The sequence below is a fragment of the Streptomyces sp. NPDC023838 genome, assembly GCF_040639555.1.
Lineage (GTDB): Bacteria > Actinomycetota > Actinomycetes > Streptomycetales > Streptomycetaceae > Streptomyces.
On record NZ_JBFAAD010000032.1, the window covers coordinates 1 to 55,381 of the forward strand.

The 55,381-nt window shown below is 71.8% G+C and carries 55 protein-coding genes (1 of these 55 cut by a window edge); 24 read left to right on the forward strand and 31 right to left on the reverse strand.

Annotated features, from left to right (window positions below; all coding sequences use genetic code 11):
- Window positions 1–346: 346 nt before the first annotated feature.
- Entirely contained in the window at window positions 347–988 is a 642-nt protein-coding gene (locus AB0G17_RS29545) for a DNA-3-methyladenine glycosylase (protein WP_361389367.1), read from the reverse strand.
- 85 nt (window positions 989–1,073) lie between these two features.
- Between AB0G17_RS29545 and AB0G17_RS29550 the strand changes: the two genes are divergently transcribed.
- The 3 genes from AB0G17_RS29550 to AB0G17_RS29560 all read left to right on the forward strand — a co-directional run bounded on the left by AB0G17_RS29550 (window position 1,074) and on the right by AB0G17_RS29560 (window position 3,097).
- Window positions 1,074–1,856: a sporulation protein gene (locus AB0G17_RS29550; protein WP_361389370.1), complete on the forward strand. Its 783-nt coding sequence runs from the start codon at window positions 1,074–1,076 to the stop codon at window positions 1,854–1,856.
- A gap of 40 nt (window positions 1,857–1,896) precedes the next feature.
- Window positions 1,897–2,433 (forward strand): YbhB/YbcL family Raf kinase inhibitor-like protein, encoded by a 537-nt coding sequence (locus tag AB0G17_RS29555; RefSeq protein ID WP_361389373.1) that lies wholly within the window; start codon window positions 1,897–1,899, stop codon window positions 2,431–2,433.
- A 157-nt stretch (window positions 2,434–2,590) separates the two neighbouring features.
- A complete protein-coding gene (locus tag AB0G17_RS29560; RefSeq protein WP_266991683.1) occupies window positions 2,591–3,097 on the forward strand; it encodes an HNH endonuclease in 507 nt (168 codons plus the stop codon).
- A gap of 132 nt (window positions 3,098–3,229) precedes the next feature.
- Here the strand turns inward: AB0G17_RS29560 and AB0G17_RS29565 are convergent, their stop codons facing one another.
- The 4 genes from AB0G17_RS29565 to AB0G17_RS29580 all read right to left on the reverse strand — a co-directional run bounded on the left by AB0G17_RS29565 (window position 3,230) and on the right by AB0G17_RS29580 (window position 6,392).
- The gene (locus AB0G17_RS29565; protein WP_361389376.1) at window positions 3,230–4,003 is read right to left on the reverse strand and encodes a sulfite exporter TauE/SafE family protein; all 774 of its coding nucleotides are present in this window, start codon (window positions 4,001–4,003) and stop codon (window positions 3,230–3,232) included.
- A 107-nt stretch (window positions 4,004–4,110) separates the two neighbouring features.
- A complete protein-coding gene (locus AB0G17_RS29570; protein WP_101387658.1) occupies window positions 4,111–5,040 on the reverse strand; it encodes an SPFH domain-containing protein in 930 nt (309 codons plus the stop codon).
- A gap of 79 nt (window positions 5,041–5,119) precedes the next feature.
- Entirely contained in the window at window positions 5,120–5,542 is a 423-nt protein-coding gene (locus AB0G17_RS29575; protein WP_361389379.1) for an NfeD family protein, read from the reverse strand.
- 58 nt (window positions 5,543–5,600) lie between these two features.
- Complete coding sequence (locus AB0G17_RS29580; RefSeq protein ID WP_361389382.1) at window positions 5,601–6,392, reverse strand: ABC transporter ATP-binding protein; 792 nt, start codon at window positions 6,390–6,392, stop codon at window positions 5,601–5,603.
- 138 nt (window positions 6,393–6,530) lie between these two features.
- Here AB0G17_RS29580 and AB0G17_RS29585 point away from each other — a divergent pair, with 138 nt between their 5' ends.
- Window positions 6,531–7,331 (forward strand): hypothetical protein, encoded by an 801-nt coding sequence (locus tag AB0G17_RS29585; protein ID WP_361389385.1) that lies wholly within the window; start codon window positions 6,531–6,533, stop codon window positions 7,329–7,331.
- 407 nt (window positions 7,332–7,738) lie between these two features.
- On the opposite strand, the gene AB0G17_RS29590 is transcribed toward AB0G17_RS29585, so the two are convergent.
- From AB0G17_RS29590 to AB0G17_RS29600, 3 genes are all read right to left on the reverse strand, one after another.
- A complete protein-coding gene (locus AB0G17_RS29590) occupies window positions 7,739–7,981 on the reverse strand; it encodes a chaplin (RefSeq protein WP_361389388.1) in 243 nt (80 codons plus the stop codon).
- Between the two features lie 156 nt (window positions 7,982–8,137).
- On the reverse strand, window positions 8,138–8,779 hold the full coding sequence (locus AB0G17_RS29595; RefSeq protein WP_361389391.1) for a response regulator transcription factor: 642 nt from the start codon (window positions 8,777–8,779) through the stop codon (window positions 8,138–8,140).
- Entirely contained in the window at window positions 8,772–9,917 is a 1,146-nt protein-coding gene (locus AB0G17_RS29600; protein ID WP_361389394.1) for a GAF domain-containing sensor histidine kinase, read from the reverse strand. The genes AB0G17_RS29595 and AB0G17_RS29600 overlap by 8 nt, the downstream gene beginning before the upstream one ends.
- A gap of 184 nt (window positions 9,918–10,101) precedes the next feature.
- Here AB0G17_RS29600 and AB0G17_RS29605 point away from each other — a divergent pair, with 184 nt between their 5' ends.
- The 3 genes from AB0G17_RS29605 (at window position 10,102) to AB0G17_RS29615 (ending at window position 12,881) form a co-directional block, all read left to right on the forward strand.
- Window positions 10,102–10,800, forward strand: a complete 699-nt coding sequence (locus AB0G17_RS29605) for an SDR family oxidoreductase (RefSeq protein ID WP_361389397.1) — start codon at window positions 10,102–10,104, stop codon at window positions 10,798–10,800.
- A gap of 25 nt (window positions 10,801–10,825) precedes the next feature.
- A complete protein-coding gene (locus AB0G17_RS29610; protein WP_361389400.1) occupies window positions 10,826–11,905 on the forward strand; it encodes an S-adenosylmethionine:tRNA ribosyltransferase-isomerase in 1,080 nt (359 codons plus the stop codon).
- Between the two features lie 286 nt (window positions 11,906–12,191).
- Window positions 12,192–12,881 (forward strand): transglycosylase SLT domain-containing protein, encoded by a 690-nt coding sequence (locus tag AB0G17_RS29615; RefSeq protein ID WP_361389403.1) that lies wholly within the window; start codon window positions 12,192–12,194, stop codon window positions 12,879–12,881.
- 75 nt (window positions 12,882–12,956) lie between these two features.
- Here the strand turns inward: AB0G17_RS29615 and AB0G17_RS29620 are convergent, their stop codons facing one another.
- Window positions 12,957–15,578 carry an FHA domain-containing protein gene (locus tag AB0G17_RS29620; RefSeq protein WP_361389406.1) on the reverse strand — a complete coding sequence of 874 codons (2,622 nt, stop codon included), beginning with the start codon at window positions 15,576–15,578 and terminating at the stop codon, window positions 12,957–12,959.
- Window positions 15,579–15,834: 256 nt separating this feature from the next.
- Here AB0G17_RS29620 and AB0G17_RS29625 point away from each other — a divergent pair, with 256 nt between their 5' ends.
- Together AB0G17_RS29625 and serB are read left to right on the forward strand one after the other, a co-directional pair.
- Window positions 15,835–17,451, forward strand: a complete 1,617-nt coding sequence (locus AB0G17_RS29625; RefSeq protein ID WP_361389409.1) for a streptophobe family protein — start codon at window positions 15,835–15,837, stop codon at window positions 17,449–17,451.
- A 449-nt stretch (window positions 17,452–17,900) separates the two neighbouring features.
- Window positions 17,901–19,157, forward strand: coding sequence for a phosphoserine phosphatase SerB (gene serB / locus AB0G17_RS29630; RefSeq protein ID WP_361389412.1), 1,257 nt, complete (start codon window positions 17,901–17,903; stop codon window positions 19,155–19,157).
- Window positions 19,158–19,241: 84 nt separating this feature from the next.
- On the opposite strand, the gene AB0G17_RS29635 is transcribed toward serB, so the two are convergent.
- The 4 genes from AB0G17_RS29635 to AB0G17_RS29650 all read right to left on the reverse strand — a co-directional run bounded on the left by AB0G17_RS29635 (window position 19,242) and on the right by AB0G17_RS29650 (window position 21,629).
- Complete coding sequence (locus AB0G17_RS29635) at window positions 19,242–19,760, reverse strand: histidine phosphatase family protein (RefSeq protein WP_361389415.1); 519 nt, start codon at window positions 19,758–19,760, stop codon at window positions 19,242–19,244.
- A 77-nt stretch (window positions 19,761–19,837) separates the two neighbouring features.
- A complete protein-coding gene (locus AB0G17_RS29640) occupies window positions 19,838–20,044 on the reverse strand; it encodes a hypothetical protein (RefSeq protein WP_361389418.1) in 207 nt (68 codons plus the stop codon).
- Between the two features lie 168 nt (window positions 20,045–20,212).
- Complete coding sequence (locus AB0G17_RS29645) at window positions 20,213–20,329, reverse strand: SGM_5486 family transporter-associated protein (protein ID WP_361389421.1); 117 nt, start codon at window positions 20,327–20,329, stop codon at window positions 20,213–20,215.
- Between the two features lie 4 nt (window positions 20,330–20,333).
- Window positions 20,334–21,629 carry an MFS transporter gene (locus AB0G17_RS29650; protein WP_361389424.1) on the reverse strand — a complete coding sequence of 432 codons (1,296 nt, stop codon included), beginning with the start codon at window positions 21,627–21,629 and terminating at the stop codon, window positions 20,334–20,336.
- Window positions 21,630–21,719: 90 nt separating this feature from the next.
- Between AB0G17_RS29650 and AB0G17_RS29655 the strand changes: the two genes are divergently transcribed.
- Window positions 21,720–22,394: a FadR/GntR family transcriptional regulator gene (locus AB0G17_RS29655; RefSeq protein ID WP_361389427.1), complete on the forward strand. Its 675-nt coding sequence runs from the start codon at window positions 21,720–21,722 to the stop codon at window positions 22,392–22,394.
- Between the two features lie 64 nt (window positions 22,395–22,458).
- Here AB0G17_RS29655 and AB0G17_RS29660 read toward each other — a convergent pair whose 3' ends face one another.
- The 3 genes from AB0G17_RS29660 to fabG all read right to left on the reverse strand — a co-directional run bounded on the left by AB0G17_RS29660 (window position 22,459) and on the right by fabG (window position 25,131).
- Window positions 22,459–22,884, reverse strand: a complete 426-nt coding sequence (locus tag AB0G17_RS29660) for a hypothetical protein (RefSeq protein ID WP_361389430.1) — start codon at window positions 22,882–22,884, stop codon at window positions 22,459–22,461.
- 758 nt (window positions 22,885–23,642) lie between these two features.
- Window positions 23,643–24,410: an enoyl-ACP reductase FabI gene (fabI, locus tag AB0G17_RS29665; protein WP_361389433.1), complete on the reverse strand. Its 768-nt coding sequence runs from the start codon at window positions 24,408–24,410 to the stop codon at window positions 23,643–23,645.
- Between the two features lie 4 nt (window positions 24,411–24,414).
- Window positions 24,415–25,131, reverse strand: coding sequence for a 3-oxoacyl-[acyl-carrier-protein] reductase (fabG, locus tag AB0G17_RS29670; RefSeq protein ID WP_101387674.1), 717 nt, complete (start codon window positions 25,129–25,131; stop codon window positions 24,415–24,417).
- Between the two features lie 186 nt (window positions 25,132–25,317).
- Here fabG and AB0G17_RS29675 point away from each other — a divergent pair, with 186 nt between their 5' ends.
- From AB0G17_RS29675 to tyrS, 3 genes are all read left to right on the forward strand, one after another.
- Window positions 25,318–26,850: a TldD/PmbA family protein gene (locus AB0G17_RS29675; RefSeq protein ID WP_361389436.1), complete on the forward strand. Its 1,533-nt coding sequence runs from the start codon at window positions 25,318–25,320 to the stop codon at window positions 26,848–26,850.
- Between the two features lie 115 nt (window positions 26,851–26,965).
- Entirely contained in the window at window positions 26,966–28,363 is a 1,398-nt protein-coding gene (locus AB0G17_RS29680) for a metallopeptidase TldD-related protein (RefSeq protein ID WP_361389439.1), read from the forward strand.
- A 55-nt stretch (window positions 28,364–28,418) separates the two neighbouring features.
- Window positions 28,419–29,687, forward strand: coding sequence for a tyrosine--tRNA ligase (gene tyrS / locus AB0G17_RS29685; RefSeq protein ID WP_361389442.1), 1,269 nt, complete (start codon window positions 28,419–28,421; stop codon window positions 29,685–29,687).
- A 147-nt stretch (window positions 29,688–29,834) separates the two neighbouring features.
- On the opposite strand, the gene AB0G17_RS29690 is transcribed toward tyrS, so the two are convergent.
- Entirely contained in the window at window positions 29,835–30,110 is a 276-nt protein-coding gene (locus AB0G17_RS29690) for a GlsB/YeaQ/YmgE family stress response membrane protein (protein WP_361389445.1), read from the reverse strand.
- A gap of 255 nt (window positions 30,111–30,365) precedes the next feature.
- On the opposite strand from AB0G17_RS29690, the gene AB0G17_RS29695 reads away from it, so the two are divergent.
- Window positions 30,366–30,752, forward strand: coding sequence for a DUF3099 domain-containing protein (locus tag AB0G17_RS29695; protein ID WP_361389448.1), 387 nt, complete (start codon window positions 30,366–30,368; stop codon window positions 30,750–30,752).
- 195 nt (window positions 30,753–30,947) lie between these two features.
- The gene (locus AB0G17_RS29700; RefSeq protein ID WP_361389451.1) at window positions 30,948–31,178 is read left to right on the forward strand and encodes a hypothetical protein; all 231 of its coding nucleotides are present in this window, start codon (window positions 30,948–30,950) and stop codon (window positions 31,176–31,178) included.
- A 4-nt stretch (window positions 31,179–31,182) separates the two neighbouring features.
- Here the strand turns inward: AB0G17_RS29700 and moaA are convergent, their stop codons facing one another.
- The 3 genes from moaA to AB0G17_RS29715 all read right to left on the reverse strand — a co-directional run bounded on the left by moaA (window position 31,183) and on the right by AB0G17_RS29715 (window position 34,320).
- Window positions 31,183–32,172 carry a GTP 3',8-cyclase MoaA gene (moaA, locus tag AB0G17_RS29705; protein ID WP_361389454.1) on the reverse strand — a complete coding sequence of 330 codons (990 nt, stop codon included), beginning with the start codon at window positions 32,170–32,172 and terminating at the stop codon, window positions 31,183–31,185.
- 151 nt (window positions 32,173–32,323) lie between these two features.
- Complete coding sequence (locus AB0G17_RS29710) at window positions 32,324–33,958, reverse strand: cation acetate symporter (RefSeq protein WP_361389457.1); 1,635 nt, start codon at window positions 33,956–33,958, stop codon at window positions 32,324–32,326.
- Complete coding sequence (locus tag AB0G17_RS29715) at window positions 33,955–34,320, reverse strand: DUF485 domain-containing protein (RefSeq protein ID WP_361389458.1); 366 nt, start codon at window positions 34,318–34,320, stop codon at window positions 33,955–33,957. Before AB0G17_RS29715 ends, AB0G17_RS29710 begins: the two co-directional genes overlap by 4 nt.
- Before the next feature lie 255 nt (window positions 34,321–34,575).
- Between AB0G17_RS29715 and AB0G17_RS29720 the strand changes: the two genes are divergently transcribed.
- Window positions 34,576–36,096, forward strand: coding sequence for a S8 family serine peptidase (locus AB0G17_RS29720; protein ID WP_361389460.1), 1,521 nt, complete (start codon window positions 34,576–34,578; stop codon window positions 36,094–36,096).
- 134 nt (window positions 36,097–36,230) lie between these two features.
- Complete coding sequence (locus AB0G17_RS29725) at window positions 36,231–37,769, forward strand: S8 family serine peptidase (protein ID WP_361389462.1); 1,539 nt, start codon at window positions 36,231–36,233, stop codon at window positions 37,767–37,769.
- Between the two features lie 51 nt (window positions 37,770–37,820).
- Here the strand turns inward: AB0G17_RS29725 and AB0G17_RS29730 are convergent, their stop codons facing one another.
- Window positions 37,821–38,864 (reverse strand): zinc-dependent alcohol dehydrogenase family protein, encoded by a 1,044-nt coding sequence (locus AB0G17_RS29730; protein ID WP_361389464.1) that lies wholly within the window; start codon window positions 38,862–38,864, stop codon window positions 37,821–37,823.
- A gap of 191 nt (window positions 38,865–39,055) precedes the next feature.
- Here AB0G17_RS29730 and AB0G17_RS29735 point away from each other — a divergent pair, with 191 nt between their 5' ends.
- Window positions 39,056–42,142 (forward strand): NACHT domain-containing protein, encoded by a 3,087-nt coding sequence (locus AB0G17_RS29735; RefSeq protein WP_361389543.1) that lies wholly within the window; start codon window positions 39,056–39,058, stop codon window positions 42,140–42,142.
- 3 nt (window positions 42,143–42,145) lie between these two features.
- Here AB0G17_RS29735 and AB0G17_RS29740 read toward each other — a convergent pair whose 3' ends face one another.
- The 5 genes from AB0G17_RS29740 to AB0G17_RS29760 all read right to left on the reverse strand — a co-directional run bounded on the left by AB0G17_RS29740 (window position 42,146) and on the right by AB0G17_RS29760 (window position 47,206).
- Entirely contained in the window at window positions 42,146–42,868 is a 723-nt protein-coding gene (locus tag AB0G17_RS29740) for a VIT family protein (RefSeq protein ID WP_361389466.1), read from the reverse strand.
- A gap of 25 nt (window positions 42,869–42,893) precedes the next feature.
- A complete protein-coding gene (locus tag AB0G17_RS29745; protein ID WP_361389468.1) occupies window positions 42,894–44,123 on the reverse strand; it encodes an amidohydrolase family protein in 1,230 nt (409 codons plus the stop codon).
- On the reverse strand, window positions 44,120–45,424 hold the full coding sequence (locus AB0G17_RS29750; RefSeq protein ID WP_361389470.1) for an amidohydrolase family protein: 1,305 nt from the start codon (window positions 45,422–45,424) through the stop codon (window positions 44,120–44,122). Before AB0G17_RS29750 ends, AB0G17_RS29745 begins: the two co-directional genes overlap by 4 nt.
- A gap of 100 nt (window positions 45,425–45,524) precedes the next feature.
- Window positions 45,525–46,409, reverse strand: a complete 885-nt coding sequence (locus AB0G17_RS29755) for an SDR family NAD(P)-dependent oxidoreductase (protein WP_361389472.1) — start codon at window positions 46,407–46,409, stop codon at window positions 45,525–45,527.
- Complete coding sequence (locus AB0G17_RS29760; protein WP_361389474.1) at window positions 46,409–47,206, reverse strand: acetoacetate decarboxylase family protein; 798 nt, start codon at window positions 47,204–47,206, stop codon at window positions 46,409–46,411. Before AB0G17_RS29760 ends, AB0G17_RS29755 begins: the two co-directional genes overlap by 1 nt.
- A gap of 121 nt (window positions 47,207–47,327) precedes the next feature.
- Here AB0G17_RS29760 and AB0G17_RS29765 point away from each other — a divergent pair, with 121 nt between their 5' ends.
- The 6 genes from AB0G17_RS29765 (at window position 47,328) to AB0G17_RS29790 (ending at window position 52,828) form a co-directional block, all read left to right on the forward strand.
- Window positions 47,328–47,951 carry a TetR family transcriptional regulator gene (locus AB0G17_RS29765; protein ID WP_361389476.1) on the forward strand — a complete coding sequence of 208 codons (624 nt, stop codon included), beginning with the start codon at window positions 47,328–47,330 and terminating at the stop codon, window positions 47,949–47,951.
- Window positions 47,952–47,991: 40 nt separating this feature from the next.
- The gene (locus AB0G17_RS29770) at window positions 47,992–48,978 is read left to right on the forward strand and encodes a DEDDh family exonuclease (protein WP_361389478.1); all 987 of its coding nucleotides are present in this window, start codon (window positions 47,992–47,994) and stop codon (window positions 48,976–48,978) included.
- 53 nt (window positions 48,979–49,031) lie between these two features.
- On the forward strand, window positions 49,032–49,265 hold the full coding sequence (locus AB0G17_RS29775) for a hypothetical protein (RefSeq protein WP_266991763.1): 234 nt from the start codon (window positions 49,032–49,034) through the stop codon (window positions 49,263–49,265).
- Window positions 49,266–49,324: 59 nt separating this feature from the next.
- Entirely contained in the window at window positions 49,325–50,116 is a 792-nt protein-coding gene (locus AB0G17_RS29780) for an SURF1 family protein (RefSeq protein ID WP_361389480.1), read from the forward strand.
- A 170-nt stretch (window positions 50,117–50,286) separates the two neighbouring features.
- Window positions 50,287–52,068 (forward strand): glycoside hydrolase family 15 protein, encoded by a 1,782-nt coding sequence (locus tag AB0G17_RS29785; RefSeq protein WP_361389482.1) that lies wholly within the window; start codon window positions 50,287–50,289, stop codon window positions 52,066–52,068.
- A 4-nt stretch (window positions 52,069–52,072) separates the two neighbouring features.
- Window positions 52,073–52,828 carry an SDR family oxidoreductase gene (locus tag AB0G17_RS29790; RefSeq protein WP_361389484.1) on the forward strand — a complete coding sequence of 252 codons (756 nt, stop codon included), beginning with the start codon at window positions 52,073–52,075 and terminating at the stop codon, window positions 52,826–52,828.
- A gap of 123 nt (window positions 52,829–52,951) precedes the next feature.
- On the opposite strand, the gene amaP is transcribed toward AB0G17_RS29790, so the two are convergent.
- From amaP to AB0G17_RS29815, 5 genes are all read right to left on the reverse strand, one after another.
- Window positions 52,952–53,530: an alkaline shock response membrane anchor protein AmaP gene (gene amaP / locus AB0G17_RS29795; protein WP_361389486.1), complete on the reverse strand. Its 579-nt coding sequence runs from the start codon at window positions 53,528–53,530 to the stop codon at window positions 52,952–52,954.
- A 3-nt stretch (window positions 53,531–53,533) separates the two neighbouring features.
- A complete protein-coding gene (locus tag AB0G17_RS29800; RefSeq protein ID WP_361389488.1) occupies window positions 53,534–54,244 on the reverse strand; it encodes a DUF6286 domain-containing protein in 711 nt (236 codons plus the stop codon).
- Window positions 54,241–54,570 carry an iron-sulfur cluster assembly protein gene (locus AB0G17_RS29805; RefSeq protein ID WP_361389490.1) on the reverse strand — a complete coding sequence of 110 codons (330 nt, stop codon included), beginning with the start codon at window positions 54,568–54,570 and terminating at the stop codon, window positions 54,241–54,243. Before AB0G17_RS29805 ends, AB0G17_RS29800 begins: the two co-directional genes overlap by 4 nt.
- Window positions 54,571–54,726: 156 nt before the next feature.
- On the reverse strand, window positions 54,727–54,918 hold the full coding sequence (locus tag AB0G17_RS29810) for a hypothetical protein (protein WP_361389492.1): 192 nt from the start codon (window positions 54,916–54,918) through the stop codon (window positions 54,727–54,729).
- Window positions 54,919–54,970: 52 nt separating this feature from the next.
- Window positions 54,971–55,381 carry the 3' portion of an Asp23/Gls24 family envelope stress response protein gene (locus AB0G17_RS29815; RefSeq protein ID WP_361389494.1) on the reverse strand. Its footprint extends 96 nt past the window's final position, so the window shows 411 of its 507 coding nt (coding positions 97–507); its start codon lies beyond the right edge, outside the window — the gene reads right to left on this strand; its stop codon occupies window positions 54,971–54,973.

The window sequence follows — 55,381 nt, forward strand, 5'->3', positions numbered from 1 at the left end:
GTTCTCAAGGTACGGACGCTTCCTTTGTTCCCGTTTCCGGGCCCTCCGGGCGCTTCCTTCGTTTCCGACTCTATCAGACTCTTTCGTGTCCGATTCCCGGTCGGCGGGATTCGCTTTCGGGCTTTTCGCTTTCGCGGTTTCCCTTTCGGCGTGGTCACTACTTTAGCTGATTTCCCGGGCGGCTCATAATCGAGCCGCTGAATCCGAATTCCGGCGCGCCGAAGGCACGTCGAAAGAAGGACCCGTCAGGGTCAGTCGTAGGTAGTGGATGGCCGCTTCCGGGTTGCTGAACAGCAGGACCCGTCTCAAGCGGCTCGGGCTACGTTAGGCGCCCGGCCGGACCGAGTCAAGTTGAGCGGCGGCGTGGCTGATGCGGCCGGTACGGGCTGACTGTCGGGTCGTCAGCGATCCAGAACCGCCAGGGATGTGGGGCTCCGTCGCCGCCCACTCCGGTGCGCGGTCCGCTGCGTACCAGGTCGGCGGGTGGCGGGGTCCCCGTAAGTACGGAGAGCGGGGCGTCCGCGCCGGTGCAGAGGTCCGTACCGTCGAGGGCCCGGTCGACGTCCAGGGCCGTGGCCAGCCGGGCCGGGCCTTTGGCCAGTTCCTTGTCATTTCGGGCCGAGATCCGACGTTTACGGGCGAGCTCCGCGCCTACCTGGATCTCGCCCGCCCGCAGCAGGACCCCGCTCGCCGCGCCCTCGGGCCCGCACACCACGTTGAGGCAGTGCCACATCCCGTATGTGAAGTACACGTACGCGTGGCCGGGCGGGCCGAACATCACGCCGTTGCGGGCCGTGCGGCCACGGAAGGCGTGCGACCCGGGGTCGTTCGCGCCGTCGTACGCCTCCACCTCCGTCAGTCTCAGCTCGACCGGGCCCTCGGCCGTGCGGCGTACGAGGGTGCGGCCGAGGAGGTCGGGGGCGACCTCCAGGACGGGGCGGTCGAAGAAGGCGCGAGGGAGTGGCGTACGTTCGGGGGCCGCGATCATGGCGTCCGAGGGTACCGGGTGGGGAGACGGAACCGGAGGCCGCGGTTGTGCGTTTAGTGGGGGCAGGATCTATGGAGGGAACAGCATGGGGTTCAAGCGTCTGCTTGCGAGTCTGGGTGCCGGTGGCGCTTCGGTGGAGACGGAGCTGACCGAGGCGAACGTGGTGCCCGGCGGTGTGGTCCAGGGCGAGGTGCGGATCCAGGGCGGATCCGTGGATCAGATGATCGAGGGGCTCTCGGTCGGTCTTCAGGCGCGGGTCGAGGTCGAGGGCGGTGACCACGAGGCCAAGCAGGACATCGAGTTCACCAAGCTGCGTCTCGGCGGCGCGTTCGAGGTGAAGGCGGGGGCGGTGCACGTGGTGCCGTTCGGCCTGGAGATTCCGTGGGAGACGCCGGTCACGACGGTCGACGGTCAGCCGCTGCGCGGGATGCACATCGGTGTGACGACGGAGCTGGAGATCGCGCGCGCCCTGGACTCGGGCGACCTGGACCCGATCAATGTGCACCCGCTGCCGGCGCAGCAGGCGATCCTCAACGCCTTCATCCAGCTGGGCTTCCGCTTCAAGAGCGCGGACATGGAGCGTGGGCACATCCGCGGCACGCGGCAGCGGCTGCCGTTCTACCAGGAGATCGAGTTCTATGCGCCGTCCGAGTACCGGGGCCTCAACCAGGTGGAGCTGACCTTCGTCGCGGACGACCGCGCGATGGACGTGGTCCTGGAGATGGACAAGAAGCCGGGGCTGTTCAGCGAGGGCAGCGATTCGTACCGCTCGTTCCAGGTGGGGCTGCAGGACTATCAGGGGACCGACTGGGCGGCGTATCTGCACCAGTGGCTGGCGGAGGTCGGCGGTCGGCGCAACTGGTTCTAGGCTCGCCCTCGTCACTGGATCCCGATCAGGAGGTGCCCGCGTGAGCGAGCTCAAGAGGCCGCCGCTCCCCCATGACTTCCACCCCGAGGTGCCCTCGTTCACCGTGGTGAGCGAGGACGTCCAGGAGGGTGCGCCGCTGAAGGACGCCCAGGTGTACGCGGAAGGGAACACATCTCCCCACCTTCGGTGGGAGGGGTTCCCGGCGGAGACCGAGAGCTTCGCGGTGACGTGCTTCGACCCGGACGCCCCGACGGGCAGCGGGTTCTGGCACTGGGTGGTGTTCGACATCCCCGCCTCGGTGACCGAGCTGCCGGGTGGCGCGGGCAGCGGGAAGTTCGAGGGTCTGCCGGCCGGGGCGGTCCAGGTCCGCAACGACTACGGGTCGAAGGAGTTCGGCGGGGCGGCTCCGCCGGCCGGGGAGTCGCACCGCTATGTCTTCACGGTGTACGCGGTGGATTCCGCGAAGCTGGGACCGGATGCGGACGCGTCGCCCGCCGTCGTCGGATTCAATCTGCGGTTCCACACCCTGGCCCGCGCCCAGCTGATCGGTACGTACACGGGTCCCTCGAACAGCTGACTCCGGGTAGCTGATCGTTCCTTCATTGTTTGCCCTGCTCTGGTCTTGGAGAGATCAGAGCAGGGCATTTTTAATGCGTTGTCCGTCGTGGCCGGCCCGGCCAGAGTTGATCCAAGCCCGCCAGGGGGTGGGCCGGCACTACGCGGAGGTGGGCACAATGCGGGACACGCTGGTACTGAACGCGAGCTTCGAGCCGCTGTCGACGGTCACTCTCAACCGTGCGGTGGTGCTGGTCCTCCAGGACAAGGCCGTCGTCGAGCAGGAGCATCCCGAGCTCAGGATGCGTGCGGCCGCGGTGGAGATACCGGTGCCCCGGGTGATCAGGCTCTGCCGGTACGTACGGGTGCCGTTCCGAAGACAGGCTCCGTGGTCGAGAAGGGGGGTGCTGGTCCGGGACCAGCACCGGTGCGCGTACTGCGGCAGGCGCGCGACGACTGTGGACCATGTGGTGCCGCGGGCGCAGGGCGGGCGGGACAGCTGGCTCAATACGGTGGCGTCCTGCGCGGAGGACAACCACCGCAAGGCCGACCGGACGCCGGAGGAGGCGGGGATGCCGCTGTTGCGGGAGCCGTTCGTGCCGTCTCCCGCGGATGCGATGCTGCTCGCGATGGCGGCGGGAGATCGCTCCGCTCTGCCGGAGTGGTTGGCTCGCGGGGCGGCGTAGTGCTGCGCTAGGCCAGAGTTTCGGGTGCGGACCGTGCGTGGCTGGGCGCGCCCACGCGGTGGAGCCGCACCGTGACACGGCCCCGCGCCACTGAAAGGCCCGCCGCTTTCGCGGCGGGCCTCTTTTTCTGCCTCAGCGCAGCACCAGCTGCACGATCGCCACCACTCCCACCGCGATGATCACTCCTCGTAGCACCGAGGGCTTGAGGCGGCGGCCCACCTTGGCGCCGATCTGGCCGCCTATCGTCGAGCCGACCGCGATGAGCAGTACGGCCGTCCAGTCGAAGTCGGCGACGAAGAGGAAGAAGACAGCGGCGATGCCGTTGACCAGGGCCGCGAGGATGTTCTTGACGGCGTTGACGCGTTGCAGGCTCTCGGGGAGCAGCAGGCCCATCAGGGAGAGGTAGAGCACGCCCTGGGCCGCGCCGAAGTAGCCTCCGTACACGCTGGCGAAGAAGAGGCCGACGAGCAGGACGGGACCGCCGTCGGGGTGGGCCCGGGTGCCGGTGGCCTCGCGGCGGCGCTTGACCGCGGCGGCGATGCGCGGCTGGAAGAGGACGAGCAGCAGCGCGAGGCCGACCAGTACGGGGACGATCGCGTCGAACGCGTCGGACGGCAGGGCGAGCAGCAGGATGGCGCCGACCAGTCCGCCGATCAGTCCGGTGGAGGCGAGGCGCAGGATGCGGCGGCTCTGGCCGCGCAGTTCGCGACGGTAGCCGATGGCTCCGCTGATGGAGCCGGAGACCAGGCCGAGGGTGTTGGACACGTTCGCCGTGATCGGCGGGAGACCGATGGCCAGCAGCACGGGAAAGGTGATCAGGGTGCCTGAGCCGACGATCGTGTTGATGGTGCCGGCGCCGATGCCGGCCGCGAAGACCGCGAGTGCTTCCCAGATGGACAACGCCATCTCCTTACACAATCAGTGAGACGCCTCCCCGCCATGGAGGTCGGGGGGCCGCACTGATCATGCACGGATGTTGTCCTGCGCAGTCAACCGGCCTCAGTCAACTGGCCTCAGTCGACCGGTGGTTCCTCGCGGCGCTCGGATCCCGTGTTGAAGCCGGGCATCCCGCCGCCGAGGTTGCCGAACGCGCCGGAGAGGCCCTTGAGCGCGTCGCCGATCTCGCTGGGCACGATCCAGAGCTTGTTGGCGTCGCCCTCGGCGATCTTCGGGAGCATCTGGAGGTACTGGTACGAGAGGAGCTTCTGGTCGGGGTCGCCCGCGTGGATGGACTCGAAGACCGTACGGATCGCCTGGGCCTCGCCCTCGGCGCGCAGTGCGGCGGCCTTGGCCTCGCCCTCGGCGCGCAGGATCGCGGACTGCTTCTCGCCCTCGGCGCGCAGGATCTCGGACTGCCGGACACCTTCGGCCTGGAGGATCGCGGCGCGCTTATCACGGTCGGCGCGCATCTGCTTCTCCATCGAGTCCTGGATGGAGGTCGGCGGCTCGATGGCCTTCAGCTCGACGCGGTTGACGCGGATGCCCCACTTGCCGGTGGCCTCGTCGAGGACGCCGCGCAGAGCCGCGTTGATCTCCTCGCGGGAGGTGAGGGTCCGCTCCAGGTCCATGCCGCCGATGATGTTGCGGAGCGTGGTGACGGTGAGCTGTTCGATCGCCTGGATGTAGCTGGCGACTTCGTACGTGGCGGCGCGGGCGTCGGTCACCTGGTAGTAGATGACCGTGTCGATGTTGACGACCAGGTTGTCCTGGGTGATCACCGGCTGCGGCGGGAACGGCACGACCTGCTCGCGGAGGTCGATGCGGTTGCGGATCGAGTCGATGAACGGGACGACGATGTTCAGGCCCGCGTTCAGCGTCCTCGTATAGCGGCCGAAGCGCTCCACGATGGCCGCGCTGGCCTGCGGGATCACCTGGATGGTCTTGATCAGGGCGATGAAGACCAGCACCACCAGAATGATCAGGACGATGATGATCGCTGACATCGCGTTCCCCGTGCCTTTCTTGCCTCTAGGAAGTGCCCGGCAGCCGTGCGGCTCCCGGCCCGGATGATCCTGGCATGGTTCACATGACGATGGCAGTCGCTCCGTCGATCTCGACCACATCGACCTGCTGGCCGGGTTCGAACGACTGGCCGTCGTCGAGGGTGCGGGCCGACCACACCTCGCCCGCCAGCTTGATCCGGCCGCCGCTGCCGTCGACTCTCTCCAGGACGACGGCCTGACGGCCCTTCAGCGCGTCGATGCCGGTGGCGAGGTGGGGCCGCTCGGTGCTGTGCCGGGCCGCGATGGGCCGGACCACGGCGATGAGGGCGACCGAGACCACGACGAAGACGAGGACTTGCGCGACGGTGCCGAGGCCCAGGCCCGCGGCCACGGCCGCGGCGACCGCGCCGACGGCCAGCATGCCGAATTCCGGCATGGCGGTCAGTACCAGGGGAATTCCGAGACCCGCCGCCGCGATCAGCCACCCTACCCATGCGTCCACGAGGTCATGGTAGGTCCGGCCACCCCGTCACGGACAGTGCACCCGGGGGCGCCCGGGGTCAGGCGAGGGGCAGACCGGTCGCGGAGTAGCGGTCGCCGCGGTGTTCGACGACGAGCGGGAGTCCGAAGCAGAGGGAGAGGTTGCGGGAGGTGAGCTCGGTCTCCATGGGGCCGGCGGCGAGCACCTTGCCCTGGCGGATCATGAGGACGTGGGTGAAGCCGGGGGCGATCTCCTCGACGTGGTGGGTGACCATGATCATCGAGGGCGCGTACGGGTCGCGGGCGAGGCGGCCGAGGCGGCGGACCAGGTCCTCGCGGCCGCCGAGGTCGAGACCGGCGGCCGGCTCGTCGAGGAGCAGCAGCTCGGGGTCGGTCATCATCGCGCGGGCGATCAGGGTGCGCTTGCGCTCGCCCTCGGAGAGGGTGCCGAACTTCCGGTCGACGTAGTCGGTCATGCCGAGCCGGTCGAGGAAGGCGCGGGCCCGCTCCTCGTCGACGGCGTCGTACTGCTCCTGCCAGGTGGCGGTCATGCCGTACGCGGCGGTGAGCACCGTCTGGAGCACGGTCTGGCGCTTGGGCAGCTTGTCCGCCATGGCGACGCCGGCCATGCCGATGCGCGGGCGCAGCTCGAACACGTCGACCTTGCCGAGCCGGTCGCCGAGGATCTTCGCCGTGCCGGTGGTCGGGAAGAGGTAGCTGGAGGCGATGTTGAGGAGGGTGGTCTTGCCGGCGCCGTTGGGTCCGAGGATCACCCAGCGCTCGCCCTCCTTGACCGACCAGGAGACGTCGTCCACCAGAGCGCGTCCGTCGCGGACCACGGATACGTCCACCAGCTCCAGTACATCGCTCATGAGCGCGTTGTCTCCCCATGCAATCGTCTTGAGGTCCGGGCTGTGCCTGTGGGCAGGGTCCCGGGGAAATCTCCCAGGGAAAACCTACGCCACTGAGGGAGTGGACCTGCCGTGAGGGCCAGTACCTAGGCTGGGTCCATGTTCTCGGAACCACGTTCAGGTCGGCTGGCCGCATGGGGAAATGCCCTGTTGGCCGGGAAAGTTTCGCCGGACGACGCCGCCTCGGCGATCGTCGGGGACGACACGGTGCACCGGGTGGCCGGGCTGCCGGGTGAGGCGGCGCCGGTGGGGCTCACGCTGGCGCTCGGGCGGCTGCGGGCGCTCGGGGTGAGCGGCTTCCGGGTCGCGCTGCCCGCGCCGGGGCATCCGCTGGGGCTCAGCGGCCCGCCGGAGTTCAACGCGCGGGCGCTGGACGCGCAGGAGGCGGTCGTGGGGTTCGGCGCGCCGCACGGGCTGGTGCCGGAGGTGAGCGAGGTGGGCCCCGCGGGTGATGTGCGGGTGGAGGTCGTCTGGCAGTGCCTGGCGGTACGGGAGGCGCCGCCGGCGGATGTGCCTTCGCTCGGGGAGGCGGAGCGCGAGCTGGCGGAGGCGCTGCGGGAGGCGACGGTCGTGCTGACCCGGCTCGACGTCGCCGGGTCGGGGCCGGCGGCGGAGGCGGCGATCGACGCGTACCGGGCGCGGGCGGAGGGGCCGGACGACTCGGTCCTGGCTCCCGGGTATCCGCCGCGGGCGGTACGGGTGCTCGAGCTGGCCCGGCGGGTGGGGCTGCTGGTGGAGGTGGCGCGGGGGGCCGAGCATGTCGGCGGGGCGGTGAGCGCGTCGGAGCTCGCGGCTCGGGCGGAGGCGTTGCGGCCGGTGGAGCGGGTGGCTCGGCGGGCTCGGGTGGCGGCGTACAACTCGTATGTGGAGAGTGCCCCACCCCACCCCTTCGCCCTGTGACATGTGCGGCTCCGCCGCGTGGCCTCCGGGGGTGGGTGGGGGTGGAGGCCGGTTCCCGGGGGCTGGGCCCCCGGACCCCGTTGCGGGGGCTTCGGCCCCTGCACCCCGCTCCCGTTCGGCTGCGGGCCGTCCCCAACTGGTCGCGCCCACGCGGCGGAGCCGCACATGTCACAGCCCCGCGCCCTTAAATGCGCCCCTGCGGGGCGCCCCTTTTAGGGGCGCGGGGAACTGCGCGAGCAACCCACCACAACCCGCAGACGAGCTCAGGGGGTCTGAGGGCGCAGCCCCCAGCAGCCCACCCCGACCCCCACCCGGCCGCCCGCCCGCCCGAAGCCAGGCGGCGGAGCCGCACATGTCACAGCCGGGAAGGGGCGGGGTGGGGCCAGAGACCTTCGACCGCTCGGCGGTCAGGAGTTGGAGGACTCGTTGCCGAACGCCGGGTTGAGCACGCCGATCACGTTGACCGAGTTGCCCGTGGCGTTGACCGGGACGTCGACCGGGACCTGGACCAGGTTGCCGGAGGCGACGCCCGGGGAGTTCTCCGCCTTGCCGTCCGCGTGCGCTCCGTGGGCGGATGCCGCACCCGCGCCGGCCGCGACGATTCCTCCGGCGATCATGGCGACGGCGGCGGCCTTCTTCAGGTTCTTCACTTCAGGTTCCTCCTGGTCTCGCCGCGGCGGTCCGCCGCAGCACGCCCTGGAGAACGCTCACCGGTCGCTGGGGATACGCCGGATGGGTGACATCCACCCGACAGTATGAATCTCTCACCGGAGCATGACGATCCGCATTTACGGATATACGGACCTTCAGGTCGTCAGGCCGTGCCGGACCGCCCACAGGGCCGCCTGGGTGCGGTCCGCCAGGTCCAGCTTCATGAGGATGTTGGAGACGTGTGTCTTCACCGTCTTCTCGGAGAGGACGAGTGCTCGGGCGATCTCCCGGTTGGAGCGGCCGTCCGCGATCAGGCCCAGGACCTCGCGCTCGCGCTCGGTGAGCGAGGTGCCCCGGCCCTGGCCGCCGCCCGCGTCGTCCTGGGAGAGCAGCGCGCCCGCCACCTCCGGCTGGAGCAGCACGTGTCCGGCGTGCACCGAGCGGATCGCGCCGGCCAGCGCCTCCGGGTCCACGTCCTTGTACACATAGCCCGCCGCGCCCGCCCGCAGCGCGGGCACCACCGTGCGCTGCTCGGTGAAGCTGGTGACGATCAGCACCTTCGCCGGGTTGGCCAGCGCGCGCAGCTTGCGCAGCGCCTCGATGCCGTCCATGCCGGGCATCTTCACGTCCATCAGGACGACGTCCGGCTTCAGCTCCTCGGCGCGGGCGACCCCCTCGGCCCCGTCGGCGGCCTCGCCGACGACCTCTATGTCGTCCTGGACCTCCAGGAACGTCCGCAGGCCGCGGCGGACCACCTGGTGGTCGTCGACCAGGAGGACTTTGATGCTGTCAGCCACCTGGCACCTCCATCTCGATCGTGGCGCCCGCTCCGGGTGCCGATTTCACGATGAGCCGGCCCCCGACGCCGCTCGCGCGGTGCCGCATCGACACCAGGCCGAGGTGGCGTCCGGCGCGGCGGACCGCCCGGGGCTCGAATCCGCGGCCGTCGTCGACGATCCGCAGGGCGGCGCCCTGGCCGCGCCGTACGAGGACGACCGAGACGTGCTCGGCGTCCGCGTGGCGCAGGGCGTTGTGCAGGGCCTCCTGGGCGACGCGCAGCAGCGCCTCCTCCTGGGCGGGCGGCAGGGCCCGTACTCCACAGTTCTCGAAGGTGACCTTGGCGCTGTGGGCGCGGTCGAGGACCTGGATCTGGGTGCGGAGCGTGTTGACCAGGCCGTCTTCCTCCAGGGCGGTCGGGCGCAGCTCGACCACGGCCGCGCGCAGCTCGTCGGCCGCCTCGGCGGCGAGCGCGGCGACCTGCTGGAGCTCGCCCTTGGCGCGCGCGGGGTCGCGGTCCACCAGGGCGGCCGCGGCCTGCGCGGTCAGCCGCAGCGAGAAGAGCTTCTGGCTGACCGCGTCGTGCAGTTCGTGGGCGAGGCGGGTGCGCTCCTCGGTGATGGTGAGCTCGCGGCTGCGCTCGTAGAGCCGGGCGTTGGTCAGGGCGATCGCGGCGTGCTGGGCGAGGATGCCGAGCAGTTCGGCGTCGTCCTCGGTGAAGCCGCAGCCGCCCTCCGGCTTGGGGCAGCGCTTGTTGGCGAGGAAGAGCGTGCCGAGCGTCTCCTCGCCGTCGCGGATCGGCACGCCCAGGAAGTCGGACATGTCGGGGTGCGCGGCGGGCCAGCCGCCGAAGCGGGGGTCCTTGCGGACGTCGGCGAGCCGCTCCGGCTTCTGCTCGTTGAGCATCGCCGCGAGGATGCCGTGCTGGCGGGGCAGCGGGCCGATCGCCTTCCACTGCTCGTCGCTGACGCCGTCGACCACGAACTGGGCGAAGCCTCCGTGGTCGTCGGGGACGCCGAGGGCCGCGTACTCCGCGTCGAGCAGGTCGCGGGCCGACGCGACGATCGTCTTGAGGACGTCGCGCACCTCAAGGTGCCTGCTCATCGCGAGGAGCGCGGTGCTCACGGCGGCCAGGCCGGAGCTCGGTCGGTGGCTCATGGGATCACCGTACCCGTGGGATGTGACGGTCCGTATCCGCCTGTGGACGGCGGATGGCTGGGTCCCGGGGCCTAGGTCGAAGTGCCTTGGGCGGCTGGGGCGCCCGGCTGAGGCGGCGGGGGCGGGCGCGGAGTGACGCTGGGGCTGTGGCTCGATCAGCAGGGACTCCGAGGGGACGGACATCATGCCGGTAGCGATCATCACGGGGGCGTCGAAAGGGCTGGGGCGGGCGCTGGCGAGGGCGCTGGCCGAGCGGGGCTGGGATCTCGTACTGGACGCCAGGACGGCGTCCGTACTGAAGGAGACCGCCGACGGCCTCGACGGGCCGGGCACGCGGGTCGTTCCGCTGGCTGGGGACGTGACGGACGCCGCGCACCGCCGGGCGCTGGTGGCGGCCGCCGGGGAGCTCGGCGGGCTCGACCTCCTCGTGCACAACGCGAGCGCGCTCGGCGCCGAGCCGCTGGTGCCGCTGGAGCGGCAGAGCCTGGAGGGGTTCCGGACGGCCCTGGAGACCAATGTGGTGGCGGCGCTCGGGCTCGTACAGGAGTCGTTGCCCTTGCTGCGGCGCTCGGAGGCGGGAGCGGTGCTGGTGGTGAGTTCGGACGCGGCGGCCGAGGCCTATGCGACCTGGGGCGGGTACGGGGCGTCCAAGGCGGCGCTCGACCAGCTGGCGGCCGTGCTCGCGGTGGAGGAGCCGGGGCTGCGGGTGTGGGCGGTGGATCCGGGTGACATGCGCACCGATCTGTACCGGGCGGCCGTGCCGGGCGACGAGGAGGGGCGGCCGGAGCCGGAGACGGTGGTGCCGGGCTTCCTGAGTCTGCTCGAACGCCGTCCCGCGAGCGGGCGGTACGCGGCTCCCGCGCTGGTGGAGGTGGCCCGATGAGGCCCGGTGGCTCGGCGGTGCGGCGATGACGGCCGAACTCGTCCTGCGGGTGCCCGAGGAGCTGATGGCCTCGGTCCCCGCCGAGGTGCGCGGCTCGGGGCGCGACGACGTGCGGCTGCTGGTGTCGCGCGGCACCGACGTCTCCCACCACGCCTTCCGCGAGCTGGCCGGGCAGCTGCGGGCCGGGGACGTGCTGGTCGTCAACACGTCGGCGACCATGCCGTCGGCGGTGGACGGCACGGCCGACGGCGAGCGGCTGGTCGTGCACTTCTCGACGCTGGGTCCGGACGGGCGCTGGGCGGTCGAGCCGCGCACTCCGGAGCCCTCGGGCAGCACCCGGCGGCGTACCGGTACGCGCGCGGGGACGACGGTGGCGCTGCCGGGCGGGGGGCGCCTGGTCCTGGAGGAGCCGCTGAGCGCGGACGGGGACCGGCTGTGGTGGGCCCGGGCGGACACCCCGGACGTGCCGGGTCTGCTCGCGCGGTACGGGCGGCCGATCCGGTACGCGTACACCTCGGGCGACCAGCCGCTCTCCGCGTACCAGACGGTCTTCGCGCTGCCCTCGCCGGACGGGGTGGGCTCGGCGGAGATGCCGAGCGCGGCGCGGCCCTTCACGGTGGAGCTGGTCGCGGAGCTGGTGCGGCGCGGGGTGCAGTTCGCGCCGGTCACCCTGCATACGGGGGTGGCCTCGGCGGAGGCGCACGAGCCGCCGTATCCGGAGCGCTTCGAGGTGGCGGCGTCCACGGCGCGGCTGGTGAACGCGGCGCGGGCCGGGGGCGGCAGGATCGTGGCGGTGGGGACCACCGCCGTGCGGGCGCTGGAGTCGGCGGCGGGGGTGGACGGGGTGGTGCGGCCCGCGTCGGGGTGGACGGATCTGGTGGTGACGCCGGGGCGCGGGGTACGCGTGGTGGACGGGCTGCTGACCGGGCTGCACGAGCCGGAGGCCTCGCACCTGCTGATGCTGGAGGCGGTCGCGGGGCGGGCGGCGATCGGCGCCGCGTACGCCCAGGCGCTGAGCGGGCTCTACCTCTGGCACGAGTTCGGCGACGTCCACCTCATCCTTCCGGACGAGAGCCATTACGCACCGAATTGCTCATGCAACTGATGGTGAGACTGTTACGCGGCCGATGTGAGCCCGCGCATAGGACGCACATCACTTACGAAGCAGCGTAGTGGATGCGTTAAGGGCCGCATAGGCAGGGCTGACAGGGGCGGGAGGCGGGCGGGAGGCGCTTTTTCCCGGCCCCTGATCCACTATCCCGGTTCGTACGTCACACCTTTGCCACAGGATTTTGCGGCCGCTAAGAATGGCTCCCGTCGCACAGCGCTGCGGCTCACCGCCGCGGCGCTTTCGTGTGCCGTCCCCGCCATTCGGAAGAGGTCCCACAACCATGCCCGAGTCCAGCAACCCTGGTCACAGTCGTCTCAACAAGACGCACAAGATCTCGATTGCCGGTGTCGCCGCTCTCGGCGCCGCCGCGCTCGCCTTCTCGGTTCTGCCGGGCAGTGGTGAGTCGGGTACCGCCGTGGCCGCCGAGCCCGTCGCCTTCTCCGTGACCGCCGCCGCCAGCAACGCGAAGGCCGTCGAGTCGAGCATCGCCAAGCAGCACGTCACCGCCGTCAAGCAGGCCAAGGCGAAGGCCGAGGCCGACGCGAAGGCCGCGGCGAAGGCCGCGGCGAAGGCCAAGGCCGAGGCCGAGGCGAAGAAGCGCGAGGCCGAGGCCGCCGCGAGCCGCGCCGCCGCCCGCAAGCCGGTGTACGCCAACAACCTGGACGGCTGGATCAAGCAGTCCCTGGACATCATGAAGTCCAAGGGCATCCCGGGTTCGTACAACGGTCTGTACCGCAACATCATGCGCGAGTCGACCGGCAACCCGAACGCGATCAACGGCTGGGACATCAACGCCATCAACGGCGTCCCGTCGAAGGGTCTGCTCCAGGTCATCCAGCCGACCTTCAACGCGTACCACGTGGCCGGTACCTCGTGGAACATCTACGACCCGGTCGCCAACATCACCGCGGCCGCCAACTACGCGGCCGACAAGTACGGCTCGATGGACAACGTCAACGGCGCCTACTGAGCCGGGCCGGACGGCACACGAAAGGGCGGCACCCCGCACGGGGCGCCGCCCTTCGGCGTACGTGGGAAGGCCGCGCTACTTGCGCATGACCTCCGGCTCGTGGCGGCGCAGCAGACGCGCGACCGCGACACCGCAGATGACGCCCAGGGCGATCAGCACGGTGATGTTGATGCCCCACTGGCTCGCCGAGTGCTTCCACAGCGGGTCCAGGTCGGTGGGCTTGTTCTGGTCCCACGGCGGCATCAGGTGCGCGAGGTCGAGCGTGGAGCCGGCGCCCGCGATGGCCCAGCGCGACGGCATCAGCCAGGCGAACTGCTCCAGGCCGATCGAGCCGAAGACCTTGAACAGGATGCCGGTGAAGACGACCTGCACGATCGCGAACATGACCAGCAGCGGCATGGTCTTCTCGGCGGTCTTCACCAGCGAGGAGATGACCAGGCCGAACATCATCGAGGTGAAGCCGAGGGCGATGACCACCAGGCAGATCTCGACGGCCGGCGGCATGATCAGGCCCTCCTTGGGGAGGTCCCGGGTGGAGAAGCCGATGCCGCAGATGATGACGCCCTGGATGGCGGTGATCACGCCGAGCACGATGACCTTGGACATCAGGTACGCCGAGCGGGAGAGGCCGGTGGCCCGTTCCCGTTCGTAGATGACGCGTTCCTTGATCAGCTCTCGTACAGAGTTGGCCGCGCCCGAGAAGCACATGCCGACCGCGAGGATCAGCATGATCGTGCCCGCGTCACCGTTGAACTTGCTGGGCCCGGTCGGCGGGGCGAGGCCGAACTTCGCCGGGATGACCACGCTGACCGCGCCGAGCACGGCGGGCAGGATCACCATCAGGCCCAGGAAGCCCTTGTCGGAGGCGATGACCGACGAGTACCGCCGGATCAGCGTCCACAGCTGGGCGCCCCAGCTCTGCGGCTTGGGCGGGCGCATCTGGTTCGGCGCCGGCATCTGCACCGACTGGGCGGCCACTGCGTCGATGTCCGCGGCGTACATCTGGTAGTGCTGCGAGCCCTTCCAGCGGCCCGCCCAGTCGTAGTCGCGGTAGTTCTCGAAGGCGGAGAAGACATCGGCCCAGGTGCCGTAGCCGAAGAAGTTCAGCGCCTCCTCGGGCGGACCGAAGTACGCCACCGAGCCGCCCGGCGCCATCACCAGGAGCTTGTCGCAGATCGCCAGCTCGGCCACCGAGTGGGTGACGACGAGGACCGTGCGGCCGTCGTCGGCGAGCCCGCGCAGCAGCTGCATGACGTCGCGGTCCATGCCCGGGTCGAGGCCGGAGGTCGGCTCGTCCAGGAAGATCAGCGACGGCTTGGTCAGCAGCTCCAGGGCGACCGAGACGCGCTTGCGCTGGCCACCGGAGAGGGAGGTGACCTTCTTCTCCTTGTGGATGTCCAGCTTGAGCTCGCGCAGCACCTCGTCGATGCGCTGCTCGCGCTCGGACTCGGTGGTGTCGGCGGGGAAGCGCAGCTTGGCCGCGTACTTCAGCGCCTTCTTGACGGTCAGCTCCTTGTGCAGGATGTCGTCCTGCGGGACCAGACCGATGCGCTGGCGCAGCTCGGCGAACTGCTTGTACAGGTTCCGGTTGTCGTAGAGGACGTCGCCCTGGTTGGCGGGCCGGTAGCCGGTGAGCGCCTTGAGCAGGGTGGACTTGCCGGAGCCCGAGGGGCCGATGACGGCGATCAGCGACTTCTCCGGGACGCCGAAGGAGACGTCCTTGAGGATCTGCTTGCCGCCGTCGACCGTCACCGTGAGGTGGCGGGCCGAGAAGGAGACGTCACCGGTGTCGACGAACTCCTCGAGGCGGTCGCCGATGACCCGGAAGGTGGAGTGGCCGACGCCGACGATGTCGTTCGGGCCGAGCAGCGCGGAGGCGCCCTTGGCGATCGGCATGCCGTTGACGTACGTGCCGTTGTGCGAGCCGAGGTCGCGGATCTCCATGCGCCCGTCGGGCGTCGAGTGGAACTCGGCGTGGTGGCGCGAGACCTGCAGGTCGGAGACGACCAGCTCGTTCTCCAGCGCACGGCCGATGCGCATCACCCGGCCGAGGGCCAGCTGGTGGAACGTGGTGGGGCTGCGGTCGCCGCCGTAGGCCGCCGGCGCGCCCGGACCCTGGCCGGGGCCCTGCTGGTGCGGGACCTGGGCCTGCGGGGGCTGGTGCGCGGCCGGGGCCTGATGCTGCGGGGCCTGATGCTGCGGCGCCTGATGCTGCGGCGCCTGCTGCCAGGCCTGCTGGGGCACCTGCTGCTGGGCAGGCTGCTGGGGCTGCTGCGGCTGCTGCGGCGCCCAGCCGCCCGCTTGGGGCTGCTGCTGCGGCGGGGCCTGCTGCGGCGCCTGCTGGGCGGCGGCCGGTGCGCTGTAGGCGGCGGCTCCGGCCGGGGCGGCAGCGGCGGCACCGGTGAGATTCAGCCGCGGGCCGTCGGTCGCGTTGCCCAGGTGCACCGCGGAGCCCGGGCCGATTTCCATCTGGTGGATCCGCTGCCCCTGCACATACGTGCCGTTGGTGCTGCCGTGGTCCTCGATGACCCAACTCCGGCCGCCCCAGCTGATCGTGGCGTGCCGCCACGAGACCCTGGCGTCGTCGATCACCATGTCGCCCTGCGGATCACGTCCGAGGGTGTACGACCGGGACGCGTCGAGCGTCCAGGTCCTGCCATTCAATTCCAGTACGAGTTCCGGCACTCCATGCCCCACTTGTTGTCCCCCGAGCAATCCCCCGATACGAGGAGTCTAGGGATGGCGAACATCGTGGGGAACTATTTCAGGCCCGGGCTCGTATCCGAAACCCGGCCCTTGTGAATAACGTGCACAGACCTGTCGCAGTCGAGCAACAGACGTGTACGCGCGCGCCGTTGACTCAGGAGAAACGCGCCCGGAAAGTAGTAAGCACCCATGACTACGCACGGATCATGCGCGAATGGGACAACTTGGACCAATCCCGGGGGGCCTGATGAACAAGGGCGACAGGGGCGGGAAGAAGGCCTCCGAGGGGCTCGGGGCCCCGGGTGCGACCGGGGCGGGAGGGGCGTCCGGCGCCCTTCCCTGGGTCGATGTGCTGCTGGCTTCGGTCGCCTCGGTCAGCTGGGCGCTGGTCGGGATGGCGGGCGTGGCGGCCCTCGGGCTGCATCTGCTCGGGGCCGATGCGGCCGGGGCGCTGGGGCCGATGACGGCGGCCATGGTGGTGCTCGGTGCGGGCGGCTCGGTCACGCCGTCGGGCGATGTCTCGGCGTTCGGTCTGACGGGCGCTCAGGCGAGGACGGCCGTCGATATCACGCCACTGGGGGTGTCGCTGGCCGGGGCGGTGCTGCTGGCGTTCTTCTTCCTGCGCTCGCTGCGGGCGGCGGGCGCGGTGCTGCCCGGAACGGAGCTCGCGGCGCGGGCGGGCGGGGTGGTGGTGCTGTTCGTCGGGGTGGTGGCGGGGCTCGCGTGGGCCGGCCACGACCTGGTCACCATCGACGGGAGCTCGCTCGGCCTCGACCCGGGGAAGTCACCGGGCGGCGGCGGGGTGTCCATCCCCGGGCTCGGGGACCTGGGCGATCTGGGCGATCTGGGCGGGCTGCTGCCGGGCCGGCTGGCCGGGCTCGCCGACGCCAAGGCGCGGGTCGGCTTCACCGTGAACACGGCGGACTCGCTGGCGGGCGCGGTGTTCTGGGTGCTCGGGGTGCTGCTGATCGCCCTGCTCGCCTCGCGGCGCTCGCCGCTGCCGCGCGGCTGGGAGTGGGTGCACCGGACCGTGCGGCCGGCCGCGTCGGCGCTGGTCGCGGTGGTCCTGGTGGCGGTGGTGGCGGGGCTCGCGGCGGCCGCGTACGCGATGGTGGGCGACGCCCACCCCCGGCGCATCGCGGGCGCCGCGCTGCTCGGCGCGCCGAACGGGGTGTGGCTGGCCCTGCCGCTCGGTCTGTTCGTGCCGTGGAGCGGCCATGCCACGGGGGGGCTGGTGAAGGTGCTGCCGGACCCGCTGGACAAGCTGCTCGGCTTCAAGGACGACCGGAGCGTCAGCCTGGGGCGGCTGGCCGAACTGGACGGGCGCGTCTGGCTGTTGGCCCTCGCCACGGGCGTGATGATGCTGTACGCGGGGGTGCTCGCGGCGGCGCGTACGCCGGTGCGGGGGGTGTCGGCGGGGGCGTTCGCGGGGCGGTGTGCGCTGGCGCTGGGGGTGGTCTCGGCGGGTGCGCTGCCGTTGATGGTGTGGCTGACGGGGGTGTCCGCGGACGCGTCGCTGTCCGTGCTGGGGTTCGACGCGTTCGGGGCGGGGGTGGAGCTGCACGGGCGTGTGGGGGTGGCGGTGGTTCTGGGGGCGGCGTGGGGGGCGCTCGCGGGGGGCCTCGGGGGGCTTTTGGCGTACGGGGTGGGGGCTGCGGGGTGGCGGGTGGCGGTGCGGGGCCGGCCTGGGCCGGCTTTGGGGGGGCCGTCTTCGGGGGGGCCTTCTGCGGGGGTGCCTTCTGCGGGGGTGCCTTCTGCGGGGGAGGTGTACGGGCGGGGTGGGCCGTATACGCCATCGCCGGTGTATCGGCCGTCGCGGGACGAGACGAATCCGTATCTGCGGGAGCCGGGGGAACGGCCGTGAGTTGCCCCTCCCCGCCCCTTCCCTAAACCCTCCGGGGGTGGGTGGGGGTGGAGGTGTGTTTCCCGGGGGCTACGCCCCCGGCCCCCTCGGCGGGGCTGCGCCCCCGCACCCCCTCGGGGCTTCGCCCCGGGCCCCCGTTGGTCTGCGGACCGGTGGGGGCTGGTCGCGCAGTTCCCCGCGCCCCTTAAGGGGGTACGGCTCGCTGCACCCCGCATCTTTGGGGGCGGGAGGCTCCGCCGCGTGGGCGCGACCAGCCCAAGCGGACCCGCACCCAACCGACGGCCCAGCCCGCACCCCCCGGCGCCCCGGGACCGGCACAGCGCGTCCCACCCCTGAGTGACCAGGACGTTTCGCTCCGTTGTCATTCTGGTGGCCGGGCGTGACACAGCTGTCCGGTGGGCGGGACAGGGCGTCGGGGGCGGGGCGGGGGCCTATACGGTGGGAGCACCATGAGCGCTTCTCAGCCCCCTCGCCCCGCTGGTCAGAACCCTGACGCCGCCCTCCCGGGCGCGGACATGCCGACCCTGCTCGTCAAGATCTTCGGCAAGGACCGGCCGGGGATCACGGCCGGGCTCTTCGACACCCTGGCCGCCTACTCCGTCGACGTCGTCGACATCGAGCAGGTCGTCACCCGTGGCCGTATCACCCTGTGCGCGCTCGTCACCGAGCCGACCGTGAGTACGGAGGGCGAGCTGCGGGCCACCGTGCACAGCTGGGCGGAGTCGCTCAGGCTCCAGGCCGAGATCATCTCCGGTACCGGCGACAACCGGCCGCGCGGCAGCGGGCGTTCGCACGTCACCGTGCTCGGGCACCCGCTCACCGCCGAGTCCACGGCGGCCATAGCGGCCCGGATCACCGCGACCGGCGGCAACATCGACCGTATCTTCCGGCTCGCCAAGTACCCCGTGACGGCCGTCGAGTTCGCCGTCTCCGGCACCGAGACCGAGCCCCTGCGCACCGCGCTGGCCACCGAGGCCGCGGCCCTGGGCGTGGACGTCGCCGTCGTCTCGGCGGGGCTGCACCGCCGCGCCCGGCGGCTGGTCGTCATGGACGTGGACTCCACGCTCATCCAGGACGAGGTCATCGAGCTGTTCGCCGCGCACGCCGGGTGCGAGGACAAGGTCGCCGAGGTCACCGCCCAGGCGATGCGGGGCGAGCTCGACTTCGAGCAGTCGCTGCACGCGCGCGTGGCGCTGCTCGCGGGGCTGGACGCCTCCGTCGTGGACAAGGTCCGCACCGAGGTACGGCTCACCCCCGGCGCGCGCACCCTGATCCGTACGCTCAAGCGGCTCGGCTACCAAGTCGGCGTGGTGTCCGGCGGGTTCACCCAGGTCACCGATGACCTGCGGGAGCGGCTCGGCCTCGACTTCGCCTCCGCCAACACCCTGGAGATCGTCGACGGCAAGCTCACCGGACGCGTCATCGGAGCCGTGGTCGACCGGGCCGGGAAGGCGCGGCTGCTGCGCGAGTTCGCGGCCGAGGCGGGCGTACCGCTCGACCAGACCGTGGCGATCGGCGACGGGGCCAACGACCTCGACATGCTCAACGCGGCCGGTCTGGGCGTCGCGTTCAACGCCAAGCCGGTGGTCCGCCGGGCCGCCGACACCGCCGTGAACGTGCCGTTCCTGGACACCGTCCTCTATCTCCTCGGCATCACCCGCGAAGAGGTCGAGGCCGCCGACGGCCTCGCGGACCTGCCCCACTAGTCACGTACGGCGAAGAAGAAGGCGAAGAAGAAGGGGCCCGGTGGCGTTCCGCCGCCCCGGGGCCCCTTTTCGCGTACGTACGGCTCACGCGTGCGGCGCCCAGAAGTCCGTCAGCCTGCCGACGCCGTGCTCCACCGTCTTCCACGAGCCGGTGAACGCCACCACGGCGAACGCGGCGGTCGGGAAGCCGCTGCGGTTCATCCGCGGCAGCGCGTCCCCCTCGGACTCGCCCGCCAGCGCGTCGGCGAGCGCGTGCATCCCGGGGTTGTGGCCGACCAGGAGGACGTTGTCGACGTCGTCCGGCGTCTCGTTGAGGAGGGCGAGCAGCTCGCCGAGCGAGGCCTCGTACAGCCGCTCCTCGTACACGGTCCTGGGGCGGTGCGGCAGTTCCTGCACAGCCAGTTTCCAGGTCTCGCGGGTACGGGCCGCGGTCGAGCAGAGAGTCAGGTCGAAGGCGATTCCGGTCTCGGCGAGCCTGCGCCCGGCCACCGGGGCGTCCGTGCGTCCGCGGTCGGCGAGCGGCCGGTCGTGGTCGGACACCTGGGGCCAGTCGGCTTTCGCGTGCCGGAGGAGGACGATCCTGCGGGGTGTGTCGACGCTCATGCTCAACAGCTTCGCACGGATCACGCCATCAGGCGCAGGGTCCCGGCGAGCTCTCGCGCCTGGGTTGACAAGGGTGTTCACCGGGACAGCGAGTGCTGAACGCGGTCCATGAGGTGGCTGATAGCGGGGTGCGAACCGGCGGCCTCGGCGTCGTGCGAGCCCGTGATGAGCACCAGCAGCACGATGAAGGCGAGGGTGGGGAGCGCGACGCCCCACCAGGGGAGCCGGAAGTCGGCGCGGCCGGTGGCCGGCTGGGTGGACCGGGTGTGCGTACGGGCCGACATGGCCGCCTCCGTAAATCCGTAACGGTGAAGTACGTGGTCTCGCTGACGTACTTCGAACCTACGGAAGGGGGCGCCCGGAGCCCATCGGGTGACCCACCCACTTACCCCGGGGCTTTCCCCCCTAGGGGTTAGGGGGGCCAGCACCACCATGGGGTGCGTCGGCGCAGGTCAGGGCGATGCGATCGTCGCGATCACGGCGATGACGACCGTGATCGCCAGCATCGCGCCGAGCACGTAGAGGAGCTTCTTCTGACCGTTCTGGGGGTTCGGGTCGAGCACAGGCATGCGTTCAGTCTCGCATCCCCGCCTCGTCCTCCACCGTCCGGTCCCGGCCGGCCAGTGAACCGACCACGATCTGCGGCACCATCAGGCCCGCCATCAGCGCGATCGGCAGGCCCCAGCCGCCGCTGCTGTCGTAGAGGGCGCCGACCAGGGTGGGGCCGGGGATGGAGATGAGGTACCCGGTGGACTGGGCGAAGGCGGAGAGCCGCACCACGCCGGTGCCGGTCCGGGTACGCATCCCGATCATGGTGAGGGCGAGCGGGAAGGCGCAGTTGGAGATGCCGAGGAGCAGCGCCCAGGCCCAGGCGCCGGCGGCCGGGGCGAAGTAGAGGCCCGCGTAACCGGCGAGGCCGCAGGCGCCGAGGACGGCGACGATCGGGCCCTGGTTGCGCATCCGGGTGGCGACGCGCGGGATGACGAACGCGAGCGGCACACCCATCACCATGGTCACCGCGAGCAGGACGCCCGCGGTCCCGGCGGACACCCCGGCGTCCCGGAAGATCTGCGGCATCCAGCCCATCGTGATGTACGCGGCGGTGGCCTGGAGGCCGAAGAAGCAGGCGAGCGCCCAGGCGGTACGGCTGCGGGCGATCTTGAAGGCCGGGGCCTCCGCCTCCTCGCGGGCGGCCGAGGGCTGTCCGGCGGGCCGGTCCGAGCGGTCGCGGACGAGCAGCAGCCACGGCAGTACGGCGACGGCGGCGAGCAGCGCCCACATGCTCAGGCCGGTGCGCCAGCTGCCGCCGAGCACATCGGTGACCGGGACGGTGGCGGCGGCGGCCAGGGCGGTGCCGGCCGCGAGGGCCATCGAGTACAGGCCGGTCATGGAGCCGACGCGGTCCGGGAAGTACCGCTTGACGATCACCGGCATCAGCACGTTGCTGACGGCTATGCCCATCAGGGCGAGCGCGGTGGCCGCGAGGAAGCCGGGGGTGCCGCCGACGAACGGCCGCAGGAGCAGGCCCGCGGCGATCGCGGCCAGGCCCGCGCAGACGACGACGGCGGGGCCGAAGCGGCGGGCGAGGCGCGGGGCGAAGACGCCGAAGACGGCGAAGCAGAGCGGCGGTACGGAGGTGAGGACACCGGCGACGCTGCCGCTCATGTGCAGCCCGTCGCGCACCTCTTCGAAGAGCGCGCCGAGGCTGGTGATGGCGGGGCGCAGGTTGAGCGCGGCGAGGACGAGGCCGACGAGTACGAGGCGGGTCGTCCAGGCACCGCCGCCCGCGCCCGAGGGGGCGGCAGGGGCAGCGGGGGTGGTGGGGGCGCTCGGCGCGGGGCTCAGTGTGCGGGTCTCGTCGTCGGCCATGGGCCCATCATAGAATCATGGGATGATTGGTTGTCCAATCCCCTGTGCGGCCCTCATAGACTCTGGGCGACTCTCACTACAAGGAGCGGCATGGCGCTGAGCTCTCCCCGGCGGTCCGCCCTCGCCGACCAGGTGATCGCGCAGTTGCGCAACCAGATCACCTCGGGCGAGTGGCCGGTGGGATCGCGCATCCCCACCGAACCCGAGCTGGTCGAACAGCTGGGGGTGGCGCGCAACACGGTCCGCGAGGCGGTCCGGGCGCTCGCGCACAACGGGCTGCTCGACATCCGCCAGGGCTCGGGCACGTACGTGGTCGCGACGAGCGAGCTGGCGGGCGTGATGCACCGGCGCTTCGCGGACGCCGATCCCCGCCATGTGGCCGAACTGCGCTCCACCCTGGAGTCGTCGGCGGCCCGGCTGGCGGCCGAACGGCGTACGCCACGTGATCTGGCCCAGCTGGACGCGCTGCTCGCGCGGCGCGAGGAGGCTTGGGAGTCGGGCGACGCGGAGGCGTTCGTGGCCGCCGACGCCACGCTGCACCTGGCGATCGTCGCCGCCTCGCACAACGACGTCCTGACCGGGCTCTACGCCGACCTCGGCGACCTCCTGCGCGACTGGCTCCGCGACGACGTGGGCCGCGAGCTGCGGCCGGAGAACCACGTGGACCACGCCCGGCTGGTCGAGGCGATCCGGGCGGGCGACGCGGAGTCCGCTGCCGCGGAGGCCGCGGGCCATGCGTTCGTCTGCCTGAGCGACCGCATCTGAGTGCTTCGCCGCGCGGGGGCTTCCGGCTGCGGGTGGTCCGTGGCTGGTCGCGCCGCCCGTGCCCCTAGGGGGTGGGAGTGCTCGGCACCCCGCCACGCCGGTGCTCCGGCGTCGGCGGCGCCCCCGGCTTCTCATGGGTGACCCACACCGCCCGCACCTCCTTCCAGCAGCGGTCGGTGAGCCGTACGGTCTGCGCGGGCGCGACCTCCACCGGGGCCGCGTCGGCGTCGATGTCCCACCAGCGGGCGCACTCGGTGTGCAGCCGCACCCGGTCGGCGTCGGGGTACGGGTTGTGGCAGTACGCGATGACGTGCGAGCCCCGTACCAAGGTGCGGCAGTCGGCCCCGAAGGGCTCGTCCGGCGCGACCGGGGCGGGGTCGTCCGAGGTGGCGGCCCGTACCACCGAGGGGCCCGCGAGTGCGGCGAGGGCCGTGAGCAGGAGCGCCACCAGGGCGACGACTCGGCGCTCGGCCGTGCGCAAGGGCCGCACCGCCCCACCTCCTCCCCGGCGACTGCCCGACTTGTCCGCTTCGATCAGTCTGCGGGGAAGTGGCCCGACACGCACGACGGCCGCCCTCCGTCCGCGCGAGCGGAGGGAGGACGGCCGTAGGAGTCAGCAGGCTCAGGCACCCATCATGTGCACGCCGCCGTCGACGTGGACGATCTCGCCCGTCGACCTCTTCCTCGACGCCCCACTCGCACTGCTCGGCCCAGAGGCCTCACAGGCTTCGCGGGGGCTGCACCGGACTCCGTCCGGTGAGCCGGGCGGGGCCGTCGGGGCTCTCGCCGAGAGCCACGCGCCCCACACCGGTCCTGACGCCGTCAGGCGTCCTACGCACCCATCATGTGCACGCCGCCGTCGACGTGGACGATCTCGCCCGTCGACCTCTTCCTCGACGCCCCACTCGCACTGCTCGGCCCAGGGGCCTCACAGGCTTCGCGGGGGCTGCACCGGACTCCGTCCGGTGGGCCGGGCGGGGCCGTCGGGGCTCTCGCCGAGAGCCACGCGCCCCACACCGGTCCTGACGCCGTCAGGCGTCCTACGCACCCATCATGTGCACGCCGCCGTCGACGTGGACGATCTCGCCCGTCGACCTCTTCCTCGACGCCCCACTCGCACTGCTCGGCCCAGGGGCCTCACAGGCTTCGCGGGGCTGCACCGGACTCCGTCCGGTGAGCCGGGCGGGGCCGTCGAGGCTCTCACCGAGAGCCACGCGCCCCACACCGGTCCTGACGCCGTCAGGCGTCCTACGCACCCATCATGTGCACGCCGCCGTCGACGTGGACGATCTCGCCCGTCGTCTTCGGGAACCAGTCCGAGAGCAGGGCCACGATGGCGCGGCCGGCCGGCTCCGGGTCGGACATGTCCCACTCCAGCGGGGAGCGGGTGTTCCACACGTCCGCCAGGTCCGAGAAGCCCGGGATGGACTTCGCGGCCATGGAGCCGATCGGGCCCGCCGAGACCAGGTTGCAGCGGATGCCCTCCTTGCCCAGGTCGCGGGCGAGGTAGCGGGAGGTCGCCTCCAGGGCCGCCTTCGCCGGGCCCATCCAGTCGTACTGCGGCCAGGCGAACTGCGCGTCGAAGGTCATACCGACGACCGCGGCGCCGGAGCTCATCAGCGGGCGGCACGCCATGGTCAGCGACTTCAGTGAGAACGCCGAGACGTGCATGGCGGTCGCGACCGACTCGAAGGGGGTGTTCAGGAAGTTGCCGCCGAGGGCGTCCTGCGGAGCGAAGCCGATGGAGTGGACGATGCCGTCCAGGCTGCCGAGCTCGTCCTTGACCAGGCCCGCGAGCCGGTCCAGGTGCTCCTGGTTGGTCACGTCGAGCTCGATGACCTTGGCGGGCTTCGGGAGCTTCCTGGCGATGCGCTCGGTCAGGGTCGGGCGCGGGAAGGCCGTCAGGATGACCTCGGCGCCCTGCTCCTGGGCCAGCTTCGCCGCGTGGAAGGCGATGGAGGACTCCATCAGCACACCCGTGATCAGGATGCGCTTGCCGTCGAGAATTCCGCTCATGTGATCAGTGACCCATGCCCAATCCGCCGTCAACCGGGATGACGGCACCAGTGATGTACGAGGCGTCGTCCGAGGCGAGGAAGCGGACCGCTGCCGCGATCTCCTCGGGCTGCGCGTAGCGGCCCAGCGGCACCCCGGAAAGGATCGAGGTGCGCTGCTCGTCGGTGAGCACCTTGGTCATGTCGGTGTCGACAAAACCGGGTGCGACGACGTTGAACGTGATGTTGCGGGAGCCCAGCTCGCGCGCGAGGGAGCGGGCGAACCCGACGAGACCGGCCTTGGAGGCCGCGTAGTTGGCCTGGCCGGGCGAACCCATCAGACCGACGACGGACGAGATCAGGACGACGCGGCCCTTCTTGGCGCGCAGCATGCCGCGGTTGGCGCGCTTCACGACCCGGAAGGTGCCGGTGAGGTTGGTGTCCAGGACCGAGGTGAAGTCCTCCTCGGACATCCGCATCAGCAGTTGGTCCTTGGTGACCCCGGCGTTGGCGACGAGCACCTCGACGGGCCCGTGGGCCTCCTCGATCTGCTTGTAGGCCTGCTCCACCTGCTCGGCGTCGGTGATGTCGCACTTGACGGCGAGGAACCCCTCCTCCTGGAGGGCGTCCGGCTCTCCGGAGCGGTAGGTGATCGCGACCTTGTCGCCCATGGAGGCGAAAGCGCGGGCGATGGCGAGGCCGATGCCCCGGTTTCCTCCGGTGACGAGAACCGAGCGGCTCAACGGATCACCCTTTCGATAGCGGTTTCGTACTTCCGCAAACTATCGGTACCGGCCGTTGTACGGGGAATCGACCTGTGACAGTGGCGTACGGAAAGCGCTGTGGGGTCCCTACAGAAAGGGATAGGCAGGCGGCCCCGAACCGCGACATGATCGGGGCGACCGGTCTCACACGACAGGGAGACAGCTGTGCCATCTGGGACTCATTCCCTCGACGAAGCTTTCACGGCGCTGCCGCTGCGGGCCCTCGCCGACGCCGCGCTCGCCCGGGCCCGCGCGCTCGGCGCCGACCACGCCGACTTCCGCCTGGAGCGGGTGCGCAGCGCGGCCTGGCGGCTGCGCGACGCCCGGCCCTCGGGCTCGTCCGACACCACGGACCTCGGTTACGCGGTCCGGGTGGTGCACGGCGGCGCCTGGGGCTTCGCCTCCGGGGTCGACCTCACCATGGACGCCGCCGCCAAGGTGGCCTCGCAGGCCGTGGCCATGGCGAAGCTGTCGGCGCGGGTGATCGCGGCGGCGGGCTCCGACGAGCGCGTGGAGCTGGCGGACGAGCCGGTGCACGCCGACCGGACCTGGATCTCCTCGTACGAGATCGACCCCTTCTCCGTACCGGACGAGGAGAAGAGCGCGCTGCTCGGCGAGTGGAGCGAGCGGCTGCTGCGGGCGGACGGGGTGGCGCACGTGGACGCCTCGCTGCTGACCGTCCACGAGAACAAGTTCTACGCGGACACGGCGGGCACGGTCACCACCCAGCAGCGGGTGCGACTGCATCCGCAGCTCACCGCGGTCGCGGTGGACGGCGAGACCGGCGAGTTCGACTCGATGCGCACGCTCGCGCCGCCGGCGGGCCGCGGCTGGGAGTACCTGACGGGCACCGGCTGGGACTGGGACGCCGAGCTGGAGCAGATCCCGGCGCTGCTCGCGGAGAAGATGCGGGCGCCGAGCGTCGAGGCGGGCCGGTACGACCTGGTGGTGGACCCGTCGAACCTGTGGCTGACCATCCACGAGTCGATCGGCCACGCCACCGAGCTGGACCGGGCGCTCGGCTACGAGGCGGCGTACGCGGGCACCTCGTTCGCCACCTTCGACCAGCTGGGCAAGCTGACGTACGGCTCGTCGGTGATGAACGTGACCGGCGACCGCACCGCCGAGCACGGGCTGGCCACGATCGGGTACGACGACGAGGGCGTCCAGGCCCAGTCCTGGGACCTGGTGAAGGACGGCACACTGGTCGGCTACCAACTCGACCGCCGTATCGCCAAGTTGACGGGCCTGGGCCGCTCCAACGGCTGCGCCTTCGCGGACTCCCCCGGCCACGTCCCGGTCCAGCGCATGGCCAACGTCTCGCTCCAGCCGGACCCGGGCGGCCTCTCCACGGAGGACCTGATCGGCGGCGTGGAGCGCGGCATCTACGTGGTCGGCGACCGGTCGTGGTCGATCGACATGCAGCGCTACAACTTCCAGTTCACCGGTCAGCGGTTCTTCCGCATCGAGAACGGCAGGCTGGCGGGCCAGCTGCGCGATGTCGCCTACCAGGCGACGACGACCGACTTCTGGGGCTCGATGGAGAAGGTCGGCGGCCCGCAGACGTACGTCCTGGGCGGCGCCTTCAACTGCGGCAAGGCCCAGCCGGGCCAGGTGGCGGCGGTCTCCCACGGCTGCCCGTCGGCCCTGTTCCGGGGCGTGAACATTCTGAACACGACGCAGGAGGCGGGCCGATGACTCGCGGAATGCGCCGCACCGCCCCCGGCTGTGGGTCCGGGGGCCCGCAGCGGCAGCTGCTGATGTCACAGGCCCCGGGAAAGCACAGTCTGAACACGACGCAGGAGGCCGGGCGATGAGTTCCCGTACGACCGTCAAGCCGCACGAGATCGTCGAGCGGGCGCTCGCGCTGTCCGCCGCCGACGGATGCGTCGTCATCGCGGACGAGCACTCCTCCGCCAATCTGCGCTGGGCGGGCAACGCGCTGACCACCAACGGCGTGACCCGCGGCCGCACCCTCACCGTCATCGCGACCGTCGACGGGGCGCAGGGCACCGCCTCCGGTGTCGTGTCCCGGTCCGCCGTGACCGCCGACGACCTGGAGCCGCTGGTCCGGGCGGCGGAGGCGGCGGCGCGCGGCGCCGGGCCCGCCGAGGACGCCCAGCCGCTGGTGGAGGGCGTGCCGGTGGCGGCCGACTTCACCGACGCGCCCGCCGAGACCTCCTCGGCCGTCTTCACCGACTTCGCCCCCGCCCTCGGCGAGGCCTTCGCCCGGGCCCGCTCGGGCGGGCGCGAGCTGTACGGCTTCGCCAACCACGAGATGACCTCCTCGTACCTGGGGACGTCGACGGGCCTGCGGCTGCGCCACGACCAGCCGACCGGCACGCTGGAGCTCAACGCCAAGTCGCCGGACCGGGCGCGTTCGGCCTGGGCCGGGCGCTCCACGCGGGACTTCAAGGACGTCGACCCGGGCGCGCTCGACGAGGAGCTCGCCGTCCGGCTCGGCTGGGCCGAGCGCCGCGTCGACCTGCCCGCGGGCCGGTACGAGACGCTGCTGCCGCCCACCGCCGTGGCCGACCTGCTGATCTACCAGCTGTGGTCGTCGAACGCGCGGGACGCCACCGAGGGCCGGACCGTGTTCTCCAAGCCGGGCGGCGGCACCCGGCTCGGCGAGAAGCTGGCCCGGCTGCCGCTGACGCTGCGCAGCGACCCGAACGAGCCGGGCCTGGAGTGCGCGCCCTTCCAGCTCGCGCACTCCTCCGGCGACGACGCCTCCGTCTTCGACAACGGCCTGCCGCTGGCCCCCACCGACTGGATGCGGGACGGGAAACTGGAGCGGCTGATCACCACCCGGCACAGCGCCGGGCTTACTCAGCTGCCCGTGACCCCGTCGATCGGCAACCTGGTCCTGGAGGGCGGCGGCGAGCGCTCGCTCCAGGAGATGGTCGCGGCCACCGAGCGGGGCCTGCTGCTGACCTGCCTCTGGTACATCCGCGAGGTGGACCCGGCGACGCTGCTGCTCACCGGGCTGACCCGGGACGGCGTCTACCTCGTCGAGAACGGCGAGGTGGTCGGGGAGGTCAACAACTTCCGGTTCAACGAGTCGCCGGTGGACCTGCTGTCGCGGGCCACCGAGGCCGGGCGGACCGAGAAGACCCTGCCGAGGGAGTGGAGCGACTGGTTCACCCGGGCCGCGATGCCGGCGCTTCGGGTGCCGGACTTCAACATGAGCTCGGTCAGCCAGGGCGTCTGACCCCCATAGACTGGCTGCGCACATCCACACATCTGAGCCGAGGAGACGTACGACCGTGACGGACATCGTCGATGAGCTGCAGTGGCGGGGGCTGATCGCCCTCTCCACTGACGAGGACGCACTGCGCAAGGCGTTCGCGGACGGTCCTGTCACGTTCTATTGCGGCTTCGACCCGACCGCGCCCAGCCTGCACCTGGGCAACCTGGTGCAGATCCTGACCATGCGCCGGATCCAGCAGGCGGGCAACCGCCCGCTGGGCTTGGTCGGCGGGGCGACCGGGCTGATCGGCGACCCCAAGCCGAACTCGGAGCGCACGCTGAACGCGCCCGACGTCGTCGCGGGCTGGGTCGAGCGGCTGCGCGGGCAGATCGAGCCGTTCCTCGACTTCGAGGGCCCGCACGCCGCGACCATGGTCAACAACCTGGACTGGACGTCGGGCCTTTCGGCCATCGAGTTCCTGCGCGATGTCGGCCAGCACTTCCGGGTCAACAAGATGATCGCGAAGGAGGCGGTCGCGCGGCGGCTCAACTCCGACGTGGGCATCAGCTACACCGAGTTCAGCTACCAGATCCTCCAGGGCATGGACTTCCTGGAGCTCTACCGGCGCCACGGCTGTGTGCTCCAGACCGGCGGCAGCGACCAGTGGGGCAACCTCACCGCGGGCACCGACCTGATCCACCGGGTCGCCCCGGAGGCCGAGGTGCACGCGCTGGCCACTCCGCTGATCACCAAGGCCGACGGCACGAAGTTCGGCAAGACGGAGTCCGGCACGGTCTGGCTGGACCCCGAGCGCACCACGCCGTACGCCTTCTACCAGTTCTGGCTGAACGCGGACGACCGCGATGTCTCCAAGTTCCTGCGGATCTTCAGCTTCAAGTCCCGCGAGGAGATCGAGGAGCTGGAGCGGCTCACCGAGGAGCGCCCGCAGGCGCGCGCCGCGCAGCGCGCGCTCGCCGAGGAGCTGACGACGCTGGTGCACGGCGCCGACCAGTGCGCGGCGGTCGTCGCCGCGTCGAAGGCGCTGTTCGGCCAGGGCGAGCTGGCGGAGCTGGACGAGCCGACGCTGGCCGCCGCGCTCTCCGAGCTGCCGCACGCCCAGGTCGCCGAGCTCGGTCTGGTGGTGGACCTGTTCGCCGAGGTGGAGCTGGTGGCGAGCAAGTCGGCGGCCCGGCGCACGGTGAAGGAGGGCGGCGCCTACGTGAACAACGCGAAGGTGACGTCCGAGGACGCGGTGGTCACGGCCGGCGATCTGCTGCACGGCCGCTGGCTGGTGCTGCGCCGGGGGAAGAAGAACCTGGCCGCGATCGAGGTCAAGAGCGTCTGACCCGCACGTCCGGTACGTAGCGTTTGACCTGCGCTCAGGGCAGGTGGTGAGGGGCGGTCCCGCTACGGGGCCGCCCCTCGCCGTACCGTCTGAGCCTTGCCGTCAGGCGCCGTACCGTCGGGCGCCGTACCGTCGGGCGCCGTCCCGTCAGGCCCGCTGCCTGTTGCCCCGCATCGACATGTACAGCATGTCGCCGAGAAAGACGATGACGACCGCGGCCGCGATCTGGAGGCCGTGCCGCCCCCAGTCGATGCCCTTGGTCTCGGCGATGCCGATCGCGCGGGCGATCGAGTTGCCCACCACACCGCCGATGATGCCGAAGATGGTGGTCAGCCAGAGCGGACTGTGCTGCTTGCCCGGAAGGATCGCCTTCGCGATGAGGCCCAGCACGAATCCCACGATGATCGCCCACAACCAGCCCATGGCTGCCTCCTCGTTCCGCCGGGCGGGAGCACTCCGCCGGGCACTCAGCCGAGCACTCCACTCGACATGAGCAGTCGCAGCCAGTGTTGGCCCATCCGCCGTACGGCGCATGTCGGACTCGTCCGTACGCGGTACGCACCGGGTCAGTCACACACGCCGGACCTGCCCCGGTCTCGAACCCGGCGGATCCCGGGCGTACGGTGTGAACAGTCCGGACCGGGGAGAGTCCGGTGTGGAGTCGGGTGGTGGAGCTTGATGCGGAAGCGGAGCGGAGCCGAGGTCTTCCGGATCACCGGGGCCCGGCAGGGTCTCGCCGAGGACGTGCGCGGGCGGCAGCGCCGCTATGTGATCTCGATGTCGATCCGTACGGTGTCGGTCGTCCTGACGGCCGTCCTGTGGAACATCGAACGCCCTGTCGCAATCGTGACCCTGGTGTTGGGGGCCCTGCTCCCTTATGTGGCTGTGGTGATCGCCAACGCGGGGCGGGAGAACGTGCCTTCGCTGCCGTCGACGTACATCCCCGCGCCGGTCCGGCCGATGCTCGGGGCGGCTCCGGCGGGGGGTCCGGTGGGGGGTCCGGCGGAATCCGCGGAGGCCTTCGGGACCCCTGACCACGAACCGTGGTCACGCGAGCAGACCTGATCCGTCACAGTCTGCAAAGCTCAAGAAAAGCTCAGATCAATCATGAAGTTACGGTGCACCGCAGCGGGTCCCCCGTGACATACTGCGTAGGCGCTCCGCATCCCCCGTCGGAGCGACGGACCGACGCCGGGCAGCTCCCCCCGTGGCTGCTCGGCGTCGCCATGTCACCCCCCGCTCATGGCGCAGAATGTACCCGTGAGTGACGAGATCGCCGACGAGGCGCCGAAGTGTTCCGCCAAGGGCTGCCGCACCGCGGCCCTATGGGTCCTGGCCTGGAACAACCCGAAGCTGCACACGCCGGAGCGGCGCAAGACCTGGCTCGCGTGCGACGAACACCGCGAGCACCTCTCCCAGTTCCTGGACGTACGCGGCTTCCTCAAGGACGTGGTGCCGCTGGCCGAGTGGGAACCGGCCGCCGACCACTGACGGGTCAGCCGCCGATCGCCGACATCGGGCGGTCGGGCTGGAGGAACGCCGGGTCGTCCAGACCGGATCCGGCCTTCTTTCCCCACATCGCCAGCCGCCACAGCCGGGCGATCTCCTCGTCCGGCGCGCCCGAGCGCAGTGCGGCGCGCAGGTCCGACTCCTCACGCGCGAACAGACACGTGCGCACCTGGCCGTCGGCGGTGAGCCGGGTCCGGTCGCAGGCGGCGCAGAACGGGCGGGTGACCGAGGCGATCACGCCGACCCGGTGCGGCCCGCCGTCCACCACCCAGCGCTCGGCGGGCGCGGAGCCCCGCTCGTCGTCGCTCTCGGGGGTGAGCGTGAACCTCGTACGCAGCGAGGCGAGGATGTCACCGGCGGTGATCATGCCGTCGCGCTTCCAGCCGTGCTGGGCGTCGAGCGGCATCTGCTCGATGAACCGCAGTTCGTAGTCGTGCGCCACGGCCCAGGCCAGCAGGTCGGGGGCCTCGTCGTCGTTGAGCCCCGGCATTAGGACCGCGTTGACCTTGACCGGGGTGAGGCCCGCGGCGCGGGCGGCCTCCATGCCCTCGATGACGTCCTTGTGGCGGTCGCGGCGGGTGAGGGTCTTGAAGACCTCGGGGCGCAGGGTGTCCAGGGAGACGTTGACCCGGTCCAGACCGGCCGATTTCAGCGCGGCCGCGGTGCGCTTCAGACCGATGCCGTTGGTGGTGATCGACATCTGGGGGCGCGGCTCCAGGGCCGCGCAGCGCTCCACGATCCCGACCAGGCCCGGCCGCAGCAGCGGCTCGCCGCCGGTGAAGCGGACCTCGGTGACGCCGAGGTCGGTCACGGCGATGCGGATCAGCCGGACGATCTCGTCGTCGGTGAGCAGGTCCGGTTTGGCCAGCCACTGCAGGCCCTCTTCCGGCATGCAGTACGTACACCGCAGATTGCAGCGGTCTGTCAGTGAGACACGCAGGTCAGTGGCCACACGGCCGTATGTGTCGATGAGCACTGTGGGCCCCCTCCCCCGATTGCCGGTTGCTGTATACCGCCGAGCCTACGCGAGAGGGCTGACAACGGCGGGGGCCGTTTGACACGAGGTGCGACGCGGCCGCGTCGTAGGACCCTACGACGCGGCCGCGGCTCGTACCCGTACGGAAGCGCTAGTGGGCGCCGACTCCGCTGAGGGACTTGACCTCCAGCTCGGCGTATTTGCCGGCGTCCGGCTCCTCCTTGGACAGGAGCGATCCGATCAGGCCGAGCAGGAAGCCGACCGGGATCGAGATCAAGCCGGGGTTCTCCAGCGGGAACCAGTGGAAGTCGACGCCCTTGAACATGGACGTCTTCGGGTTGCCGGAGACGACCGGCGAGAACAGCACCAGCACGACCGCCGTCGTCAGACCGCCGTAGATCGACCACAGCGCGCCCTGGGTGGTGAACCGCTTCCAGAAGAGGCTGTAGAGGATGGTCGGCAGGTTGGCGGAGGCGGCGACCGCGAAGGCGAGCGCCACCAGACCGGCGACGTTCAGATCGCGGGCGAAGGCGCCGAGCACGATGGCGACGGCCCCGATGAAGACGGTCGCCCAGCGCGCGGCCCGGACCTCCTCCTTCTCGGTCGCCTTCCCCTTGCGGATGACGTTGGCGTAGATGTCGTGCGCGAAGGAGGACGAGGAGGCGAGGGTGAGGCCCGCGACGACCGCGAGGATCGTGGCGAAGGCGACCGCCGAGATCACCGCCAGCAGGATCGCGCCCCCGTTGGAGCCGCTGCCGCCGCCGATCTCCAGGGCCGCGAGCGGCGCCGCCGTGTTGCCCGCCGGGTTGGAGGCGATGATGTCGCCCGGTTTGAGCAGCGCCGCCGCGCCGAACCCGAGCACGATCGTCATCAGGTAGAAGGCGCCGATGATGCCGATCGCCCAGTTCACCGACTTACGGGCGGCCTTGGCGGTGGGCACGGTGTAGAAGCGGATCAGGATGTGCGGCAGGCCCGCCGTGCCGAGCACCAGGGCGAGGCCGAGCGAGATGAAGTCGAGCTTGGAGGTGCCGGTCTTGCCGTATTTGAGGCCGGGCTCCAGGAATGCGCTGCCCTTGCCGCTGTTCTTGGCGGCCGTGCCCAGCAGGTCGGACAGGTTGAAGTCGAACTTCAGCAGGATCAGGAAGGTGATCAGGATGGTGCCCGCGATGAGCAGGACCGCCTTGACCATCTGCACCCAGGTGGTGCCCTTCATACCGCCGATGGTCACGTACACGATCATGAGCACGCCGACCAGGGCGACGATCAGGACCTTGCCCGCGTCGCTGGTGATGCCGAGCAGCAGCGAGACCAGGACACCGGCGCCGGCCATCTGCGCCAGCAGGTAGAAGATCGAGACGACGATGGTGGAGGTGCCGGCCGCCGTCCGTACGGGCCGCTGGCGCATCCGGTACGCGAGCACGTCGCCCATCGTGTAGCGGCCGGAGTTGCGCAGCGGCTCGGCGACCAGGAGCAGCGCCACCAGCCAGGCGACCAGGAAGCCGATCGAGTACAGGAAGCCGTCGTAGCCGAAGAGCGCGATGGCGCCGGCGATGCCGAGGAAGGACGCGGCGGACATGTAGTCGCCGGAGACCGCCAGGCCGTTCTGGAAGGCGGTGAACTGGCGGCCGCCCGCGTAGAAGTCGGCCGCGCTCTTGGTCTGGCGGCCCGCCCAGACGGTGATGACCAGGGTCGCGGCGACGAACACCGCGAAGAGCGTGATGATCAGCGGCCGGTGCTCGCTGGTGGCGGTCGCCGCCAGCGGGAGGTGGGCGTACGGGGCGCTCATGCGTCGGCCTCCATGCGGGACTTGATCGCCTCGGCACGGGGGTCGAGCTTGGCGGCCGCGTACCGCGAGTAGAACCAGGCGATGAGGAAGGTGGTGAGGAACTGGGCGAGACCGAAGACGAGCGCCACGTTGATGTTGCCGAACAGCTTGTGGCCCATGAAGCCGCCCGCGTAGTTGGACAGCAGGACGTACAGCAGGTACCAGGCGATGAAGGCGACCGTCAGCGGGAACGCGAAACGGCGGTGGGTGCGGCGCAGTTCGGCGAACTCCTCGCTCGCCTGCACCTCGACGAACTTCTCGGTGGGGGGCTGGGCGGGACGCGTGTCGGTACCGCCTTCGGGCGGTGGCACGTCGGTGGCCACGGAGTCTCCTCGCGATGCGGATGCGGTGGGGATGGACGACAAGGGGGACCTCACTGTCGGGGACGGGTGATGGTGGTCCCCCCTGACAACGGCACGGAGGGCGTCGCGTCTCGGTTCAGACCGGTCGTTTTTTCTCTGACCAAGACCGGCGAACTCGTTGATGGGGCCGCATGATCAGCGATAGCTTCGCTGGTCATGTACCCGTCCATCCGTGACCCGCGGACGGACGGCTCTCACGGATGATGTGGAGAACCCATGGCTCATCTGGGATCCGGACGGCGACGGGCCCTCGCGCTCCCCGCCGGCCTGGCGCTCACGGCCTCGCTCGGCTTCCTCCCGGCGGGCACGGCCTCGGCCGCACCGGCCCCCGCCACCGACGGGCCGAACCTGTCGTACGTCGTCAACACCACGGGCGGGCACGGCACTTCGGCCCGCGTGCAGAAGGCGATAGCGAAGGCGGGCGGCACGGTCGTCGTCAGTTACGACCGGATAGGCGTGGTCGTCGTGCACTCCACGAACCCCGCGTTCGCCCAGGAGATACGCCGGGCCAGGGGCGTCTCCTCCGCCGGTGCCACCCGCACGACGCCCCTGAAGGCGCAGGCCACCACCGAGGAGGGCACCACCCAGGCCCTCACCCCGGCCGAGGCCGCGAAGGCGACGGCGGCCGCCGCGCCCGGCCAGGAGCCCCTCGAGGCCAACCAGTGGGACCTGCGGGCGATCGGCGCCGACAAGGCCGCCAAGATCTACCCGGGCAGCCGCCGGGTCACCGTCGGCGTGATCGACACCGGGGTCGACGACACCCACCCGGACCTCGCCCCGAACTTCTCCGCCGCCCAGTCGGCCAACTGCGTGGGCGGCGTCGCCGACACCTCGCCGGGCGCCTGGCGGCCGTACGTGGGCGGCAGCGACCACGGCACGCACGTCGCGGGCGAGATAGCCGCGGCCCGCAACGGGATCGGCGTCGCCGGGGTCGCGCCGGGCGTCAAGGTGGCCGGGATCAAGGTCGCCGAGCAGGGCAGCGGGCTGTTCTTCACCGAGGCGGTGGTCTGCGGGTTCGTCTTCGCCGCCGAGCACCACATCGACGTCACCAACAACAGCTATTACGTGGACCCCTGGTACTTCAACTGCAAGAGCGACCCGGACCAGAAGGCGCTGCTCGACGCGGTGACCCGGGCCAGCAAGTACGCCGAGCACAAGGGCGTCCTGAACGTGGCGGCGGCGGGCAACGAGAACTACGACCTCTCCAAGCACGCCCTCACCGACACCACCAGCCCGGACGACCAGCCCGAGCCGCACCCGACGGTGACCGTGGACCCGGCCAAGTGCCCGGACATCCCGGCCCAGTTGCCCGGTGTCGTCACGGTCGCGGCGACCGGCGTGCAGAACGTCAAGTCGTACTACTCGAGCTACGGCCTGGGCCAGATCGACGTGGCGGCGCCCGGCGGCGACAAGTACCAGATCCCGGACACCCCGGACAAGAACGGGCGGATCCTGGCGACGCTCCCGGGCGGGCAGTACGGCTACAAGCAGGGCACGTCCATGGCCACGCCGCACGTCGTGGGCGTCGCCGCGCTCCTGAAGTCCAAGCACCCGTGGGCGTCACCGGCCGAGCTACGGGAGATGCTCAAGGAGCAGGCCGACAACCCCGGCTGCCCCACCGGCCTGTACGACCCGGACGGCAACGGCGTCCAGGACTCCACCTGTGAGGGCGGCAAGCGCGTCAACGGCTTCTACGGCCGGGGCGTCGTCAACGCGCTGAGCGCGGTGACCGAGTAGCAGGACGACCGACGGGCGCGGCCGAGCAGCGCCGCGCCCGTCGCGCAGCACCTTCCCGTACGTACCGAGACATCTGCCGTACCAAGCTGAGACATCCGTCGTACCGAGACATCCGTCAGCCACATGGAGACCCCATGACGTTGCACCTCTCCCGTACGCACCGCGCCCTCGCCGTCTCCGTCGTCATGGCGACCGCCACCGCGCTCGCGATCCTGCCGGGCACGGCGTCGGCCGTGCCCACCGGCGGCGCGGCCACGAAGGCCGCCCCGGCCGCCGCCTCGCCCTCGCTCAGCTATGTCGTCAACCTCCGCAAGGGGTACGGCCACGCGGACCGGGTCAGACGCGCCATCGAGGCGGCCGGGGGCACGGTCGTCCAGTCCTACGACCGGATCGGCGTGATCGTCGTCCACTCCGCCGACCCCGGCTTCGCGACGGCCGTGCGGGCGGTACGGGGAGTGGAGTCGGCCGGGGCGACCCGGACCGCGCCGCTGCCCGCGCAGACCACCACCGACGTCGGCGCGCCCAAGGCGCTCACCGCCGAGGAGGTCCGGGCCGCCACCGCCGGGGCGTCGGCCGGTGAGGACCCGCTGGAGCCGCTCCAGTGGGACCTGAAGGCCATCAAGGCCGACAAGGCCCACGAGAAGACCCTGGGCAGCTCCAAGGTGACCGTCGGCGTCATCGACACGGGCGTGGACGACACCCACCCGGACATCGCGCCCAACTTCGACCGCGCCAAGTCGGTGAGCTGCATCGACGGCAAGCCGGACACCACCGACGGCGCCTGGCGGCCGTTCGCCACGGGCGGCTCCCCGCATGGCACGCACGTGGCGGGCGAGATAGCCGCGGCCAAGAACGGCGTCGGCGTCACCGGTGTGGCGCCCGGGGTGAAGGTCGCCGCCATCAAGGTCTCCACCCAGGGCGGCAGCTTCTTCTACACGGAGGCCGTCGTCTGCGGCTTCATGTGGGCCGCCGACCACGGCATCGACGTGACCAACAACAGCTATTACACCGACCCCTGGTACTTCAACTGCAAGACCGACCCGGACCAGAAGGCGCTGGTCGAGGCGATCACCCGGGCCAGCCGGTACGCCGAGTCCAAGGGCACGGTGAACGTGGCGGCGGCGGGCAACGAGAGCTACGACCTCGCGGCCGACTCGATCACCGACCCGGCCAGCCCCAACGACTCCACGCCGGGCGACCGGACCGTCGACCCGAGCGAGTGCTTCGACATCCCGACCCAGCTGCCGGGTGTCGTCACGGTCGCCGCGACCGGGGCCAAGGGCCTGAAGTCCTCGTTCTCCAACTACGGCCTGGGCGTCATCGACGTGGCGGCGCCGGGCGGCGACTCCACCGCCTACCAGCCGCCGCAGGCCCCGGCCACCAGCGGTCTGATCCTCGGCCCGGTGCCCGGCGGCAAGTGGGCCTACATGGCGGGCACGTCGATGGCTACCCCGCACGTGGTGGGCGTGGCCGCGCTGCTCAAGTCGGCGCACCCGCACGCGCCCGCCTGGAAGATCAAGGAGCTCCTGAAGGAGGGCGCCGACCCGACCGCCTGCCCCGACCCGTACGACATCGACGGCGACGGCAAGGCGGACGCGGTCTGCGAGGGCGGCCGGCACCACAGTGGGTTCTACGGGGCGGGGATCGTGAACGCGCTCCACGCGGTGCGGTAGCGGGTGCGCCGGGGCCGGGCGGGACCATCCGCCCGGCCCCGGCGGGCCGGACTACGGCTTGACCAGCACCTTCAGGGCCGTGCGCTCGTCCATCGCCTTGTAGCCGCCGGGGACGCCGTCGATGCCGACCGTCAGGTCGAAGACCGGGGAGGGATCGACGGCGCCGGACAGGACGTCCGGCAACAGCTCGGGGATGTAGGCGCGGACCGGCGCGACGCCACCGCGCAGCGCGATGTTGCGGTCGAACATGACGCTCAGGTCGAGGCCGGTGCCGCTGCCGTGCGGGACGCCCACGTAACCGATGGCGCCGCCGTCGCGGGTGATCTCCACGGCCGTACGCATCGACTGCTCGGTGCCGACCGCCTCGATGACCGCGTGCGCGCCCTGGCCCTGGGTCAGATCGCGCACCGCGTCCACGGCGGCCTCGCCGCGCTCGGCGACGACATCCGTGGCGCCGAAGGTCCGCGCGATGTCGGTGCGGACCTGGTGGCGGCCGAGGGCGATGATCCGCTCGGCGCCGAGCCGCTTGGCGGCCAGGACACCGCAGAGCCCGACGGCGCCGTCGCCGACGACGGCGACCGTGGAGCCGCGCTTCACCCCGGCGCCGACGGCCGCGTGGTGGCCGGTGCCGAGCACGTCGGAGAGGGCGAGCAGGGCGGTGAGCAGGTGGTCGTCGGAGGCCGCGGCCGCGGGCAGCTGGACGAGCGTGCCGTCGGCGAACGGGACCCTGACCGCCTCGCCCTGGCCGCCGTCGGAGCCCACCGAGCCCCAGAAGCCGCCCTGCGGGCAGGACGTCTGGAGCCCCTCGGCGCAGTACTCGCAGGTGCCGTCGGACCAGACGAAGGGCGCGACCACCAGGTCCCCGGCCCGGAACCCGTTCACCTCGGAGCCCGTCTCCTCGACCACACCGAGGAACTCGTGCCCGATCCGCTGCCCGGGCTGCCGGGCGGACTCGCCCCGGTAGGCCCACAGGTCGCTGCCGCAGATACAGGCCCGCAGCACCCGCACGACCGCGTCGGTGGGGAACCGGACCACGGGGTCGGGCACGTCCTCCACCCGGATGTCGTGGGGGGCATGGATGACGGTGGCGCGCATGGGGGAGATCCTTGCTGGTCAGTACGGGGACAGTCCGGATCCGGCCATACCGGGGGTCCGGTTCTCACCGTACGCCCGTGCGGAGCGGGGGTGCGCGGCGAGACGAGTCGGTAACCGCCGGAAGCGGGCCCGGCCGCGGGCGTAGGATTCCCCCCTCCGGGGGCCTGGGGAGGTCAACTGCCGTGACAGGCATGGAAGTCGCGCTCGTACGGCTGGCGGGCACGGTGGTCTCCACCGTCACCAAGTCCCTCCTGAGTCCGAAGCCCGGCGCGGGCCTGGTGTCCGCCCCCGTCCGCCCGCTGCCGAGGCCCGCGTCGCCGGAGCGGCTGGCGAAGGTCCTCGGGCGGCGCCTGACGGACGCGTACGGCTCGCTGCCGGACCACGAGCGCACGGCGGCGGCCGACGCCGTGGCGGACGCGTTCGCGGCGGCCGGCGAGCTCACTCCCGAATACCTGTTCTCCCTCGGCCTGGACCCCGAGCGGCTGCGCGCCGGACTCCGCCGCCCGCACCCGGGCCCGGGCGAGGCCCTCTACGAGGAGCTGCTGGGGCTCTGCTGCGCCCATGTGGTCGAGCAGCTGACCGCGCACCCGGCGTTCGCCGCACGGGCGGCGGTGGAGCAGGTGCGGGCGGCGGGGCGCACGTACGACCTGGTGTCGGACGTACGCGACCGGCTCGGCCCGCGCGCGGAGGCGGCGGCCCTGAGTTTCGAGGAGCGGTACGCGGCCTATGTGACCGAGACGCACGGGCGGCTCGAACTGTTCGGGCTGACGCTGGGGCGCTCGCGCGGCGAGTGGGCGCTGGACACGGCCTACATCAGCCTCGCGGTGAGCGGCGAGCGCGGGGACTTCGGGCCGGCCCGGGGCGACCAGGTCGCGGTCAAGGCCGAGCAGGCGCTCGCCGGCGACGACCGCCTGGTGCTGCGCGGCCCGGCGGGCTCCGGCAAGAGCACGCTGGTGCAGTGGCTGGCCCTCAACGCGGCCCGGCGCACCTTCACCGGAGAGCTGGCGGACTGGAACCGGTGCGTCCCCTTCGTCTTGCGGCTGCGCGCCTTCACCCAGGCGGACGCGCTCCCGCTGCCCGACGAGTTCCTGCGGGCGGCCGGGGTGCCGCTGCACGGGGCGGCGCCCCCCGGATGGGTGGAGCACGTGCTCGCGCACGGGCGGGGGCTGGTGCTGGTGGACGGGGTGGACGAGGTCCCGACACGGCTGCGCCACCGGACCGAGACCTGGCTGAAGTCGCTGATCGCCGCGTACCCGAACGCCCGGTACGTCGTCACCACCCGCCCCTCCGCCGTCCCCGTGGACTGGCTCTCCCGGCAGGGCTTCGCGGCCCACTCCCTGCTGCCGATGGAGCGGGACGACATCCGCGCCTTCATCGGCCACTGGCACGACGCGGCGCGCGGCGAGTGCCTGAGCGCCGCCGAACGGGCGCAGCTCGCCACATACGAGACCTCGCTGCGCCAGGCCGTCGGCAGCCGTCGCGACCTGGGCCGGCTCGCCACCAATCCGCTGATGTGTGCCCTGCTGTGCGCGCTCAACCGGGACCGCCGGATGCAGCTTCCGCGCGCCAGGAAGGAGCTGTACGACGCGGCGCTGGACATGCTGCTCGTACGGCGGGACACGGAACGCATGATCGCGGGCGTGGAGGGGGTCGAGCTCACGCGCGAGGAGCAGACCGCGCTCCTGCAGCGGCTCGCGTACTGGCTGATCCGCAACGCCCAGGTGGAGGCCGAGCAGGTCGAGGCCATGGAGATGATCGCCGACTGGCTCACCGCGATGCCGCAGGTGCGGGGCACCGCCGAGCAGGTCTTCGCGCATCTGCTGATCCGCAGCGGCCTGTTGCGCGAACCGGCCCCCGGCACCGTGGGCTTCGTGCACCGCACCTTCCAGGACTACCTGGGGGCGAAGGCGGCGGTGGAGTCCCGCGACTTCGGTGTCTTGGCGGCCAACGCGCACGACGACACCTGGGACGACGTCGTCCAGATGGCGGTCGGCCACGCGCGTCCGGACGAGCGGGCCCGCCTGCTCAAGCAGTTGCTCCGCCGGGCCGACCGGGCCCCGAAGCTCCGCCACCGGCTGGTACTGCTGGCGGCGGCCTGCTTGGAGCACGCCCCCGAGCTGGACCTGGCGATCCGGGAGTCGGTCCAGTCCCGCACCCAGGAGCTGCTGCCCCCGCGCAGCCTGGACGACGCGGAGAAGCTGGCGAAGGTGGGCGAGCTGGTACTTGAGCTGCTGCCGGGGCCGGAGGGACTGGACGAGTACGAGGCGGGGGCGGTGGTACGGACGGCGGCGGCGATCAGGGGGGATGCGGCGCTGGAGGTGATTTCGCGGTTTCGGGGGGACGGGCGGGGGCTGGTGGCTGTCCAGCTCTCGACTGCCTGGGGGTCCTTCGACAGTGAGGAGTACGCACGGGAGGTATTGGCGGCGGGGGCGTGGGATCAAGCTTTCCTGACCGTCACAACTGGGGGTCAGTTGCAGGCACTTCGTCTGCTACCCGGCGCACGGCACATCCAGTTGTCCGGCAACCACTCGGATCTCACCCCTTTGATCGCGGCCCGGGAAACGGAATGGTTATTTGTCTACGGCAGCATGGATCTCGCGGATCTCACCCCTCTTGCCTCCCTTCCCCGGCTCAAGCGGCTTTATCTGAGCCGATGCTCCGCAGTGCAAGATCTGACGCCGCTGACCGGGTCTGGCCTTGAGCACATTTCCCTCTACATGCTCGATCCAGAGCTGTCACTGGAACCGCTACGGGAGATGCCTGGCCTCATCAGCGTGTCCGTCGGCCATCCCGCGCTCATCGAGAGCCTCACCGAGCTGCCCGTAGGCCCTCGGTTGACCTCGCTGACGCTTCAGCGACAGATTCGGTATGCGAGTCTCCGGGGCATCGAACGCTGGCCTCTCCTCACCGATCTGACGCTCACCGGGCAGTCGCAGCTGCGGGAACTGTGCCGGATGCCCGACGTGCTCGGACGGCTGCGGCGCCTGTGTCTCTATGAGCTCGGCTCTCTCGACCTCAGGATGCTGGCCCGTGCCACCAGGGTCCAGAGCCTGGTTCTGACCGAATGCGAAATCCCGGGCGGACTGGGTCCGGTGCGCGAGCTTCCCCAACTGACGGAGATATATCTCTCCCGATCGACGACCGCCGGCGCTCCGCTCGATCTCTCGCCACTGGCCGACCTTTCCGCGCTCACCATCAGGGCGCCCGACGACCAGCCCCTCACCGGCGCCGACCAGATCCCCCCAGACCGCCTCAAGCGAACCCGCACCCGCCCCTGACCCTCAAACCCCCGCCGCCCCCAACAACGACCCCGCCAGATACGTCACCCCCATGGCCACCGCGCCCCCACCCACGTTCCGCAGCACCGCCGCCCCCACCGGCGCCGCGCCCAGCCGGGCGCTCCACCAGCCCGTCAGGGCCAGGGCGGCCAGCACCGAGGTGACCGTCACGTACAGGCGTACCGAGGACGGGGGCAGGACGATGGCCAGCAGGGGCAGCAGGGCGCCGGCCGTGAAGGCGAGGAAACTGGCGCCCGCCGCGTGCCAGGGGTTGGCCAGTTCGTCGGGGTCGATGCCGAGCTCCACGCGCGCGTGGGCGCGCAGGGCGTCGCGCTCGGTGAGCTGCTGCGCCGCCTCCCGCGCCACCTCGGGGCTGAGGCCGCGGTCCTCCAACAGGCCGCTCAGCTCCTTCAGTTCGGCCTCCGGCTCCTCGCGCAGCTCGCGCCGCTCCTGCGCCAGCGCGGCCTTCTCGGAGTCGCGCTGGGTGGACACGGAGACGTACTCGCCCGCCGCCATCGACATCGAGCCCGCGAGCAGGCCGGCCAGGCCCGCCGTCAGCAGGGCGGAGCGGTCGTCCGTCGCGCCCGCCACGCCGACGACGAGGCCCGCCGTGGACACGATGCCGTCGTTGGCGCCGAGGACCGCGGCCCGCAGCCAGTTCAGGCGCGCGCCGAGGGCCCCGCCGTGGGCCTCGTCGTGGCCCTGGGCCATCTCCGCTTCCGTCATGCGGCGAAGAATCTCACCCCCCGCCTCACCACACCCGTACCGACCCACCCAGCGCGAAGACCGGGCTCGTGGCGTCCGCCGGGATCTCCTTGAGCGGCTCGGCGATCTCCGCGACGGTCGGGCCCACCCGCGCCGCGATCTCGTCCAGGAAGGGCAGGTCGAAGCCGTAGACGCGGGCCGCGTTGCCGCCCACCATCCGTGCCACCTCGTCCCTCGGCAGCCCCGCGTACGCGATCCGCAGGCCCTCGCGGGAGTACGGGGTGGTGCCCTCGTCGTGCGGGAAGTCACTGCCCCACATGATCTTGTCGAGGCCGATCCGGTCGCGCAGCGGCACCTCGTGGGGGCGCATGAAGCTGGCGCCCACATAGCAGTTGTCGCGCCAGACCGCGCTCGGGCCCTTGCCCATCGACTCCGCCAGGCCCGCGCCGAACTTGGACTCCGCCGTGGCCGCCCGGGTCGCCGCCGACACCAGGCGCTCGTGGTAGTAGTCGAGCATCTCGATCACGCCGGGAATCCAGCCCGAGCCCTGCTCGGTGAGGATCAGCTTCAGCGCCGGGTGGCGGCGGAACGCGCCACCGAAGATCAGGTGCCACAGCGCGCGATGCGAGAACCACGTCGTCTCCACCATGAAGACGGCCCGCGCGGCCGGCTCCTCCCCCAGCGGCGGCGACGCGGAACCGCCGTGGTGGTTGACCGGTACGCCGAGGTCGGCGCAGACAGCCCAGATCGGGTCGTACGCGGCCGAGTACAGCTCGGGGACGCCCGAGCCGGGCGGGGCGCCCGGGAGCAGGACGCCGCCGGTCAGGCCCGCCTCCTTGGTCCGGTGGATCTCCGCCACCGCCGCGTCGACGTCGTTCAGCAGGATCTGCGCCACGCCCGCCCTGCGGCCCGGCACCAGCGCGCAGAAGTCGGCCAGCCAGCGGTTGTGGGCCCGCAGGCCCGCCCAGCGCTGTTCGAGCTCCTCGCGCGTCGGGGCGGGGGCCATCAGGGAGGCCGAGGGGAAGAACGGCGGGATGGTGTTGGGGAACACCACCTCCGCGACGATCCCGTCGGCCTCCAGCTCGGCCACCCGCCGCTCGGAGTTCCAGTTGCGGTCGGCGGTGTCGGCGAGCAGGTCCTCGTGCGGGTTGACGTAGGTGGCGGCCCAGGCGTCGAAGTCGTCGTGGTAGCGCTTCTCCAGGTACGGCTTGTAGTCGAGGAGGTCGGCGCCCGCGTGGCAGTCGGCCGAGATCACCGTGTAGCGGTCGGCGGTCATGACGCCCCCAGGACCGGGAAGTCGTGGTCGGTCAGCCAGTGCCGGCCGACCTCGCGCGAGCGCGCCCAGGACGCCTCGACCGCCGACTGGTCGTCCGGCTGGCCGAGTTCGGCCGGGGTGGGCCCGATGCGCCGCGCCAGCGGGGCCAGTTTCGCGGTGTCGAAGCCGAAGACCTCCGCCGCCGCGAGCCCCAGCATCCGGCGCGTCTCCGCCACCGGGATGTCGTGGAAGGTCTTGCGCAGCCACTCGCGGGTGTGCGGCCAGGTGCCCTCCGGGTGCGGGAAGTCGGAGCCCCAGAGGATGTTGTCGACGCCGATCTCGTAGCGCTGGGCCAGCTCGCGCCGCTTGGTGTTGGTGGCGCAGACGAAGACCTGCCGGTCCAGGTACTCACTCGGCGGCCGCTTCAGCTCGGCGAACGGCGACAGCTTCTTGCCGCCGTGCGCGCCCAGGTACAGCCGGTCCATGAACCACAGCAGGTTCGGCAGCCACCAGCAGCCCGACTCCGCGACCCCGAAGCGCAGCCCGGGGTGGCGCTCGAAGACGCCGGACCAGAGCAGGAACCACAGTGGCCGGGCCGGCCACCAGGTGACCTCGCTGACGTAGATGCCGAGGTGGTCGCCGTACTCGTGGCGGGGCGCCGCTCCCGAGTGGGTGACGACCGGCATCCCGGTCTCGGCGGCCGCCGCCCACACGGGGTCGTAACGGCGGTCGTGGTACGGGGCCTTGTCCACCCACATCGAGGGGATCATCAGCGCGCCCAGCCCGGACTCCTTGGCCCGGTGGATCTCGTCGACCACGCGCGCGGTGTCACCGGTGACCGGCAGCAGGGCGACCCCGCAGTGCCGTTCGGGATTCTGCCCGACGAACTCCGCGAGCCAGCGGTTGTGCGCCTGCGCGCCCGCCATGCCCAGGTCGGGGTCCTGGTCGCCGGAGAGCCCGAGGCCGACGCCGAAGGGCGCGGCGGTCCTGCTGTCGACGGCGTCCGCGTCGGGGAAGACGACCTCGGCGGCCACCCCGTCCCCGTCGAGCTCCTTGAGCCTGCGGGCGGCGTCCCAACCGCCCTTGAGGCCCTCCTCGTTGTCGGCGAACCACTTGTCCGCGAAGGCCTCGTTGCGGACGCCCAGGCGGGTCATCTCCTCGCGGCGGCGCTCGCGCCCGTCGAGGAAGCCGTCGAAGTCCCGGTGGAAGCGGGAGTCGAGATAGGGCCGGTACTGCTCGGTGGGGAGCCCGGCGTGGCAGTCGGAGGAGATGATCAGGTACGGGTCGTTCTGTGCGCCTTGCGATGTGCTGCTCTTCGGCATGGCGAAATCCCTCAGTCCAGAATGCTGCGTTTCCCGGGGGACAGCCCCCGGGCCCCCGGCCGGAAGCCCGAGCCGGCGCGTCGGCGGGAGTCACAGCGGGTCAGTCGAGAATGAAGTTCTCCAAGTACGACGGATTGGCCCGGTCCAGCATCGACCGCGACCTCGCCCTGATCTGGCGGTCGCTGTGCTCGCTCGGCGGGAGCATCCAGAAGCGGTCGGCCCGGATGCCGTCGACGACCGCCTCCGCGACCTCCTCGACCGGCGTGAACTCGACCTCCTGCCCGGCCGCCCGCATCGCCGCCTCCCACTTCTCCAGGCTGCGGTAGGGCGCCTTGCGCGGGCGCTCCTTGGCGTACCGGGCCGGGCGGTTGCGGTGCGACTCCCACAGTCCGGTGCGCAGCATGTGCGGGCCGGGGAAGAGCACGGACGCGCCCACGCGCGCGTGCTCCGCCTTCAGGTGTGCGTACAGCGACTCGGTCATGGTGACGACGGCCGCCTTGGTGACCGCGTACACGGAGGCGGTGGGCAGCGGCGCGATCCCGCCGTCGGCCGACGAGGTGTTGACGACGTGGCCGGGCTCGCCGGACGCGATCATGCGCGGTACGAAGGCCTGGATGCCGTGGAAGACGCCCCACACGTTGACCGCGAAGGCCCACTTCCAGTCGTTGACCTCGTGCTCCCACATCCGCCCCTCCGCGCCGGAGCCGACGCCCGCGTTGTTGCAGAGGACGTGGACGGCCCCGAACGTCTCGTACGCCGCGTCCGCGAGCTGCTGTACGGAGGCGCGCTCGGAGACGTCGACCACGCGCGCGTGGACCTGGGCCCCCTCCTCGCGCAGCTCCCCCGCCGCCTTCTCCAGGGCCGCCTCCTCGACGTCCGCGAGGACCACCTGGAGTCCCTCGGCGGCGAACCTGCGGGCCATGGCGAGCCCGATCCCGCTCGCGGCGCCGGTGACGACGGCGACCTGCCCCTCGGTGAGCCGCATCACACGCTCCCCGCCGGCGGGCCGTCGAGGATCTGCTGCGGGTCGTCGTAGCGCTGGTGGATGTACGGCAACAGGGCCTGCGCGCTGACCCGTTCGGCCACCCGGCCCCGCTGGTCGGTGGTCTTCTCGCCGATCGTGATCTCCACGACGCGGCGGACCGGGAGGTCGGCGACCGGGTCGTACATGGACTCGCGCAGCACCACGTCGCCGGTGATCCGCTCCAGCTTGCGGACCTTCTCGTTGCGTACGCAGTGCACGAGCACCGGGTCCGCGTCGAAGCCCTCGCCGTCCACGGCGGGCAGGAACTTGAAGTAGAAGTCGACCTTCTCCGCCGGCTCCGGCAGCGGCAGCGCGCTGTCGACCGCGCCGCGCACCTCGACGAAGGCGATGCCGTGCCGGGCGAGCGCGGCCCGCACGACCAGGCCGTCCCGCTCGACGGTGACCTCGCCGAGCTTCTTCGGCTCGCCGAACACCTCGCGCCCGCCGATCAGCGCCCGTTCATGGGTCATCGGCATCACCAGCGGGTACCAGCCGGGCTGCCCGTCGTGTACGGCCGAGACCGCCACGGAACCGGCGCCGAGCGGATAGCCGGGCAGGTCGACCCGGCTGATGTTGGCCCGTACGAGTGAATCCCCGGCGGGCTTGAGCGGCGGCGGCAGCACCGCCGCCACCGCGTCGGGATCGCTCTCCCAGACGGCCACCACACCGGTGGACCAGATGTCGGGGAGGCGGGAGCTCGCCGTGCGCGCGGCCCGGATCTCGTCCTCGGTCCGTGCGCCGTACCGTACGCGTGCCATGGCGTACCACCCTTCCTGGGTTGTGCCTCGCAGTGCCGTCCCCCGGGTCTGTAACACAGTTACACCGACGCCGATGAAGGGTAAAGAGCCGTGCGGCAACGGGAGTTGGGAGGGGCGGGCCATGACGCGTACGTCTCTGAGCCGCGAGGAGGTCCTGGCGGCCGCCGGGGCCCTGGTCAGACAGCACGGGCCGGCCGCCCTGACCATGCGTAGGCTCGCCGCCGAGCTCGGCACGGCGGTCACCTCGATCTACTGGCACGTCGGCAACCGCGAGTCGCTGCTCGACGCGCTCGTCGAGCGGACCGTGCGGGAGCTGGGCGAGATCAGACCGCGCGGGCGCACCCCGGCCGCCCGGATCGTCTCGGTCGCCACCGCGCTGCGCCGGGAGCTGCGCGAGCGCCCGCACCTGATCGCGATGGTCCACGAACGCGGCTTGACCGAGCGGATGTTCCTGCCCGCCCAGCAGGCCCTGGTCCACGAGGTCCACGAGGCCGGGCTCCGCGGGACCGCCGCCGCGCGGGTGGTGCGGGCGGTCCAGTTCCAGGTCGTCGGCCACGTCCTGGTCGAGCGCTACCGCGAGCGGGCTCCGGCGCAGCGCCCCGGCGAGGACGAGCTCTGGCACACCGCGCCCGCCGAGGACGACCCGGCGCTCGCCCGCGCGCTGGCCCGGCCGCCGGACCCGGACCGGCTGTTCGCCGCGTCGGTGCGGGCCCTGGTCGACGGGCTGCTCGCACAGCCGCGTTGACGGGCGCCGCCCGCGTTGTCAGTGCGGCCCCGTATTCTCTGTGACCATGCTCGACGACCGTACGACAGCAGCAGCGACGTGGCCAGCCGCCTACCCACAGGGGTACGCGGTCGTCGACGTGGAGACCACCGGCCTCGCCCGCGACGACCGGATAGTGTCGGCTGCCGTCTACCGCCTGGACGCCCAGGGCAACGTCGAGGACCACTGGTACACGCTGGTCAACCCGGAGCGCGACCCCGGCCCGGTGTGGATCCACGGACTGACCACCGACGTCCTGACGGACGCGCCGCTCTTCCCGGACATCGCCGGGGAGTTCGCCGAGCGGCTGGACGGCCGGGTCCTGGTCGCGCACAACGCGATCTTCGACTGGCAGATGATCGCCAGGGAGTACGCACGGGCGAAGAGCGCCGCGCCGGTGCGCCAGCGGCTGTGCACCATCGCGCTCTCCAAGGAGCTCGACCTGCCGCTGCCCAACCACAAACTGGAGTCGCTGGCCGCGCACTACGGAGTGGTGCAGCAGCGCGCGCACCACGCCCTCGACGACGCGCGCGTGCTGGCCGAGGCGTTCCGCCCGAGCCTGCACGAGGCGGTGCGGGTCGGGGCGCGGCTGCCGCTGCTCGAATGCCGCCCGCTCACCGAGTGGTCGGACGGCCCGGCCACGCCCCGCATCGGCTACCAGCCCACCGGTTCATACGGCCGGAGCTCCAGCTGGCGGCCCGCGCGCAGGCGTCCGGCGTGCCCGTACCCCAACCCGGGTCGCTACGAACCGGACAAACCACTCAAGCAGGGCATGCGGGTGGCGTTCTCCGGCGACACCTCCATCGACCGGGAGCTCCTGGAGGACCGCGCGATCGAGGCCGGGCTGCACGTGGCGACCAGCGTCTCCCGGCTGACCAGCCTCCTGGTGACCAACGACCCGGACTCGGCGACCTCCAAGACCGTGAAGGCGAAGTCGTTCGGCACCCCGGTCGTCGACGAGGCGGCCTTCACCCAGCTGCTGCGGGACGTGGCTCCGGCAGACGGGTGACCGCGTGGCGTGCCGCCCGCCGTTGCGGCGCGGGGCCCCGCACCCTGTGGCGCATGGCACGTTGCGAGGTCTGCGGAAACGACTACGGGATGTCCTTCGAGGTGCACGCGCAGGGCGCGGTGCACGTCTTCGACTGCTTCTCGTGCGCCATCCACCGCATGGCGCCCATCTGTGAACACTGCCGGGTCCAGATCATCGGCCAGGGGGTCGAGGTCGAGGGGCACTGGTACTGCGGCGGGCACTGCGCCCGAGCGGAGGGCCAGGTGGGCATCGTCGACAAGGTCTGACCCCGCGTATCCCGAGCCCCCCCTCCGAACACCCCATGGTGGAGTTGTACCGTCATGGGGTGTATCGCTTCCTGTTGTCCCGGCAGTGGGTGCTCGTCACCCTCCTCGCCCTCGTTCTCATCCCCACGATGATCGAGCTGGGCTTCTGGCAGCTGCACCGCCACCAGCACCGCGTCGCGCAGAACACCGTCATCGCGGACAACCTGAAGGCGAAGCCGGTCCCGGTGACCGCGCTCACCTCCCCCGGCCACACCGTCCCGCACGCCCAGTACTGGCGCCGGGTCACCGCCACCGGCACGTACGACACCGCCCACGAGGTCGTGGTGCGCCGCCGGACCGCCGCCGACGGGCGGGTCGGCTACCACGTCCTCACCCCGTTCGTCCTCGACGGCGGGCCGACCGTGCTGATCAACCGCGGCTGGGTGCCGGACAACGGCAGCCAGACCGAGTTCCCCCGGATCCCGGCCCCGCCCAAGGGTGAGGTCACCATCACCGGGCGGCTGATGGCCGACCAGACGACCGCGGCCAGCGGCATCAAGGACGTCAAGGGCCTGCCGCCCCGCCAGGTGATGCTCATCAGCAGCGCCCAGCAGCAGAAGGCGCTCGGCCGCCCGGTCCTGGGCGGCTACATCGAGCAGACCGCCCCCGAGTCCCCCGACGACTCCCCCGAGCTGATCCCGGCCCCGGACCACTCCTCGATCGGTCCGCACATGGCGTACGCGGTCCAGTGGTGGCTGTTCACCGCCGGGGTCCCGGTCGGCTGGGTCATCCTGGTCCGCCGCGAGAAGCGGGACCGGGCGGAGGCGGCGGCGAAGGCCGGGGCGGCGGAGCCCGCACCGGCGACCGCGTGACCACGACAACGTGACCACGACAACGTGACCACGACAGCGTGACCACGACAACGTGACAGCGTGACCGCGACGGCCTGACAGGGGCGCCCGCCGCGTCCCATCCGTACCGTCCGGTCCTATTGACGTACTGGCCTGGTTGACAATTCCGCAGGGCGGGAAGACGCCAGAGCGTGACGCGACGCATCCAACGCATCGAGGACTACGCCCTCATCGGCGACCTCCAGACCGCCGCCCTCGTCGGCAGGGACGGTTCCATCGACTGGCTCTGTCTGCCCCGCTTCGACTCGGCGGCCTGTTTCGCCGCGCTGCTCGGCGACGACGACAACGGTCACTGGCGGATCGCCCCAGCGGGCGCCGGGGACTGCACGCGCCGCGCCTACCTCGACGACTCGCTCATCCTGGAGTCCGTCTGGGAGACCCGCACCGGCACGGTCCGCGTCCTCGACTTCATGCCCCAGCGAGACAGGGCCCCCGACGTCGTACGGATCGTCGAGGGCGTCAGCGGCAGCGTGGAGATGAGCTCCGTGCTGAGGCTGCGCTTCGACTACGGCCGGGTGGTGCCCTGGGTGCGGCGCGCCGACGGCCACCGGGTCGCGGTCGCCGGCCCCGACTCGGTCTGGCTGCGCACCGATCCCCCGGTCAAGACCTGGGGGCAGCACATGAGCACCCGCTCGTCGTTCACGGTCGGCCCGGGCGAGAAGGTCGCGATGGTGCTGACCTGGCACCCCTCGCACGAGGTCCGGCCGTCGATAATCGATCCGTTCGCGGCGCTGGAGCAGAGCCTGGCGGACTGGCGCGAGTGGGCCGCCAAATGCCGCTGCACCGGCCCCCACCGGGACGCCGTCGTCCGCTCCCTCATCACCCTCAAGGCCCTCACCTACGCGCCGACCGGCGGCATCGTCGCCGCCCCCACCACCTCGCTGCCGGAGGAGATCGGGGGCGTGCGCAACTGGGACTACCGCTACTGCTGGCTGCGCGACTCGACGCTGACGCTGGACGCGCTGGTCTCGGCCGGCTACCTCGACGAGGCGGCGGCCTGGCGCGACTGGCTGCTGCGCGCGGTCGCGGGCGACCCGGCCGACCTCCAGATCATGTACGGCCTCGGCGGCGAGCGGCGGCTGCCGGAGACCGAACTGCCGTGGCTCCAGGGCCACTTGGGCTCCACCCCGGTCCGGATCGGCAACGCCGCCGTCAAACAGCTCCAGCTCGATGTGTACGGGGAGGTCATCGACTCCCTCCATCTGGCTCGCACCGCGGGCATGGCCGCCAAGCCGCACACCTGGAACGTCGAGCTCAGCCTGCTCGGCTTCCTGGAGGCCCGCTGGCGCGAGCCGGACGAGGGCCTGTGGGAGGTACGCGGCGAGCGCCGCCACTTCGTGCACTCCAAGGTGATGGCGTGGGTCGCCGCCGACCGCGCGGTCCAGGCCCTGGAGTCCGACCCGTCCCGGCGCGGCGACGCGGAGCGCTGGCGGCGGATGCGGGACGAGGTGCACCGGGAGGTGTGCGAGAAGGGGTTCGACACCAAGCGGAACACCTTCACGCAGGCGTACGGCTCCGTGGAGCTGGACGCGGCGACGCTGCTCATTCCCCGGGTCGGGTTCCTGCCGGGCGACGACCCGCGGGTGATCGGGACGGTGGACGCGGTGCGCGACGAGCTCGGCCACAGCGGCTTCGTACGCCGCTACAGCGCCGAGGGCACCACGGTCGACGGCCTGCCCGGCGACGAGGGAACCTTCCTGGTCTGCTCGTTCTGGCTGGCCGACGCACTGCGGTTGACCGGCCGCGAGAAGGAGGCGCGGGAGCTGTTCGAGCGCCTCCTCGCGCTCCGCAACGACGTGGGGCTGCTGGCCGAGGAGTACGACCCGCTGGCCGGCCGGCAGCTGGGCAACTTCCCGCAGGCCTTCAGTCACATCGGGCTGGTGGCGACGGCGATGGGGCTGGAGGCAGGATAGGCGCATGGATCTTGGACTGAAGGACCGCGTCTACGTGGTCACCGGCGCCTCCCGCGGCCTCGGCCTCGCCTCGGCGCGGGCGCTCACGGCCGACGGCGCGAAGGCGGTGCTCAGCGGCCGCGACGAGAAGGCGGTGGCGGAGGCCGCGCGGGAGCTGGGCCCGAACGCGCTGGGCGTGGCCGTCGACAACGCCGACTCCGGCGCGGCCGCCCGCCTGATCGCCACCGCCCGCGAGCGTTTCGGCCGCTTCGACGGCGTACTGATCAGCGTGGGCGGCCCGCCGCCCGGGTTCGTCGCCGACAACACGGACGAGCAGTGGCGCTCGGCCTTCGAGTCGGTGTTCCTGGGTGCGGTACGGATGGCGCGCACGGCGGCGGAGGAGCTGGACGAGGGCGGGGTGATCGGCTTCGTCCTGTCGGGCTCGGTCCACGAGCCGATCCCCGGCCTGACGGTCTCCAACGGCCTGCGCCCGGGCCTCGCGGGCTTCGCCAAGTCCCTGGCGGACGAGCTGGGCCCGCGCGGCATCCGCGTGGTCGGCCTGCTCCCGGCCCGCATCGACACCGACCGCGTCCGCCAGCTGGACGCGCTCTCCGGCGACGCGGAGGCGGCCCGTACGGCCAACGAGTCCCGGATCCCGCTGCGCCGCTACGGCACCCCGGAGGAGTTCGGCCGCACGGCCGCGTTCCTGCTCTCGCCCGCGGCGTCGTATCTGACGGGCCTGATGCTTCCGGTGGACGGCGGGGCCCGGCACGGCTTCTGAGTCCGCCGGCTTCCGGGTCCGCCGCCTTCTGAGTCCGCCACCTTCTGGGGGCGAGCGCCGGGGGGCGAGCGCGGGGTGGCCGGGCCGGGCGTCGACGGACCGCTCAAGCCGCGGTCACCCGGGTCAGCTCACCCGACGGGCCCGGTGTTTGACGCCGCGCAGTCGGGCCTCGGCCGGGAGGGCGGCGAGGCCCGCCGAGTCGCGGGCGTGCGCGAGGGCTTCCGAGGTGAGGCGGGAGAGGGCTTCGGCCGGGGCCGCGTGGGGCTCCAGCAGGAGGGCTACGCGGGCCGTCGGGGTAGTGCGGCGGCCGTGCAGGGTCACCTGGGCGCGGGCCACGCCGGGCAGCGCCTCCGCCTCGCCCGCCAGGACCGTCTCCAGGGCGCGGCCGCGCAGCAGCGCGCCCTCGCCGTCGCCCGAGTCCACCAGGACCTCGGCCAGCCGCGCCCGGCGCAGCTGGGCGAGCAGCCACCACAGGGTGAGCAGGACGAGTACGGCGAGGGCCGTGATGACCGTCGGCCACCACCAGCCGTGGTGGTGCCAGCGCTCCCGGCGGGCCTGGTCCAGCAGGACGTCGTCGGTGTCCCGCCAGGGCCACCACGAGGGGACCGAGAGGCCGGCCCCGGCCGCGAGGACCGCACCGCCCGCCGCCATCAGGATCAGCCCGGCGAGGCCGATCAGCACCCGGTTCACCGTCCTGAGCATGGGTCACCTCTTCCTGGCGGCACGGCCCACGTGCACGGAGAGCCCGGGCTGTCCGGCGAGCCCGAGCTCCTTGATGCCCGCGCCGAGCGCGGCGTCCAGATCCGCCCGTACGTCGTCGAGCTCGCGGAAGTGCGAGACGGCCCGCACAGCGACCTTGGCGCGGCCCATCCTGACCCGCACCGACTGCACGCCCGGGACCTCCATCGCCCGGTCCCGCAGCACCAGGGCGGCGGCGGACCGGTCGAGCCCGGCGCGCACCCCGGCCGAGGCGCGCCGCATCGGCAGGAGGTCCCGCAGCCCCGGCGTCACCGCCAGCACGACCAGCCAGATCCCGACGGCCACCGCGGCGCCGGCGCAGGTGAGCACCACCGCGTCGTCCACGGTGTGCCGGGCCAGCCAGTGCGCGAGCCCGCGGCGCCAGCGCATCGCGGGGCGGTCCGCGCGTACGGCCGCGATGTCGTACAACAGCGGCCCGGCCACGGCCAGTACGGCGAGGGCGACCAGCACGGCGGGCGTCCGCCGCACCGACCAGAAGCGCCCGGCCCGGCCGCCCGCGTCCTCGTCGAGGACGGGTACGGGGTCGTAGGCGGCGGACGACCGGGACTGGTCGAGCCCGCCGCCGGAGGTCCCGCCGGGGTCCTTCTCCATGACGACGGGGAGGCGCTGGGTGTCGTTTCCGCCGTCGGGCGCTTCCCGCTCGCTGGGCTCGCTCATGTGGTCCTCCCCCGGTCCGCCGTACCGGTGTGCGCCGAGTGCAGACGCTCGATCTGCACCGCCACCTCGGGCACCTCCATGCCCGCCAACGCCCTTACCCGCTCGGCCACTTGCCGACGCACGGCGCCGCACTGGGCGCCGAGATCGGAGGGGTAGCCGAGCTCCAGGCTGACCCGCACCCGGGCCACGTCCTGGTGCACCGTGACCGCCGCGTGGGGCGCGGTGCCACCTTCGGGGGGCGCGCCCAGCACCTCACGCGCCGCCTGTGCGGCGATCTTCGCGACGACCCGGTCGGCGATACGGGTCGCTCCGCGCTCGGCGGGCACGACGCGGCGGGGGGCGGAGGCGGGTCCGGACGCGCCGGCCCCGCCTCCGCCCCGACCCGCCCCACCGGACTCACCGGACCCGGCCGGACCGTACTCTCCCCGGCCGGGGCGTCCCGCGCCGGGCGACGCCGTCGACGACACCGTCATGGGCCCGCGTCACCGCCGCCGGTCGCCGCGGTCGCGGGGACGGAAGAAGTCGCCGGGTTCGAGATCGCCGTCCAGGAACCTGCCCACCACGAATCCGATCGCGCCTAGCGCCGCGACCAGCAGGAACGCTCCGAAGCCGCCGAAGTATCCGGCGAACCCGAGCGCCATGCCGGCCACCATGCCGATCACCGCCATGCTCATCCTGAGCTCCTCAGTCGCTCCTCAGTCGGGGCCGGGGCCGCACCGGGGGCCTTCACTGGAGCCGGGGCTCCGACTCGTCCTCTTCCTCATCGGGAAGTTTCACATCGCTCACCGCGATGTTGACCTCGACGACCTCGAGCCCGGTCATGCGCTCGACGGCCGCGATCACGTTCTCCCGTACGGCACGGGCCACATCCGAGATCGACACGCCGTAGTCGACGACGATCTCCAGATCGATCGCCGTCTGGACCTCACCGACCTCGGCCTTCACCCCGCGCCCCACCGCGGACCTGGCGCCGCCGGGCACCCGGTCGCGGACGGCGCCGAACGTACGGGACAGGCCGCTGCCCATCGCGTGGACGCCGACGACCTCGCGGGCGGCGAGCCCCGCGATCTTCTCCACCACGCCGTCGGCGATGGTGGTGCGGCCGCGCGTACCGGGGTCGCCGCCGCCGCGTCTCGG

Bases quoted from the DNA above. Each gene is read 5' to 3' on its own strand.
- amaP (WP_361389486.1), bottom strand. From the start codon at position 53,530: ATGCTCAGGACGGTGAACCGGGTGCTGATCGGCCTCGCCGGGCTGATC.
- AB0G17_RS29550 (WP_361389370.1), top strand. From the start codon at position 1,074: ATGGGGTTCAAGCGTCTGCTTGCGAGTCTGGGTGCCGGTGGCGCTTCG.
- AB0G17_RS29690 (WP_361389445.1), bottom strand. From the start codon at position 30,110: ATGGGCTGGTTGTGGGCGATCATCGTGGGATTCGTGCTGGGCCTCATC.
- AB0G17_RS29640 (WP_361389418.1), bottom strand. From the start codon at position 20,044: ATGTCGGCCCGTACGCACACCCGGTCCACCCAGCCGGCCACCGGCCGC.
- AB0G17_RS29800 (WP_361389488.1), bottom strand. From the start codon at position 54,244: ATGAGCGAGCCCAGCGAGCGGGAAGCGCCCGACGGCGGAAACGACACC.
- fabI (WP_361389433.1), bottom strand. From the start codon at position 24,410: ATGAGCGGAATTCTCGACGGCAAGCGCATCCTGATCACGGGTGTGCTG.
- AB0G17_RS29790 (WP_361389484.1), top strand. From the start codon at position 52,073: ATGGATCTTGGACTGAAGGACCGCGTCTACGTGGTCACCGGCGCCTCC.
- AB0G17_RS29655 (WP_361389427.1), top strand. From the start codon at position 21,720: ATGGCGCTGAGCTCTCCCCGGCGGTCCGCCCTCGCCGACCAGGTGATC.
- AB0G17_RS29645 (WP_361389421.1), bottom strand. From the start codon at position 20,329: ATGCCTGTGCTCGACCCGAACCCCCAGAACGGTCAGAAGAAGCTCCTC.
- AB0G17_RS29730 (WP_361389464.1), bottom strand. From the start codon at position 38,864: ATGCGCGCCACCGTCATCCATGCCCCCCACGACATCCGGGTGGAGGAC.
- AB0G17_RS29565 (WP_361389376.1), bottom strand. From the start codon at position 4,003: ATGGCGTTGTCCATCTGGGAAGCACTCGCGGTCTTCGCGGCCGGCATC.
- AB0G17_RS29765 (WP_361389476.1), top strand. From the start codon at position 47,328: ATGACGCGTACGTCTCTGAGCCGCGAGGAGGTCCTGGCGGCCGCCGGG.
- AB0G17_RS29610 (WP_361389400.1), top strand. From the start codon at position 10,826: ATGACGGCCGAACTCGTCCTGCGGGTGCCCGAGGAGCTGATGGCCTCG.
- AB0G17_RS29560 (WP_266991683.1), top strand. From the start codon at position 2,591: ATGCGGGACACGCTGGTACTGAACGCGAGCTTCGAGCCGCTGTCGACG.
- AB0G17_RS29580 (WP_361389382.1), bottom strand. From the start codon at position 6,392: ATGAGCGATGTACTGGAGCTGGTGGACGTATCCGTGGTCCGCGACGGA.
- serB (WP_361389412.1), top strand. From the start codon at position 17,901: ATGAGCGCTTCTCAGCCCCCTCGCCCCGCTGGTCAGAACCCTGACGCC.
- AB0G17_RS29615 (WP_361389403.1), top strand. From the start codon at position 12,192: ATGCCCGAGTCCAGCAACCCTGGTCACAGTCGTCTCAACAAGACGCAC.
- AB0G17_RS29735 (WP_361389543.1), top strand. From the start codon at position 39,056: ATGGAAGTCGCGCTCGTACGGCTGGCGGGCACGGTGGTCTCCACCGTC.
- AB0G17_RS29545 (WP_361389367.1), bottom strand. From the start codon at position 988: ATGATCGCGGCCCCCGAACGTACGCCACTCCCTCGCGCCTTCTTCGAC.
- AB0G17_RS29680 (WP_361389439.1), top strand. From the start codon at position 26,966: ATGAGTTCCCGTACGACCGTCAAGCCGCACGAGATCGTCGAGCGGGCG.
- AB0G17_RS29755 (WP_361389472.1), bottom strand. From the start codon at position 46,409: ATGCGGCTCACCGAGGGGCAGGTCGCCGTCGTCACCGGCGCCGCGAGC.
- AB0G17_RS29725 (WP_361389462.1), top strand. From the start codon at position 36,231: ATGACGTTGCACCTCTCCCGTACGCACCGCGCCCTCGCCGTCTCCGTC.
- AB0G17_RS29585 (WP_361389385.1), top strand. From the start codon at position 6,531: ATGTTCTCGGAACCACGTTCAGGTCGGCTGGCCGCATGGGGAAATGCC.
- AB0G17_RS29760 (WP_361389474.1), bottom strand. From the start codon at position 47,206: ATGGCACGCGTACGGTACGGCGCACGGACCGAGGACGAGATCCGGGCC.
- AB0G17_RS29570 (WP_101387658.1), bottom strand. From the start codon at position 5,040: ATGTCAGCGATCATCATCGTCCTGATCATTCTGGTGGTGCTGGTCTTC.
- AB0G17_RS29605 (WP_361389397.1), top strand. From the start codon at position 10,102: ATGCCGGTAGCGATCATCACGGGGGCGTCGAAAGGGCTGGGGCGGGCG.
- AB0G17_RS29810 (WP_361389492.1), bottom strand. From the start codon at position 54,918: ATGAGCATGGCGGTGATCGGCATGGTGGCCGGCATGGCGCTCGGGTTC.
- AB0G17_RS29625 (WP_361389409.1), top strand. From the start codon at position 15,835: ATGAACAAGGGCGACAGGGGCGGGAAGAAGGCCTCCGAGGGGCTCGGG.
- AB0G17_RS29745 (WP_361389468.1), bottom strand. From the start codon at position 44,123: ATGACCGCCGACCGCTACACGGTGATCTCGGCCGACTGCCACGCGGGC.
- AB0G17_RS29750 (WP_361389470.1), bottom strand. From the start codon at position 45,424: ATGCCGAAGAGCAGCACATCGCAAGGCGCACAGAACGACCCGTACCTG.
- AB0G17_RS29600 (WP_361389394.1), bottom strand. From the start codon at position 9,917: ATGAGCCACCGACCGAGCTCCGGCCTGGCCGCCGTGAGCACCGCGCTC.
- AB0G17_RS29740 (WP_361389466.1), bottom strand. From the start codon at position 42,868: ATGACGGAAGCGGAGATGGCCCAGGGCCACGACGAGGCCCACGGCGGG.
- AB0G17_RS29650 (WP_361389424.1), bottom strand. From the start codon at position 21,629: ATGGCCGACGACGAGACCCGCACACTGAGCCCCGCGCCGAGCGCCCCC.
- AB0G17_RS29710 (WP_361389457.1), bottom strand. From the start codon at position 33,958: ATGAGCGCCCCGTACGCCCACCTCCCGCTGGCGGCGACCGCCACCAGC.
- AB0G17_RS29635 (WP_361389415.1), bottom strand. From the start codon at position 19,760: ATGAGCGTCGACACACCCCGCAGGATCGTCCTCCTCCGGCACGCGAAA.
- AB0G17_RS29720 (WP_361389460.1), top strand. From the start codon at position 34,576: ATGGCTCATCTGGGATCCGGACGGCGACGGGCCCTCGCGCTCCCCGCC.
- AB0G17_RS29775 (WP_266991763.1), top strand. From the start codon at position 49,032: ATGGCACGTTGCGAGGTCTGCGGAAACGACTACGGGATGTCCTTCGAG.
- AB0G17_RS29695 (WP_361389448.1), top strand. From the start codon at position 30,366: ATGCGGAAGCGGAGCGGAGCCGAGGTCTTCCGGATCACCGGGGCCCGG.